The sequence below is a fragment of the Halorientalis sp. LT38 genome (assembly GCF_037031225.1).
GTDB lineage: Archaea > Halobacteriota > Halobacteria > Halobacteriales > Haloarculaceae > Halorientalis > Halorientalis halophila.
On sequence record NZ_JAYEZN010000002.1, the window covers coordinates 54,402 to 110,810 of the forward strand.

General features: G+C 68.4%; 54 protein-coding genes and 1 tRNA gene (2 of these 55 running past the window's edge). 25 read left to right on the top strand and 30 right to left on the bottom strand.

Translation table 11 applies throughout. The features are described from left to right. A protein-coding gene (locus U5918_RS18285) for a DegT/DnrJ/EryC1/StrS family aminotransferase (protein ID WP_336003456.1) crosses the window boundary here: on the bottom strand, positions 1-273 show its 5' portion. It extends 837 nt beyond the left edge of the window; only the first 273 of its 1,110 coding nucleotides appear in the window; the start codon lies at positions 271-273; the stop codon falls past the left edge of the window. A 514-nt stretch (positions 274-787) separates the two neighbouring features. Between U5918_RS18285 and U5918_RS18290 the strand changes: the two genes are divergently transcribed. Beyond that, positions 788-1,336: a DUF7344 domain-containing protein gene (locus tag U5918_RS18290; protein ID WP_336003457.1), complete on the top strand. Its 549-nt coding sequence runs from the start codon at positions 788-790 to the stop codon at positions 1,334-1,336. Positions 1,337-1,445: 109 nt separating this feature from the next. Here U5918_RS18290 and U5918_RS18295 read toward each other — a convergent pair whose 3' ends face one another. Next, the gene (locus U5918_RS18295; protein WP_336003458.1) at positions 1,446-1,637 is read right to left on the bottom strand and encodes a DUF7563 family protein; all 192 of its coding nucleotides are present in this window, start codon (positions 1,635-1,637) and stop codon (positions 1,446-1,448) included. 433 nt (positions 1,638-2,070) lie between these two features. On the opposite strand from U5918_RS18295, the gene U5918_RS18300 reads away from it, so the two are divergent. The 5 genes from U5918_RS18300 (at position 2,071) to U5918_RS18320 (ending at position 7,960) form a co-directional block, all read left to right on the top strand. Further along, complete coding sequence (locus tag U5918_RS18300) at positions 2,071-2,346, top strand: winged helix-turn-helix domain-containing protein (RefSeq protein WP_336003459.1); 276 nt, start codon at positions 2,071-2,073, stop codon at positions 2,344-2,346. Positions 2,347-2,741: 395 nt separating this feature from the next. Beyond that, positions 2,742-3,353 (top strand): rod-determining factor RdfA, encoded by a 612-nt coding sequence (gene rdfA / locus U5918_RS18305; RefSeq protein ID WP_336003461.1) that lies wholly within the window; start codon positions 2,742-2,744, stop codon positions 3,351-3,353. A 141-nt stretch (positions 3,354-3,494) separates the two neighbouring features. Then, positions 3,495-5,441, top strand: coding sequence for an archaea-specific SMC-related protein (locus U5918_RS18310; RefSeq protein WP_336003462.1), 1,947 nt, complete (start codon positions 3,495-3,497; stop codon positions 5,439-5,441). A gap of 402 nt (positions 5,442-5,843) precedes the next feature. Further along, complete coding sequence (locus U5918_RS18315) at positions 5,844-6,947, top strand: DegT/DnrJ/EryC1/StrS family aminotransferase (RefSeq protein WP_336003463.1); 1,104 nt, start codon at positions 5,844-5,846, stop codon at positions 6,945-6,947. Then, entirely contained in the window at positions 6,944-7,960 is a 1,017-nt protein-coding gene (locus U5918_RS18320; RefSeq protein ID WP_336003464.1) for a Gfo/Idh/MocA family protein, read from the top strand. The genes U5918_RS18315 and U5918_RS18320 overlap by 4 nt, the downstream gene beginning before the upstream one ends. Before the next feature lie 19 nt (positions 7,961-7,979). On the opposite strand, the gene U5918_RS18325 is transcribed toward U5918_RS18320, so the two are convergent. The 4 genes from U5918_RS18325 to U5918_RS18340 all read right to left on the bottom strand — a co-directional run bounded on the left by U5918_RS18325 (position 7,980) and on the right by U5918_RS18340 (position 9,930). Beyond that, on the bottom strand, positions 7,980-8,387 hold the full coding sequence (locus U5918_RS18325; RefSeq protein WP_336003465.1) for a PIN domain-containing protein: 408 nt from the start codon (positions 8,385-8,387) through the stop codon (positions 7,980-7,982). Beyond that, positions 8,368-8,646, bottom strand: coding sequence for an antitoxin VapB family protein (locus tag U5918_RS18330; RefSeq protein ID WP_336003467.1), 279 nt, complete (start codon positions 8,644-8,646; stop codon positions 8,368-8,370). The genes U5918_RS18325 and U5918_RS18330 overlap by 20 nt, the downstream gene beginning before the upstream one ends. A 64-nt stretch (positions 8,647-8,710) precedes the next feature. Continuing rightward, on the bottom strand, positions 8,711-9,070 hold the full coding sequence (locus U5918_RS18335) for a hypothetical protein (RefSeq protein WP_336003468.1): 360 nt from the start codon (positions 9,068-9,070) through the stop codon (positions 8,711-8,713). A 62-nt stretch (positions 9,071-9,132) separates the two neighbouring features. Further along, on the bottom strand, positions 9,133-9,930 hold the full coding sequence (locus U5918_RS18340; protein WP_336003470.1) for a methionyl-tRNA formyltransferase: 798 nt from the start codon (positions 9,928-9,930) through the stop codon (positions 9,133-9,135). Between the two features lie 420 nt (positions 9,931-10,350). Here U5918_RS18340 and U5918_RS18345 point away from each other — a divergent pair, with 420 nt between their 5' ends. Beyond that, a complete protein-coding gene (locus tag U5918_RS18345) occupies positions 10,351-10,737 on the top strand; it encodes a hypothetical protein (RefSeq protein WP_336003471.1) in 387 nt (128 codons plus the stop codon). Positions 10,738-10,870: 133 nt separating this feature from the next. Continuing rightward, positions 10,871-11,989, top strand: a complete 1,119-nt coding sequence (locus U5918_RS18350) for a hypothetical protein (RefSeq protein ID WP_336003472.1) — start codon at positions 10,871-10,873, stop codon at positions 11,987-11,989. A 19-nt stretch (positions 11,990-12,008) separates the two neighbouring features. On the opposite strand, the gene U5918_RS18355 is transcribed toward U5918_RS18350, so the two are convergent. From U5918_RS18355 to U5918_RS18385, 7 genes are all read right to left on the bottom strand, one after another. Continuing rightward, on the bottom strand, positions 12,009-12,521 hold the full coding sequence (locus U5918_RS18355; protein WP_336003474.1) for a halocyanin domain-containing protein: 513 nt from the start codon (positions 12,519-12,521) through the stop codon (positions 12,009-12,011). Positions 12,522-12,598: 77 nt separating this feature from the next. Then, positions 12,599-14,068 carry a flippase gene (locus tag U5918_RS18360; RefSeq protein WP_336003475.1) on the bottom strand — a complete coding sequence of 490 codons (1,470 nt, stop codon included), beginning with the start codon at positions 14,066-14,068 and terminating at the stop codon, positions 12,599-12,601. Then, a complete protein-coding gene (locus U5918_RS18365) occupies positions 14,068-15,861 on the bottom strand; it encodes a hypothetical protein (RefSeq protein ID WP_336003476.1) in 1,794 nt (597 codons plus the stop codon). Before U5918_RS18365 ends, U5918_RS18360 begins: the two co-directional genes overlap by 1 nt. A gap of 82 nt (positions 15,862-15,943) precedes the next feature. Further along, complete coding sequence (locus tag U5918_RS18370; RefSeq protein ID WP_336003477.1) at positions 15,944-16,948, bottom strand: glycosyltransferase; 1,005 nt, start codon at positions 16,946-16,948, stop codon at positions 15,944-15,946. Continuing rightward, complete coding sequence (locus U5918_RS18375; RefSeq protein ID WP_336003478.1) at positions 16,945-17,955, bottom strand: lipid II:glycine glycyltransferase FemX; 1,011 nt, start codon at positions 17,953-17,955, stop codon at positions 16,945-16,947. The genes U5918_RS18370 and U5918_RS18375 overlap by 4 nt, the downstream gene beginning before the upstream one ends. A gap of 49 nt (positions 17,956-18,004) precedes the next feature. Continuing rightward, entirely contained in the window at positions 18,005-18,922 is a 918-nt protein-coding gene (locus U5918_RS18380) for a polysaccharide deacetylase family protein (RefSeq protein WP_336003479.1), read from the bottom strand. Further along, entirely contained in the window at positions 18,919-19,761 is an 843-nt protein-coding gene (locus tag U5918_RS18385; protein ID WP_336003480.1) for a polysaccharide deacetylase family protein, read from the bottom strand. The genes U5918_RS18380 and U5918_RS18385 overlap by 4 nt, the downstream gene beginning before the upstream one ends. A gap of 411 nt (positions 19,762-20,172) precedes the next feature. Here U5918_RS18385 and U5918_RS18390 point away from each other — a divergent pair, with 411 nt between their 5' ends. Beyond that, positions 20,173-21,279, top strand: coding sequence for a DUF354 domain-containing protein (locus U5918_RS18390; protein ID WP_336003482.1), 1,107 nt, complete (start codon positions 20,173-20,175; stop codon positions 21,277-21,279). Positions 21,280-21,386: 107 nt separating this feature from the next. Next, complete coding sequence (locus U5918_RS18395; RefSeq protein ID WP_336003484.1) at positions 21,387-22,490, top strand: Gfo/Idh/MocA family protein; 1,104 nt, start codon at positions 21,387-21,389, stop codon at positions 22,488-22,490. 30 nt (positions 22,491-22,520) lie between these two features. Here U5918_RS18395 and U5918_RS18400 read toward each other — a convergent pair whose 3' ends face one another. Continuing rightward, positions 22,521-23,102, bottom strand: coding sequence for an acyltransferase (locus U5918_RS18400; protein ID WP_418771389.1), 582 nt, complete (start codon positions 23,100-23,102; stop codon positions 22,521-22,523). Between the two features lie 258 nt (positions 23,103-23,360). Here U5918_RS18400 and U5918_RS18405 point away from each other — a divergent pair, with 258 nt between their 5' ends. After that, positions 23,361-24,323, top strand: a complete 963-nt coding sequence (locus U5918_RS18405; protein WP_336003486.1) for a polysaccharide deacetylase family protein — start codon at positions 23,361-23,363, stop codon at positions 24,321-24,323. On the opposite strand, the gene U5918_RS18410 is transcribed toward U5918_RS18405, so the two are convergent. After that, positions 24,320-25,498, bottom strand: coding sequence for a GNAT family N-acetyltransferase (locus tag U5918_RS18410; protein WP_336003488.1), 1,179 nt, complete (start codon positions 25,496-25,498; stop codon positions 24,320-24,322). The genes U5918_RS18405 and U5918_RS18410 overlap by 4 nt on opposite strands. Positions 25,499-25,503: 5 nt before the next feature. Then, entirely contained in the window at positions 25,504-26,235 is a 732-nt protein-coding gene (aglF, locus tag U5918_RS18415) for a UTP--glucose-1-phosphate uridylyltransferase AglF (RefSeq protein ID WP_336003490.1), read from the bottom strand. Positions 26,236-26,487: 252 nt separating this feature from the next. On the opposite strand from aglF, the gene U5918_RS18420 reads away from it, so the two are divergent. Next, on the top strand, positions 26,488-27,333 hold the full coding sequence (locus U5918_RS18420) for a hypothetical protein (RefSeq protein WP_336003492.1): 846 nt from the start codon (positions 26,488-26,490) through the stop codon (positions 27,331-27,333). 49 nt (positions 27,334-27,382) lie between these two features. Here U5918_RS18420 and U5918_RS18425 read toward each other — a convergent pair whose 3' ends face one another. From U5918_RS18425 to U5918_RS18440, 4 genes are all read right to left on the bottom strand, one after another. Next, positions 27,383-27,595: a hypothetical protein gene (locus U5918_RS18425; protein ID WP_336003493.1), complete on the bottom strand. Its 213-nt coding sequence runs from the start codon at positions 27,593-27,595 to the stop codon at positions 27,383-27,385. A gap of 104 nt (positions 27,596-27,699) precedes the next feature. After that, the gene (locus tag U5918_RS18430; protein ID WP_336003495.1) at positions 27,700-28,536 is read right to left on the bottom strand and encodes a beta-keto acid cleavage family enzyme; all 837 of its coding nucleotides are present in this window, start codon (positions 28,534-28,536) and stop codon (positions 27,700-27,702) included. 227 nt (positions 28,537-28,763) lie between these two features. Then, positions 28,764-28,976 (bottom strand): hypothetical protein, encoded by a 213-nt coding sequence (locus U5918_RS18435; RefSeq protein WP_336003496.1) that lies wholly within the window; start codon positions 28,974-28,976, stop codon positions 28,764-28,766. Positions 28,977-28,978: 2 nt separating this feature from the next. Next, entirely contained in the window at positions 28,979-30,823 is a 1,845-nt protein-coding gene (locus U5918_RS18440; RefSeq protein WP_336003498.1) for a right-handed parallel beta-helix repeat-containing protein, read from the bottom strand. Between the two features lie 337 nt (positions 30,824-31,160). Here U5918_RS18440 and U5918_RS18445 point away from each other — a divergent pair, with 337 nt between their 5' ends. Together U5918_RS18445 and U5918_RS18450 are read left to right on the top strand one after the other, a co-directional pair. Continuing rightward, positions 31,161-32,774 carry an alkaline phosphatase family protein gene (locus tag U5918_RS18445; protein WP_336003500.1) on the top strand — a complete coding sequence of 538 codons (1,614 nt, stop codon included), beginning with the start codon at positions 31,161-31,163 and terminating at the stop codon, positions 32,772-32,774. A 22-nt stretch (positions 32,775-32,796) separates the two neighbouring features. After that, the gene (locus tag U5918_RS18450; protein ID WP_336003501.1) at positions 32,797-33,780 is read left to right on the top strand and encodes a lipid II:glycine glycyltransferase FemX; all 984 of its coding nucleotides are present in this window, start codon (positions 32,797-32,799) and stop codon (positions 33,778-33,780) included. A 25-nt stretch (positions 33,781-33,805) separates the two neighbouring features. Here the strand turns inward: U5918_RS18450 and U5918_RS18455 are convergent, their stop codons facing one another. Together U5918_RS18455 and U5918_RS18460 are read right to left on the bottom strand one after the other, a co-directional pair. Continuing rightward, on the bottom strand, positions 33,806-35,209 hold the full coding sequence (locus U5918_RS18455) for a right-handed parallel beta-helix repeat-containing protein (RefSeq protein WP_336003502.1): 1,404 nt from the start codon (positions 35,207-35,209) through the stop codon (positions 33,806-33,808). A gap of 134 nt (positions 35,210-35,343) precedes the next feature. Continuing rightward, positions 35,344-36,414, bottom strand: coding sequence for a glycosyltransferase family 2 protein (locus tag U5918_RS18460; RefSeq protein ID WP_336003503.1), 1,071 nt, complete (start codon positions 36,412-36,414; stop codon positions 35,344-35,346). Between the two features lie 477 nt (positions 36,415-36,891). On the opposite strand from U5918_RS18460, the gene U5918_RS18465 reads away from it, so the two are divergent. Further along, a complete protein-coding gene (locus U5918_RS18465; RefSeq protein ID WP_336003505.1) occupies positions 36,892-37,470 on the top strand; it encodes a metal-dependent hydrolase in 579 nt (192 codons plus the stop codon). A 94-nt stretch (positions 37,471-37,564) separates the two neighbouring features. Beyond that, on the top strand, positions 37,565-38,983 hold the full coding sequence (locus tag U5918_RS18470) for a CARDB domain-containing protein (RefSeq protein WP_336003507.1): 1,419 nt from the start codon (positions 37,565-37,567) through the stop codon (positions 38,981-38,983). Here the strand turns inward: U5918_RS18470 and U5918_RS18475 are convergent. Then, positions 38,980-39,975, bottom strand: coding sequence for a DUF1616 domain-containing protein (locus U5918_RS18475; protein ID WP_336003509.1), 996 nt, complete (start codon positions 39,973-39,975; stop codon positions 38,980-38,982). The genes U5918_RS18470 and U5918_RS18475 overlap by 4 nt on opposite strands. A gap of 127 nt (positions 39,976-40,102) precedes the next feature. Then, a complete protein-coding gene (locus U5918_RS18480) occupies positions 40,103-40,636 on the bottom strand; it encodes an HTH domain-containing protein (protein ID WP_336003511.1) in 534 nt (177 codons plus the stop codon). 505 nt (positions 40,637-41,141) lie between these two features. Between U5918_RS18480 and U5918_RS18485 the strand changes: the two genes are divergently transcribed. The 4 genes from U5918_RS18485 (at position 41,142) to U5918_RS18500 (ending at position 43,570) form a co-directional block, all read left to right on the top strand. Beyond that, positions 41,142-41,231 (top strand) — tRNA-OTHER (locus U5918_RS18485). A 545-nt stretch (positions 41,232-41,776) separates the two neighbouring features. Beyond that, positions 41,777-42,979 carry an orc1/cdc6 family replication initiation protein gene (locus U5918_RS18490; protein WP_336003513.1) on the top strand — a complete coding sequence of 401 codons (1,203 nt, stop codon included), beginning with the start codon at positions 41,777-41,779 and terminating at the stop codon, positions 42,977-42,979. A gap of 70 nt (positions 42,980-43,049) precedes the next feature. Further along, positions 43,050-43,292, top strand: a complete 243-nt coding sequence (locus U5918_RS18495) for a HalOD1 output domain-containing protein (protein ID WP_336003515.1) — start codon at positions 43,050-43,052, stop codon at positions 43,290-43,292. A gap of 77 nt (positions 43,293-43,369) precedes the next feature. Continuing rightward, entirely contained in the window at positions 43,370-43,570 is a 201-nt protein-coding gene (locus U5918_RS18500) for a hypothetical protein (protein WP_336003518.1), read from the top strand. Here the strand turns inward: U5918_RS18500 and U5918_RS18505 are convergent. The 3 genes from U5918_RS18505 to U5918_RS18515 form a co-directional block, all read right to left on the bottom strand. After that, positions 43,567-44,262: a TMEM165/GDT1 family protein gene (locus tag U5918_RS18505; RefSeq protein WP_336003520.1), complete on the bottom strand. Its 696-nt coding sequence runs from the start codon at positions 44,260-44,262 to the stop codon at positions 43,567-43,569. The genes U5918_RS18500 and U5918_RS18505 overlap by 4 nt on opposite strands. Then, positions 44,259-44,957 carry a metal-dependent transcriptional regulator gene (locus U5918_RS18510; protein ID WP_336003521.1) on the bottom strand — a complete coding sequence of 233 codons (699 nt, stop codon included), beginning with the start codon at positions 44,955-44,957 and terminating at the stop codon, positions 44,259-44,261. The genes U5918_RS18505 and U5918_RS18510 overlap by 4 nt, the downstream gene beginning before the upstream one ends. 238 nt (positions 44,958-45,195) lie before the next feature. Further along, positions 45,196-45,462, bottom strand: coding sequence for a hypothetical protein (locus U5918_RS18515; RefSeq protein ID WP_336003523.1), 267 nt, complete (start codon positions 45,460-45,462; stop codon positions 45,196-45,198). 195 nt (positions 45,463-45,657) lie between these two features. Here U5918_RS18515 and U5918_RS18520 point away from each other — a divergent pair, with 195 nt between their 5' ends. Continuing rightward, positions 45,658-46,644: a glycosyltransferase family 2 protein gene (locus tag U5918_RS18520; protein ID WP_336003524.1), complete on the top strand. Its 987-nt coding sequence runs from the start codon at positions 45,658-45,660 to the stop codon at positions 46,642-46,644. Position 46,645: 1 nt separating this feature from the next. Here the strand turns inward: U5918_RS18520 and U5918_RS18525 are convergent, their stop codons facing one another. The 3 genes from U5918_RS18525 to U5918_RS18535 form a co-directional block, all read right to left on the bottom strand. Further along, complete coding sequence (locus U5918_RS18525) at positions 46,646-47,755, bottom strand: hypothetical protein (RefSeq protein ID WP_418771388.1); 1,110 nt, start codon at positions 47,753-47,755, stop codon at positions 46,646-46,648. Between the two features lie 63 nt (positions 47,756-47,818). Continuing rightward, the gene (locus U5918_RS18530; RefSeq protein WP_336003526.1) at positions 47,819-49,858 is read right to left on the bottom strand and encodes a hypothetical protein; all 2,040 of its coding nucleotides are present in this window, start codon (positions 49,856-49,858) and stop codon (positions 47,819-47,821) included. Continuing rightward, positions 49,855-50,940 carry a DUF1616 domain-containing protein gene (locus tag U5918_RS18535; RefSeq protein ID WP_336003528.1) on the bottom strand — a complete coding sequence of 362 codons (1,086 nt, stop codon included), beginning with the start codon at positions 50,938-50,940 and terminating at the stop codon, positions 49,855-49,857. Before U5918_RS18535 ends, U5918_RS18530 begins: the two co-directional genes overlap by 4 nt. 302 nt (positions 50,941-51,242) lie before the next feature. On the opposite strand from U5918_RS18535, the gene U5918_RS18540 reads away from it, so the two are divergent. The 4 genes from U5918_RS18540 to U5918_RS18555 all read left to right on the top strand — a co-directional run. Next, on the top strand, positions 51,243-52,196 hold the full coding sequence (locus U5918_RS18540) for a hypothetical protein (protein WP_336003530.1): 954 nt from the start codon (positions 51,243-51,245) through the stop codon (positions 52,194-52,196). Positions 52,197-52,434: 238 nt separating this feature from the next. Next, complete coding sequence (locus U5918_RS18545) at positions 52,435-53,934, top strand: flippase (RefSeq protein WP_336003531.1); 1,500 nt, start codon at positions 52,435-52,437, stop codon at positions 53,932-53,934. After that, positions 53,931-55,811, top strand: a complete 1,881-nt coding sequence (locus U5918_RS18550; protein WP_336003532.1) for a hypothetical protein — start codon at positions 53,931-53,933, stop codon at positions 55,809-55,811. The genes U5918_RS18545 and U5918_RS18550 overlap by 4 nt, the downstream gene beginning before the upstream one ends. A gap of 293 nt (positions 55,812-56,104) precedes the next feature. Then, positions 56,105-56,409, top strand: part of the annotated coding region (locus U5918_RS18555) for a hypothetical protein (RefSeq protein WP_336003534.1) (this coding region is incomplete at its 3' end). 1,307 nt of the annotated region lie beyond the right edge of the window; 305 of its 1,612 annotated nt are in view.

Sequence of the window (56,409 nt, forward strand, 5' to 3'; positions counted from 1 at the left end):
CGCGACGAAGGAGAAAGGGGTCGTCACGACCCGGTCGCCCTCGCCGATACCCAGTGCGTGGAGAGCCGTGTGCAGCGCCGTCGTCCCGTTGCTGGTGGCGACGGCGTGCTCGGTCCCGCAGAAGTCGGCGAAGGCCGACTCGAACGACGAGACGGTCTTGCCAGCGGCGAGCCGACCGGACTCGACGATCTCCGAGACGCGACTGGACTCGCGTTCGTCCAGTTGCGGGGCGGCGATGTCGACCGACCGGATCCGCTCCTCGCCCGTTACCATCGCTTCCCTCCCGGCGACGTGTGGCGTCGCTCGAGGGCACAGTTGCTCCGACAAACAGTGTTCGTTGTTGGGGGCCTCATAGTTCGAATTCACCAGCGGACGGATCCCCTGGTACGCCTGCATCCAGTCGGCTACACGCCTTTGTTATGCGGACCATTGACGCCCGGGTCATCGCCGCCTTACGTCCCGCCCCGGCCGCCGTTCCCGCGACGCCGACGTGCCAGCGCCCCGTCAGAACCGTGACCCGGCGCGATGACTGCCAGCCGGGAGTGCGGCGACGGCCAGCCGGGAGTGTGGAGCGGAGTGGCTGTGAGTGCGACGACGGTCGGCCGGGCGGCCCCGTCGCTCGTTCGGCGCGCTCGCCCGCCGTGTCCGGCGGTACCGACCTGCTACCGTTTATAAGATGGGTGTAACAAAGGGTAGAGCCGGTTATGTCCACTTACGTCACTCCGACATGACCGTGCCAGACGTCCAGTCTCGACGAGACAGCTAATCACGAGGGACGAACTCCTTGATGGCATACGATCAGGAAGAACTGACACAGGATCTGGTTTTCGACATCCTGAGTAGTCCGCGTCGTCGATACGTCCTGTACTACCTCCGGACGGTCGGCGAACCGGTCGCGCTGAACGACCTGGCCGAACACGTCGCCGCGTGGGAAAACGAGACGGAGGTCGAGGACCTGTCCGATCAGGAACGCAAACGGGTCTACGTCTCCCTCTATCAGACCCACATCCCCAAACTCGACTCGGTCGGGATCGTGGACTACGATCAACAGAGCGGGATGGTCGAGTTGACCGACCGCGTCCACCGGATCGACGACTACCTCACCGAGACCAGCGAACCGATCCCCTGGCAGCAGTTCTACATGGCACTGGCGCTGATCGGCGGCGCGCTGCTCGTGCTCGTCGGGCTCGACGTGGGCCCGTTCGGGACGATCCCGGAGCTGGTCGTCGGGCTCGTCGTCACGACAGGGTTCGCGATCTCCGCGACCGCGCACTACCTCTACTGGCGCTCCCAGCGACAGCAGGTGCCGTCTGAACTGCAGGACAGGGGCGACTGACGCAATCGCCTCGCGAGCCACACGGAGCGGGCGGAGTGCTGGACAGTCGACGACCGATCACCGGTGAGCCGTCACCGGCGCTCCCGCTCCGGATCGAACCGCCGCGCTCTCACTCGTGGACCACGCCGCTTCCGGTCCGCAGCGAGCGCATCGTCGAACACTCGAGACACGCGTACACGTGGTCCTCGTTGTCACCGAAGACGCGAGCGAACGCGCTCGTAACGTAACTGCCGCAGTTTCGACACCGGGTCGACGTGTCGTCCGGGCGTTCCTCGACCACCGTCGTGAGTTCCGCGGTCATATACGGTCGGCACGTGGCGTGGGGGGTGCTTTGTTATACTACGGCTATTGACGCGTGTTCGCGTTGGTACGAGCTTACTGGCCGGTTCGACGGCTGACGCGGGCGTTCCGGCTCGTGGAGCGGCGGCGAGGCGATAAGGGTGGGTGTAACCGCGCCGCGACGCTCGCCGAGTTTCTGCACGCTGTCGGCCGCCGCGACGGTCCTGAAACGCCTGAGAACGTGTCGCTGACCACGCAATAAGGGGGACAAAATTATTGGGGGTGACGACGAACACGTGGCAAGTCACCGAAGGACGCCACGGACGGGAGGTCGGTGACGGCCGCGGCGAGCCGCCGTGCGCGGCGTCGTCGGTGCGACGGAGACGGCCAGCGACGGGGTTGAGTGCGCAAACGACGCGGTACGGCCTGGCGCGACCAGGAGGACGATCAACCAAATGAATTCAGACTGGGACGATGTGAGCTTCGTTATCAGTTCGCAGTACCGGATCGCGGTCCTCAGACGGCTCGCGGACGGGCCAGCGACTCCGTCGAGAATCGCCAATGACGCCGATCTCGGCATCGCACACATCTCGCGCGCCCTCCAGGGGCTGCGCGACCGGGACCTCGTCGAGCTGCTCGTCTCGGAGGACAGACGGAAAGGGCGCGTCTACGGGATCACCGAGAAAGGCGGGGACGTGTGGCAGAAAATCGAGGCCGAAAACATGGTGTGAGCGGTCGACCCCGGACCGCCCGGTCCCCTGTGTCGCCGCCGGACCGACGTCACTCCTCGTCGTCGGACTCCTCCGGAACCAGCTGTTCCGGCGTCCGCTCGTGCATCGGTGTCCGTGCGAAGTCTGTAATCCGTTCCCACTCGCTATCTGTCAGCCGTCCTTGCATGCGCCAGTCCCTTCGACAGTCCGCGTCTTAGTAATACCCTTCTTAGTTCACAGGTAACCGGACCGTAAGAGGCACGTTCGACCGACGGCGGGGCGATACGAATCGATTCGCAGTTGATACGTTACCCGCTACGATCCGGTACCCAACGGTTCGAGCGAGTGCCTGTCGGTCGGCCGAACCGTTCGGAACCGTTTTGTGGAAATCGGCGCGTAGTCTACGTGTATCTCGTATGACCGAGACGGAGTGTTCGTGTAAGGTCGGTCGGGGCGTCGAGCGGTTCGGGCTCGCTGAGGTGAACGACGACCTCGTGCGCCGGTGGTGCGGGGAGGGACGGGAGCGCCAGAGCCTGCGCGAGCTCGCGACGTACTTCAACCAGCAGCTGCTGGGGGCGGCCGTCGAGTCCGCGGACGAGGCCCCGCTCTCCGGCGAGATCGAGAACCGCTACCGACTGCTCACGGCCGACGACGTGAGCAGCGGGGTCCGGACACAGACCCGCCGACGGCTCGAGGCGGCGGGCGTCCCCGTCGAGGAGGTGGAATCGGCGTTCGTCTCCCACCAGACCGTCCACACCCACCTGACCGAGTGTCTCGGCGTCTCCCGGGAGGCAGAAGAGAGCGACCCCGAGACGCGTCGGCGGGCCGATCGCGACCGCATCCGGGCGCTCCAGAGTCGCACCGAGGTCGTCGCCAGCGACGCGCTCGAACGCCTCCGCGAGACCGAAGCACTGGCGCTCGGGGAGTTCGACGTCCTCGTCGACGTGACCGTCCTCTGCGACGACTGCGGCCGTCAGCACGACGTGGGGACCCTCCTGGATCAGGGGGGCTGTGACTGCCGGGAGTGAGCCGCCGTCGTCTCTATGCACTGACTACTTTCCGCACGTACGGCTGTAAAGATGGACTTACTCCGCGACCGGCGCCGCGACCGGGGCACCGCTGTCCGGTGGTAACAAAACGTATGTAGGAGTAGTCACTGCCTTCTACACATGGAACCGGTAGAGTCGTCCGGTGGCGTCGAGGTCGCGGTGGAGAACCTCGGCGGGATCGACCGGACGCGCCGCTCGTTCGAACCGGGGGTAACGGTGTTGACGGGTGAGAACGCGACGAATCGGACCTCGTTTCTCACGTCGCTGATGGCGGCGCTGGGGAGCGACGACGTGACCCTCAAAAGCGACGCGGAGCGCGGGGAGGTTCGCCTCGCGATCGACGGCGAGACCTACACGCGGACGCTGGAGCGGACCGACGACGGGGTCCGAACGAGCGGCGACCCGTACCTCGACGACCCGACCGTGGCGGACCTGTTCGCCTTCCTGCTCGAGTCCAACGAGGCGCGCCGGGCCGTCCGCTCCGGGGCGGACCTGCGCGAACTCGTGATGCGCCCGATCGACACCGGCGAGATCAACGCGGAGATCGACCGGCTCGAAGCGGAGAAACGCGAACTGGACGACGAACTCAAGGACCTGGACGCGCTGGAGCGCGAACGGGCCGACCTCGCCGAGGAGCGATCCCGCCTGGAGGCGGAGATCGAGGAGACGGAAGCCGAACTCGAGGAACGGCGCGCGGAACTGGACGCGCTCGACGCCTCGGTCGAGGAGACCAGGGCCCAGCGCGAACAGCTCGAAGCGGACTTCGCGGAACTGGAGGCGGCCCGCTCCGACCTGGATCGGGCGCGCCGCCAGCTCGAGACCGAACGGGAGAGTCTGGCCTCGCTGCGCGAGGAGCGCACGGATCTGGAGCGTCGGCGCGAGGAGCTGCCCGACGACCCGGCCGACCGGATCGGCGAGATCGAGGCCGAACTCGACCGGCTCCGGAAACACGAGCGCTCGCTCGCGTCGACGATCAACCAGCTCGGACAGATCGTCCAGTTCAACGAGTCGATGGTCGACGGCGAGGACGAGGCGCCGGTGTCGGCCCTCGCCGACACCGACACGGAGGGCGACGTGACCGCGAAGCTCTTGCCCGAGAGCGACGACGTGGTCTGCTGGACCTGCGGGTCCGAGGTCGAGTCGGCGGCCATCGAGGACACCCTCGACCGGCTGCGGGACCTCCGCCGGGAGACGGTCGCCGAGCGACGCGAGGTGTCGGCCGAGATCGACGACCTCCAGAGCGAGAAACGCGACCTGGAGTCGACGCAGTCCGAACGCGACCGGGTGGAGCGTCGGATCGAGGAACTCGACGACGAGATCGATCGACGCACCGAGAACGAATCGGACCTGGAGTCGTCGATCGAGGACCTCGAGGCCCGCGTCGAGGAACTGGAGGGCGCCGTCCGCGACCGGGAGGACGCCGACTACGAGGCGGTCCTGGAGCGCCATCGGGCGGTCAACGAACTGGAGTTCGAGGTCGAGTCAATCCGGGAAGACCTGGACGAGGTCGTCGACGAACTCGCGGCGATCGAGGACCGACTCGACGAGCGCGAGGAACTCGAGGACCGCCGGGCGTCGATCACCGAGGAGCTGCAGGCCCAGCGCACGCGGATCGAGCGCCTGGAGGCCGACGCGGTGGAGACCTTCAACGAACGCATGGCGGAGGTCCTCTCCCTGCTGGATTACGACGGGATCGACCGGATCTGGCTCGAGGCCCGCGAGCAGGAGGTCAGGGAGGGACGGCGCAAGACAACCGAACGGGTGTTCGACCTGCACGTCGTCCGCCGGGGGGAGGACGGCGGGGTCTACGAGGACGCCGTCGAGACCCTGAGCGAGAGCGAACGCGAGGTCGCGGGCCTGGTCTTCGCGCTGGCCGGCTACCTCGCCCACGACCTCGACGAGACGGTGCCGTTCGTGATCCTCGACTCGCTCGAGGCCATCGACGCCGACCGGATCGGGCGGCTGCTCGAGTACTTCGCCGACCACGCCCGCTACCTCGTCGTCGCGCTGCTCGAAGCGGACGCCGCGGCCGTCGACGACCGGCACGAGCGGATCCAGATGGGCTGAGCGGACAGACCGAACGGGGGACCGAAAACGCGGGGGCAGGGCACGCACCCCGGCACCGGGTGGGGGCGGCTGGGCTTGCCGGGGCGCACAGGCCCGAACGGTGCTCTGGCCTAAAGTTATCCCCCGGATGTGATCCGCATAGCGCCCTGGACGCGCGGTAACCCCTCTGTACTCCGTCGCCTCCGCGACTGGCGGGGGCCGCGGGTGGGGTCGGCGTCCGACCGGTGACCGGCTTGGGAAGGGCACTGTGAGACTCTCCTGCGACCCCCGGTCCAGACCCGGTGGGAGGGACGGCCGGGCGGTCGGAGTGCGGCTCGGGACGCCGGGGCTAGCGGGGCCTTTCGGGCCCACGGCGCGGATACTGACGCCATAACAAACCGTCGGCTCGCGCCACCCTCCGGTATGTCCGAGTCCGTCGACTTCACAGACATCTACGCCGACGAGGCCATGGTCGACCGCGCGACCGAGGTCATCCGGAGCGGCCGCTACGTCAAGGGGCCGATGGTCGAGCGGTTCGAGGAAGCGTTCGCCGACTTCTGTGGGACCGACCACGCCGTCGGGGTCGCGAGCGGCACCGACGCGATCTACCTCTCGCTGAAGGCGGCCGGCGTCGAGCCCGGGGACGACGTGTTCGTGCCGGCACACACCTTCTTCGCGACGGTGAGCCCGGTGCTGGAACTCGGCGCGACCCCGGTGTTCGTCGACCACGACCCGGAGACGTACACGATGGATCCCGACGACCTGGCCGAGAAGGTGTCGGCGGCCGACGACCCCGCCGCCGTCGTCCCGGTCCACATCTACGGCCACCCCGCCGAGATGGACGCGATCGGTGACGTGGCCGCGGACCACGACCTCGCCGTGATCGAGGACTCCTGTCAGGCCCACGGCGCGACCTACAGGGGCGACCGCGCCGGGAGCCTGGGCGACGCGGGCGCGTTCAGCTTCTATCCCTCGAAGAACGTGACCGTCGCCGGCGACGGGGGGATGATCACGACGGACGCCCCGGACCTGGCTCGCGAGGCGCGAATGCTCCGCAATCACGGCCGCAACGACGACGGCGAACACGTCCGACTCGGCCTGAACCACCGCCTCGGCGAACTCCACGCCGCGCTGGGCCTCGAGCAACTCGACCACCTCGACGAGTGGAACGAGAACCGGCGGGCGGCCGCCGAGCGCTACACCGAGCGCCTGCGCGACGTCGATCAGGTCGACCCGCCGGTGGCGCGCGACCACGTCGAACACGTCTTCCACCTCTACGTGATCCGGGTGCCCGACCGGGACGACCTCCAGGAGTCGCTCGAGACGGCGGGGATCGACACGGGCGTTCACTACCCGGTCCCGACCCACGAACACCCGGCCGTCAGCGAGCGACTCGACGGAACGCCGCAGGTCCCCCGGACCGAGGAACTGACCGACGAGATCCTCTCGCTGCCGATGCACCCCCGCATCACTGACACGGAGATCGATCAGGTCTGCGCGACCATCGAGCGCCACTACGACCGATGAGATACGGGATCGTCGGCACGGGCTACTGGGGGAAAAATCACGTCAGGGTCGCGTCGGAGCTCCGGGACGCCGGCGTGGTCGACGAGGTCGTGGTCTGCGACGTCGACGAGGAGCGCGCGGCGGACCTGGCCGAGACTCACGACGCCGAGTACACCACTAGCCACGACCGCCTCGACGCCGACGCCGCCTCCGTAGCGACCCCCTCGCCCACCCACGAGGGGATCGCCACGGACCTGCTGGAGACGGGGACGGACCTGCTGGTCGAGAAACCGCTGGCGCTCTCGGCCGATGCGGCCTGGAACGTCGTCGAGACGGCCGAGGATCACGGGCGGACGCTCGGCGTCGGGCACATCTTCCGGTACCACGCCGGACTCAGGGAGCTGAAGCGCCTCGTCGACGCCGGCGAACTCGGCGAGATCGAGTACCTCCACACCGCCCGGTTTTCCTTCCGCGTCCCGCGGGACACGACGGGCGTGCTCTACTCGCTCGCCGTCCACGACGTCGACGTGTACGACTTCCTGCTCGAGGAGCGCCCCGACCGGATCCACTGCGACATGCACTCGACCCACCGCGAGGGCATCGACGAGACGACGACGCTCACCCTCGATTACGGGGACACGACGGGGGTCATCCACTCCTCCTGGCAGGTCCCGGCGTTCGGGAAGCGCCGCGACCTCGCCGTCACCGGCACCGAGGGCGCGGCCTACCTCGACTACCTCGCGGACACGGAGGTCGAGGTCTACGACGCGAGCATCGTCGCCGACGACGACGGCGACCTGCGGAAACGGGATCGTGGCAAGACGGTCCACGAGGCGGCCGACGCGGAACCGCTGAAGACCGAACTCGAGGAGTTCGTCGCGGCCGCACGGGCGGGCCGGGACCCGCCGGCCAGCGGTCGCGTCGGTGCGCGAACCGTCGCCCTGCTCGAACGCGCTGCGGACGCTGCCGAGGCCGGCGAGGTCGTCGACGTCCCCGCCGTCTCGACCCGTCAGACGGCACCGAATACGGATTAATACAGCGTAAACAGGGGGTTCAGTACGCCTCGGCGTCGACACCGAGCCTTTCGAAATCGGTCGTATTTTTCGTCACGACCGTCGCGTCGGCCGCCTCGGCGACGGCTGCGACGAGCACGTCGCCGGCCAGCGAGTTCAGTTCCGCCCGGTTCGTCGACCCGTCCTCGTGCAGTGGCGCTTCCAGGTCGGCGGCGACGACGGCGTGCTCCGACCGGAAGGGGACCACCTCGACCCAGTCGAAGGTCGCCCGGATCTCCGCGGGATCGAGTTCGCCCTGCAGCCGTCGACCGACCGCGATCTCCTTCAGGTTGATCGTGCTCGTCAGGAAGGTCGCCGTCTCCTCACGTTCCGCGAGGTAGTCGGCCACCGCGTCGCGACCGGCCCAGTAGTGGATCAGGAAAGTCGTATCAAGCAGTTTCGTCGTCACCGTCGTCCTCCGCCATCTCGGCGATCGCTCGCGTCTGTCTGTCGGCACTTCCCGCCCCGACGCGCTCGCGGGAGCGCTCGGCCGCCCGCTCCAGGTCGGCGGCCTCCTCGGCCGGCAGCGTCCCGAACCCCTCGCGCCAGTCGGCCGTCGAATCCTCGATCAGGCGGTCCACGACGTCGGTGAAGCTCTCGCCCTCGCGCTTGCGGGCCTTCAACCGCTCGTAGACTTCCTCCCTGATCCCGATCGTCTTCGTTCCCATACTTTGTGTTTGTGTACGCAAACACAAAAAGTGTGGCGGCGGGATTCGTCGCGGCCGGCTCACCTCAGAGGCCCGGCACGCCGAAGGCGTCGAACTCGGTGACGCCGGCCGAGGCGAGCACCGAGAGGACCACGACGGCCGCGATCCAGGCCACCAGTGCGATGGCGGCCGCCGAGAACCAGCCCCCGCGGTAGCGTCGCTTGATGACCCACAGGTACGCCAGGAAGACGAGGACGGGACCGAGTCCGGGGATGCCGCCGAAGAGCCAGCCGACGACGCTCCAGACGATCGCGCCGATCAGCGCCGTCCAGACGGCGTGTTCGTAGTCGCTCGTCCCCGTCACGAGCAAGGCGCCGACGTGGATGCCGAGCGCACCGATCAGCAGACTCACCAGAAACACGACGACGCTATCGACGAGTGCCATATCCTACCTGTCGACGCGGCAGTAAAAAAGCCGACGGCCGACGGCGCTCCCGTGTGCGGGCGCTACTCGGCCAGTACGTCCTCGTAGTCGGACTTCGTGAGGTAGAGTTTGCGGTCGCCGACGCGGGTCCAGGCCGGTTCGTGGGGCGGGAAGTCGAGCGCCCGGACCCGGTCGTAGAGGGCCAGTTGCGTCTCCGGGTCGTCCGTCGCGAGCGCTTCGGCGGGGATCTCCTTCAGGTCGGTCAGGCTGTCCTTGGTGTAGAAGTACCGCTCTCCGTCGTACTCGGACTGGGGCGTCGCGAGGTCGTCGATCTCGCGGGCGACGATCGAGGGCAGGCGCTCCTCGAACAGGTCGATCGAGGCGCCCCGGACCCGCTCGTAGAGGCTCCTTGCCGTGTCGTCCTCCGTGATCTGGACGAAGTTGCGGTCCACGATCGCCCCGGCGTCGACGTCCTCGGCCATGACGTGCAACGTCGTCCCGTGACGCCAGTGGTCGTCCGCGCGGGCGTTCATGATCGAGTGGCTGAACACGTTGCTCCCCCGGTAGCGCGGCAGTTCGGCCTGGTGGAGGTTCAGCGCGGCCTCGCCCGGCGTGTTCAGCAGGTCCGGTCCCAGTATGTTCGGGTAGTAGACGCTGAGGAGGTAGTCGACGTCCATGCCGACGACGGCGTCCTCGTCCTCGATCGTCAGGACCGGCAGGTCGTGATCGAGCGCGCGCTCGTGGACCGACCCGTCCCACCAGGCGTCGTGATCCCGGGGGTAGGTGACGACCGTCTCGACGGTGACTTCGTCGTGTGCGACGAGGCGCTCCAGACACGCCTCGCCCAGCGGGTGGCTGCCGAAGAAGGCGACCGATACCATGGGCCCACCTCGCCGTCGTCGGGTTTTGTTATGCGGCTCTTTGGTCGGCGGAGGCGGGCCGAGGGGGCGACTCAGATAGAACCGGACGAGCACGGGGGTCGCCGGGGAACGGCTCGGTCACTTCCATCGAGACGACGGCGGGATCGGGAGTCGGGTGTCGGTCGTCGGAAGCTCGGGTTGGCCGACAGCCGGAACGGCGACCGGCGGACCCGGACCTTCGAGACGACCGAGGAGGTGGATGCCTACGTAGGCAACTGAACGTTCACTGCATGAACGGCGGGCTGTAGGCGAATCGGTCACTGGCACTTCCATCATGGGGCCCGACGTGAATGGCGAGTCACTCAGTCGCGGTGAACCGACGCTCGGAGGGATATCAGGTAGAAACGGAACCTATAAGAAAATGACATCGACACAGTACGTATGGTCGGAAGGGGCGTCGGTTCGGTGCTGCGTGGGGGTTTCGGCGCCCTGTTGCGACCCCATCGGTTCGTCGAATTGCAGACCAGTTCGCACGGATCTACACGCGGCGAAACTGTTCGACAGGTGGCTACACTCCTTCTGGTATACGCCGTGAACCACTCCATCGTCGCCATTCTCGGGGTTAATCTGGCATTGCCCGGCGGACGTCCGGACGGCCTGGCGGTAGGGACTATCACGGGCGAGGGACAGTCGGTGCTGGCATTGCTGGTCGTCGGCATCGGCCTCTATCTGTTCTCCCTGTATCTCGGCGCGCGCATCAACCATCAGACGACCCGATCCAGCGCGTTCGTGGTCGGGTCGGTCGCAGTCACACTCACCATTCCATGACGACGGCACATACTGACACGGCGGCGGAATCGAGCGATCAGCAGAGCGACGACGTACTCGTCGAGACGACCCGGTCCCGCGCTGACCGATGAAGCGACGCCGCTATCTCCGCCGAGCCGGAGGGGTCGGATTCGTGATCGCCGGTGCCGGCTGTCTCCGTTCGGCCCAGTCCGAGGACCGATCCGAGCAATTGCGCTACCCCGATAGCGAGCGCGTCGCGTGGCACCTCCCGCTCGGCGGTCCGCGAAACGACAGCCTCAGGGGTGTGATCCCGGCCGAATCGGGCCCGGTCACGTTCGGTTCCAACGCCGGTGACGCGGACGCGGACACGCTCCGGCCGTGGCTCCTCGCCAGGGCGACGGACGGGACGGGTCGGTGGACCGAAACCGTCCCACCCGAAGGTATCGAAAGCGGTGTTCTCACTCCCACGGACGGGACCGTCCTCGCTGACGGTCGGTTCGGATTCGCACTCAGTGGGTTCTCGGAGCGAGCGGGCGGAACCTTCGGTGGGCTCCTCGTCGCGGACTCCGAGGGATCAGTCACCGCTCACGAACAGTACAGGCGGGACGTAACGACGAACCTCTTCGCGATCTCACGACTGGGTGATGGAACGGTGGTGCTGGGCGGCACGCAGCGCGGATCCGGCAGTTGGTTCCACGGCGTGTCGGCGGATGGGGAGACGCGCTGGGAACACGGTAGCGAGGCGGACCGGCGGCTAGTGACAGGACTCGTTCCGACGGCTGACGGGGCGCTGGCCGTCGGAACCGACCGCAGCGGATCGGATACGGACCTCGGGTGGACGGCGACCGTCGACGCTGACGGGGTGGCGTGGCAGGCGACCCTGGACACACCGGCGCGGTCGGTTCGCCGAGCAGACGGGAACTACCTCGTCCGGACGGAGGCGGGCTGGCACCGCGTTGATGCCGCTGGAACCGTCCTCGAAACCGACGTGTTCGGCGGCCGTCCGTATCCGATGACGGCGACGACGGACGGACGGCTGTTCGTCGGGACGACCGACGAAGACGGTCTGCTCGTCGCAACCACCGAGGACGGCACCGAGAGGTGGCGCGAGCGGATCGGTGGTGAGCGTCGAGAGGAACTGACGGACGTCGTCGCCCTCTCGGATGGCGGTGCCCTCGCCGTCGGTGCCACGCGGTCCTACCGGAGCGCACAAGAAGTCGCTTCGGCAACGGCGACACCGGACGGAACCGAGATGCGCTCGAACGCGTGGCTCGTCCGCGTCGACCTTTGAACACCGTCGGCAACCCGTATCACTCGGATTCGACCACGACGACACCGCGCGCTCCGGCACCTTCGTGCGGTTGACAGTAGTACCGATACGTGCCGGCTGTCTCGAACGTGTGCTCGAAGGTCGCGTCGGCGGCGGCGCTGACTGCACCGGAATCGAACGCCTCGCTCGCCGCGAAAATGTTGTGTGTTCCGCCCTCGCCGGTCCACGCCCAGCGGACGGTCGTTCCGGTGGAGATCCGAAGGACGGCTGGATCGAACTCTCGTTCGTTCGACGTGTCGGTACCGACGGAGACGGTCGCCGTCGCCTGGCCGGTCCTGTCGCCGAAACTGTTCTCCGCCGCGCTCCCGAGCCACTCCAGAGTGTCGCCCTCGAGCGCCCTCTCGGCAGGTGACGGCGTCGGGGTCTGCGTCGCAGTCACTTCGAGCTCTTCGTTCGACGGCCGATCGGACGGATCGGTGAACTGCAAGCACCCGCCCAGAGAACCCGCGAGGACGCCACCCAGGGACAGTACTCGTCGTCGACTCGACTCCATACGTGTCCGACAGATCCCGAGGGTCCGGTAAAAACCCACCGGGGACGACCTCCGGTGGACGGCGATCACGACCCCACTCACGCCAGCAGACCCCGCATTTCCCCGAGATCCAGCAGCCCGCTCGCGATCGCCAGACCGGCCCAGACCGCGCCGCCCACGAGGACCGCCCCCGCCAACGTGAGGACGCCGGAGACGTGGGGGATCAGGGGCCAGACGACGCCGCCCATCGCGACGGCGATGGCGCCGATCCGGGCCGTGCGGCCGAGCAGGTAGCCCATCTCCAGATTCAGTTCGCGGTGGATGTAGTAGACGTTGACCGCGGTGTAGGCCGAGTAGGTGACGACGGTGGCGACGGCGGCGCCCATCACGCCGTAGATGGGGATCAGGAGCAGGTTCAGGACGACGTTGCTCCCGGCGGCGGTCCCGCGGGCGATGGCCCGGATGCGGGCCAGGCCGAGGTAGTCCAGGCCGTTGCCGGTGATCTTGTGGATCGCGCGGACGATGACGAAGAAGCTGAACAGCTGGAGGACGGGGACGGCGCCGAGGTAGTCGGTGCCGACGAGGATCCGGATCGCGGGCTCGGCGACCAGCGCCAGGCCGACGGCGGCGGGGAGGTACAGTAGGAGGACGTTCTCCATCGAGCGCTCGTACAGCGTGGCCGCGCGCTCGGTCGCGTCGTCTGCGTGCTGGTCCCCGAGCGCGGGGGAGATGGTGAAGCCCAGGGCGGTGGCGGGGACGATACAGAAGTCGGCGATCTGTTTCGCGAGGGTGTAGAAGCCGACGGCGACGGGGCCGATCAGCACCCCGAGCAACACCTTGTCGACGCGGCTGTCGAGGACGACGCTGAGCCGCGTCGCCGCCGTCGGGACGCTGTACTCGAGGATGCGGCGGGTGAGGTCGGCCGCCGGCTCCGTGGCGACCGCGAGGTCCGCGAGCAGGCGGTACTTGAGCACGAGGAGGCCGACCACCGAGCCGGCGACGTAGCCGAGGACGTAGCCGCCGAAGGCACCGAGAGCGCCGAACCCGAGCAGGACGAACCCGACGGCGCAGAGCAGGCGGGTCAGGGAGTTGACGACGCTGATGAGCGCGGAGTGTTCGACCCGGTTGAACCCCTGGAAGACGTTCGTGAGGTAGGAGTAGACCGCGCGGGCGGCGACGAAGACCGCGCCGAGCAGGAGGAACGGTTCCAGGGCGGGATCGCGCAGCAGCGTGGCGAGTGGGCGGTGGACGAGTGCGACGACGATCGCGACGGCCGCGGTCAGCACGGCCAGGAAGGAGAGGGAGATCCGGATCACGTGGGGGACCTGGGACTCGTCGGTCGCGAGGAACTCGGTGACGTACCGGCCGGTCGACTTCGGGAGCCCCAGCGTCGCCACCATCGACCCGATGGAGAGCGCCGAGATGGCGAAGTAGAGCAGGCCGTAGGCCGCGGGATCGAGCAGGTAGCGGGTCAGCGCGAACAGCAGGACGGCGTTGGCCAGCGCGTAGACGACCCGCGCACCGAAGTAGGCCTTGACGCCCCGGACGACGCGTGTTGTCAGGTCCATCAGTCGACGTAGTAGAGTCTGAAGTCACCGTTCGAGCGGACGCGGTGGATCCCCGGCGTCGTCCGCAGGCCACGGAACCCCGAGAGGGAGTACCGGAAGCCGTCGTAGAGGGCGACCTCCTGCACCCGGTTTCGGTCGGTAACCGGGAGATACCGGTCGCGCTCGTAGTGCGTCGAGAGGTTCGAGTTGAACACCGGCCCCGGTATCCCCTCCTCTTTGCCCTCGAACAGCTTGCCGCCGGGCGTGCGGTCGGTGAAGGTCGTCCCGTAGGTGGCGTCGACGAACCGGCGGGGGCCGCCCCGGATCCCGGCGTACTCCACGGCCGGGTCGCGGTGCTCGAAGGAGTTCTGGTAGCCGTGCATGCTCGTTTCGGTCACCTGATCGGAGGGCTGGAAGATGTAGGGCGAGCCGTGGACGTGGGCGGCCTGGGCGGCGAGCAGGCCGGTGAACAGCAGGACGGCGGCGAAGCGCATCGTCCGCCAGGAGGGCCACGGGATCGACAGGGGGACGCCGTCGACGAGGCCGACCGCGGCGAGGATCGTGACGACGACCATCGCCGCGCCGAGATACCGGAAGGGCAGGACGGAGATGCTCGCGGCGAAGAAGACGAGGAAGGTCCCCGAGAGCAGCGCCAGCCCGCCGGCCAGGTACCGGAGAAGGGTCCCCCGGCGGGCCGGGTCGTCGAGCCGACCGAGCCAGCCCGCCAGCACGACGAACCCGGCGACGATCGACAGCAGCAGACTCACGCCGAACAGTTTCGCGAACAGTTCGACGACGCTCCCGCCCAGGATGTCCAGCGAACTGGCCCGGCTGGTCACCTCGTTGCCGACCGGCTCGACGCCGAGCAGGCCGCTGATCAGCCCGCTCGTCGCGCCGTAGAACCGCTCGAACCGCGGGGCCCACAGGAGGAAGGCGGCCGTCGCCAGGAACATCGGGGCGTAGAAGGGGCGCTGTCTGCTGATCGCGTGGTCGGGGACCCACCGCCGAAAGAGCCACTGGACGGCGACGATCGCCCCGAACAGGAGCAGGACGCTCCCGGCCTGCTGGGGGTGGAGGAGGACGACGGTGACGGAGGCCAGTCCGAGCAGGAGGCCGACGCCCGTCACGGCACGCGGGAAGCCCGAGTCGGGCAGGTCCAGATACCGGATCGCCAGGTAGACGATGAAGGGGACGAAGAAGATGGCCTGGCTGGTCGGATAGGGTTCGAGGAAGACGGAGACGTTGTTGATCGGCAGGAGGAAGGCGCCGGCGACGACGCCGGTCGGCAGCGCCCACCGGGAGTCGGCGATCGCCCGGACGCTCAGCGCGGTGAACGCGACGAACAGCGCGGTGAACGCGACCACGACGTACAGCATCGCCCGCGTGAGCGGGACCCCGAGCGTCCGGCTCGTGAACACGGCGATCGAGTGGATCCCGGGGTAGAGGAAGCCGAAGGGGCTGAGGCGGTCGCTGGCCAGCAGGCGAGCGAACCCGAGGTGGCTCAGCGAGTCGCCGACCCCCCAGAAGTAGTAGTTCCGGAGGATCGGCAGGCCGGCGACGGCGAGCACGCTCGTGCCGAGGAGGACGAGCGCGCCGGTCCGGACCCCGCGGGTCACCGCGGGGTTGTAGGCGACGAACAGTGCGAGGACGACCGCCAGTCCGAGGCCGGCCCAGAAGGCCGTCGGCGTCGCGGCGTACACGTCGAGTTCGTACCGGCGGCCGGGGTCGGTCCAGGCCGCGAGCGCGGCCGCGCCGAAGGCCAGATAGCCCAGCGCCAGCGCCAGTCGCGCCGAGCGAACCGGTTCAGTAGCCATGCGTCCTCCGTGTCGCGGTGTACGGGTCGGTCGCTGTCGATCCTGTCATTGTGAACTCCTGAGTGGTCCGCGACGGACCGGGTCAGTCGTCGTCGAGCACGGCGTCGTAGACGTCGCGGATGCGCTCGCCCATGCGATCGAGGCTCAGTTCTCGCGCGTGCTCGCGCCCGTTCGATCGCCCGTCGGCGCGCAGCACCTCGACGAGCCCCTCGACCAGCTCCGCGTCCGTGCGGCCGACGGCCGAGGGCGTGACGCCGTCGAGCCGTTCCGGCACGTCGCCCACGGCCGTCGCGACGATGGGCGTGTTGCAGGCCATCGCCTCCTTGACCGTGTTGGGCGACCCCTCCCGCCTGGAGGTCAACAGCAGCGCGTCGGCGGCGTTCATGTACGTCGGCATCTCGTCGTGGGGCACGTCCGAGATGGTGTGGAGCGTGATCGAGCCGTCGAGTCGCTCCCGTGCCCCCTCGACGACGCGCTCGGCGCGGGGGAAATCCTTGACGTCGCGTTTGGGCGGGTACGGGAAGAGGACGTGTCTGTCCGAGCCCGACCAGTCGAGGGCGGCGCGGGCCGCTGTCTGGGACTGGGGCGCGAACGTCTCCAGGTCGATGCCGTGGGGGATGACGTAGCAGTCCCGGTCGAGTTCGGCGGCCATCCGCTCGGACATGACGATCACGGCGTCGGCGTGCGGGACGAGCCGTCTCGTCACCCAGCCGTACTCCCCGAGCAGGTCCGAGCCCCACAGCGAGAGGACGACCGGGAGTCGCGGCTGGACGATCGCGGGCGGCGCCGTGAGGCCGTAGTTGGCGTGGATCAGGTCGTAGTCCCCGAGGGTGTGGCGAAACGCCCGGGTCGAGAAGCGCGCGTAGTCGAAGATCGAGCGGGTGCCGGTGGTGCCGGCCTTCACCGAGTTGCTGTGGCTCTTGCCGGGCACGGGGACGGTCCGCGTGGCGACGCCGAAGTCGGCGAGCGTGCGCAGTTGCCGCTTGTAGAACGTGGCCTCCTGGTTGGTCACGAAGCTCAGGACGTCGAGCGGGCGCGCGGCGGCGTCGGTCCGGGCGTCGTCCCGGTGGCGGCTACTGAGGGTCACCGAACTAGCGCCTGGTAGGTCTTTTTCGCGAGGTCCATCGTTCGACCGCCCGATTCGACCACGTAGTAGGGCACCAGATCCGCGCCGAACTTGCTCTTGTACTGGCAGAGCCGTTCGGTGTTCGCACCCATCAGGTCGTAGGTGGACACCGACTCCCGGGGTGGATCCTCGATCACGTCTTCGATGACTCGCCAGTGGATGAGGCTGTTGAGGCCGACGCCCTCGTGGACGGTCCGGGTGCCGCCCTGCCAGAAGTAGGCGGCATCGTTGGAGTAGAGCACGGTGATCCCGGTGAGGAACTGCCCCGTCCCGTCGCGGGCGACGTAGATCCGGGCGCGGTCGTTCTCCAGCATCGACGCGACGAGGTCCGAGACGTACTCCCACGAGAGTTTGTAGCCCCGGTCTTGCTCCTCGTAGCGCGCGCGGGTCTGTTCGTAGACGGCCCGGGCGTCGTCGAGGCCGCCGCGATCGACGGTGACGTCCAGGTCCTCGGCGTCACGGATGTCTCGCCGGAGGCTCTTGCTGAAGTCCTTGCGCACCGATTCGGGCTCGCGATCCTCGAGATCGAGCTGATAGGTGAACTGCGTCCCGAGGTCGAAATCCTGCCAGCGGAACGGCCTCGGGTCTGCATACGTCGTATTACAGAGCATACGAAACAGTTCGAGCGGTGAATCGCTCTCGATCTCGTCGAGGACGGCCTCGGTGAACCGCCGGTTGACCTGTTCCTGTTTGCGGCGCTTCGGACTGTTGGGCATCAACACGGGACCGAGTCGCGGGACGCCCATGGCCGGCGGGGGCGAGAACACGAGCGTGCTGAACAGCCGCTCGTCGACCACCACTGGCATGAGCCCGACGGGTTGATCGCCCTTGTACCCCGCGAACAGTCGGAGGTCGCCGTCGACGTGTTCCCCGAGCACCTCGAGGGCGGCCGGCGCGTGGAACACCTCGAAGCCCTCAGCTGGAAGCACCGACTCCCACTCGTCGATATCGATGGGTTCGACTCGCATCGCTGACTCTGCCAGCGAAACGCCGGAGCACCCCTTTGTTATCGTCGGCCTACCGTCGTTGCGGGGGGGACTGGGGGTCGGCGGTCGCCGGATGGTCCATGCTGGCGTACAGCTCACCGACCGGGCCGACCCAGGCGTCGAGTTCGAGCGCCCGCTCGATCAGTCGCCGGTAGAGCCGCTGGTAGCCGGTGTAGTCGTCGCTGAAGTACCGCGGGTGCCAGAGCACCGACATGGCCGCGTCGTTCTCGCGAGCCTCGCACAGAAGCGACTCACAGACCCGCCAGGCCCGCTCCGGATGCTGGCCCGGATCGGGGAGGGTCTGCTCCATGAGCGTCACAGGGAAGACGACGAAGGCGTCGTCGAACGGCCGGAAGGGCTCGTACCGGTCGCGGAAGCCGAACGAGTCCCGCGAGCCGGGCGTGGCGTCGTAGCGCAACCCGACCGCCCGCTGGCGCAGCCAGGTGCCGGGCCGCTCGAGGTTCAGGTAGTGCTGGCGCACGCCCCGGATCTCGTGGCCGAGGATGCCCTCGATGCGGCGTTTCTCCTCGGCCAGCAACGTCGCGTCCCGGTAGGACTCGAAGGAGCCGTGGAGGCCGACCTCCCAGCCGTTCCCGTCGAGGCGCTCGATGATCGCCCGGATCTCCGGGTTCGAAAGCGAGTAGCGACCGGCGTAGAGCTGCCAGGCGGTCGGGTTGAGCAGGTCCGACGCCGGACGGTCGGAAAACAGCGACTGCTCGTGGAGGAAGTACCAGCTCGACCGGACGCCGTGGGCCGCCTCGATGTCCATCACCCGGTCGAACGTCCAGTAGGGGTCCCGGCTGGGCAGCAGGTCGAGCATGTGGGTCGGATCCCGCTCGGTCACCGCGTAGTACAGCGACTGGTAGGTCTTGAACGGCCGGTCGACGTCGTGGGTGAGACAGAGCGCGAACGACGCCCCGTCCGCGACGGTGCCGTCCAGCCAGCTCATGACGCGATCAGGGCGAGTCCTCGCTTGACGACGTTCACGGCGGCGTCTTTCGTCCCCTCGACGATCCACTCCGGGCGACTCCCCGCCCAGCGGTTGGGGTGGGAGAGCAGACAGAGTCGGTCGACCCGCCCGGAGAGCAACAGTCCGGCCAGTTCCGGCGTCGAGTCGACCTGGATCGCCTTCTGGCCCTCGCCCATCGTGTGGTCTTTGACCTTCAGGTCGCCGTCGCGCCAGGTGCGGCCCGTGTCCGAGTAGTAGGCCACGTCGGTGAAGTCCATCGAGAGGTACGCCTCCCCCAGCAGGTCGAACTGGTCGAAGTCGGCGTGGTCCCACATGTCGCGGTTGTCGTGCGGCGAGAGGGGGTTCCCGTGCATGCAGACCGTGTCGACGTCGACGAGCGACCGGAGCCGGCCGAGTTCGTGCTCGAAGGAGGAAAGTGCGGCCCGCGGGTCGCCGTCGGCCCGGTCGAGGTCCTCGTAGTGATACCCCACCTCGTGGCCCAGCGCGGCGATGCGCTCGATCAGCTCCGGGCGGAAGGTCTTCTCGATGGTCCGGACGTAGTAGGTGCTCCGGACGCCGTGTTCGGCTTCGAGCCGGGCCATCGCCAGCGCGTTCCGCGGTTTGCGGTCCACGTCGTGTCTGAGGACGACGAACCGGTCGGGCAGTCCCGACCCGCCGTCCGTCGCCGCCGCGTCGGCCGTGGCCGTCGTCCCCGGGCCCTCGCCGGCCGCGCGCCGGCCGAGGTACTCCCGGACCGGCAGGAACTCGTAGCCGGCCGCGGCCCCCGCCTCGAGGAGTCGACTGTACATCGGATAGGTGAAATCGGCGTGTCGGGACATGGGAACGAACCTCCGTTGGTGTCCGCGGAGACCAGGTGCGCCGGCGGGCCCCGGCGGTCGTCCCGCCCGGCGTCGACCGTGGTCCGTTGGTCGTCCCGCCCTGCCGCCGCACTCGGCTTAGTTATGCCCGACCTGTGCCCTTGCAGGAACGTGTTGTGGGGCCTGAAAACCCGGGTCTCGGACACCTATCTGGGATGATGGGTTTCGGGCCCCTCGCGAGCAACCCCTCGAACGCTCGCGACGCGCCGGAATCCGGTCGTCAGGTGGCGTAACCAGGGGATAACTTAGGCGAGCGGAACGGTCGCTGCGCACGATGCGTACGATTTCGCCAGCGATCGTGGGCCGAGCCGTCGACAGGGGGTGGACCGGACAGCGACCGACCGGCCGCCGCGAGGCCGGTCGGGTCGGCCAATGAGCGGGGACCCCCAGCGGGTACTGTTCGACATCAACCACCCCGCACAGGTCCACCTGTTCCGGCCTGTCATCGGGGACCTGGAGTCTCGGGGCCACGAGACGCTGGTCACCTCGCGGGACAAGGAGATCACGACGGCCCTGCTCGACGCCTACGAGGTGCCCCACGAGTGCCTCTCGACCGAAGGGGGCGGCCTGCTCGCGACGGCCGCCGAGATGGGCGTCAAGGGGGCGCGCCTGTTCCGCCTGGCGCGCTCGTTCGACCCGGACGTGGTCGTGGCCCGGCCGAACCCGCCGGCCATCTACGTCGCGAACCTGCTCGGCGCGCGGACCGTGATGCTGCGCGACACGGTCATCCCATCCCGGGTGCTGCGGGCCTGCTACCGCGGGCTGATGCTCCCGTTCGTCGACGACCTCTGTGCGCCGGCGGGGTTCGAGACGTCCCTGACCGGGGGCCGGAACCACACGCTCGGCTTCCAGGAACTGGCCTACCTCCACCCCGACCGGTTCGAGCCCGATCGGGACCGACTGGCGACCCGCGGCGTCGCCACCGACGAACCGTACTTCGTCCTCCGGTTCGCGGCGTGGGAGGCCTACCACGACGTCGGCGGGGCCGGGTGGTCCACCGAGGGCAAGCGGGCCCTGATCGAGGAACTCGACCAGCACGGGACCGTCTACGTCTCGAGCGAGGGCGACCTCCCCGAGGAGTTCAGCGAGTACGAGCTGACCGTGCCGCCCCACCTGATCCACGACCTGCTGTACTTCGCGGACCTCTACGCCGGCGACTCACAGACCATGGCGACGGAGGCGGCGCTGCTCGGGACGCCCGTGATCCGCGTCAACTCGAAGGTCGGTGCCCACGAGATGCGCAACTTCGAGGAACTGGCCGAGCGGGGGCTGCTCTTCTCTTTCCGCGACGAGGAGCGGGCGCTGCAGCAGGCCCGGGACCTCGTCGCCGGGCCCGCCGCGACGGACTGGCAGCGTCGCCGCCGAGAGCTGATCGCCGACAAGCCCGACGTGGCGGCGTACCTGCGGGACCTGATCCTCGATCCGGACGGCGTCGAGCGGCGTCGCGGCGAGGCCCCGATCACGGTCGCGTCGAGCTGACCGCGCCGGGCGCGTTCGCCGTCGGCTCGGCGGCGCGGCGGGGTTAACGGTGCTTATCCGGGATTGGGGCGGCATAACAATGTGCGCCGGGCACCCGAGCGATTCCCATGTCGTTACGCACTGCCGTCGTCGGCGGCGGGACGATCTCCGACAACCACCTCGACGGGCTCGACTCGATGCCGTTGACGACGCTCGCGGCCTTCTGCGACGTCGACGAGGACCGCGTCAGAGAGGTCGCCGCCGAGTACGGGATCCCGGGCTACACCGATATGGAGACGATGCTGGCCGAGGCGGACCTCGACTGGGTCCACCTCTGCACGCCGGTCGGGACCCACCTCGAACTCGCCACAGCGGCCATCGAGGCCGGCGTCCCGGTCCTGATCCAGAAGCCGATCACCGAGACGGTCGCGGAGTACGAGCAACTCGCCGAGACCGCCCGCGAACACGGCGTCCACGTGGCGGCCGTCCACAACCACGACTTCGACCCCGCGATGCGAGAGCTGACGACCGCGCTGAACCACGGCGCAGTCGGCGAGGTTCGCACCGTCGAGGTCACCTACACCGGCCAGACCTACCCCGACTCGGTCCGCCGGGGCGACTGGGCCTTCGAGCTGCCCGGCGGGGAGTTCGAGGAGGGGCTGCCACACCCGCTGTACATGCTGCTCCGGACCGGCGGCTACCCGACCGACCGCGAGGACGTCCAGGTGATCACCCACCTCCGCGGCGAGTACGACCGCCCGTTCACCTACGACGGCGCGAAACTCCAGTACAAGAGCCGGGAGGACGTGCTCTGTAGCGCGACGCTCACGCCCGGCAACGTCCCGGACAAGCACGTCACCGTCCACGGCGAGGACGGCGTCCTGATCGCCGACCTGATCTCCCAGACGCTCGTGACCCTGGATCGAGACTATCAGGCCTCGCCGATCGCCCGGGCCCGGAACAACCTCGACCGCGCGGTCGACCGGATCGCCGGCAACGTCAAGAACGTCAAGTCGGTCGTCGAGCAGCGCCGGAACGACGACTGGGCGACCCGGACGGAGATGGACGCCCACGCCTACCAGTTCGAGGCCGAGGCCCTCGCGCTCACCGGGGACCGCGAACCGCCGGTCCCCCTCGAAGAGGCCGGCTGGACCATCCGGCTGATGGAAGCGATCCGCGACGCGGCCGACGCGGAGGTCGAGGTCGCACAGGACGTCTCGGCCACGGACTGACGCGCCGACTGTTTTCGATTCGCTCGCCTCTCAGGCGTCGTTCTCGCCCTGCAACTGCTCGGGGAGCGAGTGGTGCTCGGCCGGGACGCCGGCCGCCAGCGTCTCGGGCGGCACGTCGTCGGTGACGACCGCGCCGGCCGCGACGAAGGCGCGTTCGCCGACGGTCACGTCGGGCAACACGGTGGCGTTCGCCCCGACGGAGGCGTGGGCCTCGATGGTCGGTCCCGTCAGTCCCACGTCCGTCCGGAGCGGGTAGGGGTCGTTCGTGAGCACGGCGTGGGGCCCCAGGAAGACGCCGTCGCCGACGGTGGTCTCCGGCGGGACGTACACCCCCGTCTGCATGCTCACGCCGTCGCCGACAGTGCAGGTGCCGTCGAGGACGGCGTTGGTCCCGAGGACCACGTCGTCCCCGACGATGGTGTCCTCCCGGACGAGGGCGTTGTGCCCCGTCGCGAAGTTCCGGCCGATATCGACGTCGGGGTAGACGATCGTCCCCGCCCGGATGGTTCCCCCCGCGCCGATCCGCGGCGGGTCCTGCCCCTCGTCGGGGGCGAGTAGTTCGGCCGACGGTGCGATCTCGCAGTCCTGACCGATCAGTGGCTCGTTCACGATTGTCCCCCGGGAGCGAGCCCCCGCGCGGTCGATCCCCCGCGGCCTCGCCCCCAGCGAGACGGGGCTTACTCCCGGTAAGGGCTTTGTTATGGCGCTCCTGCGACCCCCGGATCGACCCGTCGACTGCACTGGCCCGGCGGCACGGGTCCACCACGGCGTCGGTGACCCTGTCGGTGACGGTCACGGCCAGCGGTATTTCGTGCGTATCGTTGTTTTCGGGATTGTAACGAAGTGGGCGGCGCCGCTATTCGAGCGGTAATGGGGACCGTCGTTCTCTCCATCGACGCCGAACTCGGCTGGGGGTTCCACGACTTCGCGGAGCCGCCCCGGGACCGCCTCGCGAGCGCGCGCCAGGGGTGGCAGGCGCTGGTCGACCTCTGTGCCGAATACCGCGTGCCCGCGACCTGGGCCGTCGTCGGCCACCTCTTCCTCGACGACTGTGACGGCCGGCACCGCGACCACCCCGCCCCGCCCGGCTGGTTCGATCACGAGCGCGGCCCCGACCGGATGTCCCGATCGCTGCGCTTCGCCGACGGGCTGATCGACCGGATCGACGAATCCGACGTCGAGCACGAGATCGGGATCCACACGTTCTCGCACGTCGAGATGGGGGCGCCCGAGACCACGGCGACCCAGGCCGACGCGGAGCTGTCGGCGGCCGTCGACGCCGCCCGCGTGCACGGCGTCGAGCCACGCTCGTTCGTCTTCCCGCGCAACAACGTCGGGCACCTGCAGGCGCTCTCCGACAACGGCATCACCTGCTTCAGGGGCACCAAACCGACCGACGACCCCCGGGCCGACGGCGCGGGGGCCGTGGACAAAGTCGCCCGCGCGACCGTCAGCGACGCCGGCCCGCCGCTGGTCCGCGCGCGGCGCAACTCGCTCGGCCTGGTCAACGTCCCGGCGTCGCTGTACCTGTTCGGGTTCGAGGGCGTCGCCCGCTCGGTGGCCGAACCGTTCGTCGGCGACCCCGTCGCGGTCCAGGCCAGACGCGGCATCGACGACGCGGCGGCGGCCGACGGGATCTTTCACATGTGGCTGCACCCGAACAACCTCGTCGCACCGCGGGACGTCCGGCGGCTCCGATCGATCTTCGAACACCTCGCCCGGGTCCGGGCTCGCACGGACCTGCAGGTCCGGACGATGGGCGAGATCGCGGCGGACGTCCTCGCGGATACGGCGCCGAAGCGAGTGGCCACCGACGGTTCCGATCCGGCCTAGCCGGTGTTGTGCTCGCAGAAGGGCAGGTCCCAGCTCTCGGGGTCGGCCAGGTCCCGACCCTCGACCGTCCACGGGTCGGGGACGTCGCCGGCGGTCAGCGGCATCGTGATCAGCACCGTCGGGTTCGAGAGCGGTGACAGCACCAGCCCGTCGTCGGGCCGGAAGCCGAAGGAGCGAAGCAGGGAGTCGGGCAGGCCCGAGCCCGCGACCGCGAACGCGTCGGAGTCGGGGTGGGTCCGGAGCAGCCGCTCGAACAGCGCCGCGACCGCGGGCAGTCGCTCCTCGCCCGCCAGCGGCACCACGTCGGCGACTTTGGTCTGAACGCGATCGCCGATCCGACGCGTCCCCGCGACCAGTCCGGCGACGGGCTCGCCGTCGCGTCGAGCGACGTAGCTGTCGTACTCCCAGCAGGGATTGTCGAAGCGCCAGTCGTAGAACGCCTCGTCGCGACGGACGTGGATCACGTCCGGCTGGGGTGCGGCCGCGATCTCCGCCAGCGTCTCGCTCGGCACCGACGCCCGCCGCTCGACCGAGATGTCGGTCCGGTCGTGGCCGTTGTGCCGGCGGTCGCGGAGCCGGTGGTAGCCGTCGCTGAGCCCGTCGAGCACCGAGCCGGCGCGGTCGGGGGTCCTGTCGCCGAACTTCGCTTCGAGGAACGCGGAGGGGCGCTCGATGCGGAGCCAGGTCCGGATCGGGCCGACCGTCTTCGCGCCGATGTCCAGGTAGCCGGGCCGGGAGCGCGCGTTCGGGATCGAGAACAGCACGTCGGGATCGCGCTGGCGGTAATAGGCGAAAGCGAGGTCGTTCATCCGGGAGAACAGGCCCCGACTCCGGTGGTCCGGGTGGACGACGGTGTCGGCCGTCTGCAGGCCCAGCATCGTCCGCGGGCCGACCCGGAGGCGGAAGGGCACGAACGGCCGCGCGCCGACCACCTCGCCCTCGTGTTCGGCCACGAAGACGGGCGTGTGGACCATGTAGGGCTGGTCCTCGAACTTCCAGGCGAACCACTCGCGGCTGCCGCCCTCCTCGAGTTCCGTGTTCCTGAACAGTTCGAGGTAGCTCTCGACGTCGCCGGGTTCCATCCGGCGGATCGCGTAGGTCTCTCCCTCGGCCTCGTGGTCGATCACGGGGTCGGACTCGGTCGCCAGGTCGGTGGGGTCGAGTTGCTGGCTCATGGCGCTCACCCGGTGATCTCGGGCTGGGCCTCCTGGAGCCGCTTCTCGGCCTCGTCGCGGTCCTCGGGGTAGCCGATGTCGAGGCGCCACCCCTCCAGCGGGATGGCGTCGATGGTCCGGCCGCTCTGGAGCAGGAGGTTCACCGCGTCGGTGATCTCGAACTCGCCCCGATCCGAGGGCTGGACGAGGTGGCAGGCGTGGAAGATGGCCGGCGTGAAGGTGTAGAATCCGGTCATCACCAGGTTCGACGGGGGTTCGTCGGGCTTCTCGACGACCTCGACGATCTCGCCGTAGTCGTTGGTGTCACAGACCCCGTAGCGACTCGCCTCTTCGCGGGGCACCTCCTCGACGAGGAAGGCGGCGTCGGCGCGGTCCTCCTGCTGGCGACGGACGGCGTCGCGGAGGTTGGCCTCGAAGACGTTGTCGCCCATCATCAGCATGAAGTCGTCGTCGATCTCCTCCTCGACGGTCAGCAGGGCGTGTGCGAGGCCCTGCTGCTGGCGCTGGTGGGCGTAGGTGATCGGCACGCCCCGGTACTCGTCGCCGTAGTAGCTGATGATATTCTCCTTGCGGTAGCCGACGACGACGAGCAGTTCGTCGGCGTCCAGTTCGACCAGGCGATCGAAGCAGTGGGTGAGGATCGGCCGCCCGTCGATCTCGACCATGCCCTTGGGCTTGTCTTCGGTGAGCGGGCGCAGGCGCGTCCCTTCGCCGGCCGCGAGTACGACGGCTTTCATGCGACCTGCCTCCCCGTGACCGGGAAAAAGTATGAGGCGGTTATCGTGATCCGGACGGCGACCCCACCGGACAGTCCGGTCGGTGCCGACGGGTCGGCCACGATTCGTCGCCGGAGCATTTCCGAATTTTTTCGTATGAGTAGCCTGACGTAGGAGTATACATGCAGGATAGACGACCACGACGGCGCACGACTGGACCGGGCGGGCGTGTATCGAGCGCGGCCAAGAACCGCTGAAACCGTGTCTAAATCGATGAAAGATCAGTCGTTTCTCGCGTCGGAGTGGGACTACTGCGTGGTCCTGGACGCCTGCCGGTACGACGTGTTCGAGGACGTGTACGAAGACTACCTCGACGGGTCACTGGAGCGGCGCCGGAGCAACGGGTCGTCGACCCCGGAGTGGGCCTACCGGACGTTCACCGGCGACCACGACATCGCCTACTTCTCCGGGAACCCGTTCATCAACGACCTCGGCATCTCGCTGTCCGATCTCAAGTGGGGCGCCAGTTGCGACTACGAGTGGACCGCGAACGAGCACATCAGCGACGTCGTCGACGTGTGGGAACACGGCTGGGACGACGACCTCGGCACGGTGCCGCCGGACAGCCTCGCGGAGTCCTACCGGGACCACGCCGACCTCGTCGCCGACGCCGACCGGACGGTCGTCCACTACATGCAACCCCACGCGCCGTACCTCGCGCGCGGGACGGGCCAGAAGCTCAAGCAGATCCAGAAGGGGATTCGCCGTCAGGACGAGGGGGACGGCGGCGGCGTCCTCTCGCCGGTGACCGACCGGGTCCGCCCGAAGGTCGAGTCGGCGCTCGACGGGAGCAAGCTCGCCCAGAAGGTGGGCCTGTGGCTCGAACTCGACCCCGTCGACGTCGTCCGGAACGGAACCCGCGAGACCGCGATGGAACTCTACGAGGAGAACCTCCGGATCGCGATGGAGTCGGTCGCGGACCTGGTGACGGAACTGGACGGCGACGTCGTCGTCACCGCCGACCACGGCGAGGCCTTCGGCGAGCAGGGCGTGTGGGAACACCACGTCGAGACCCACATCGACCCGCTGATCGAGGTCCCCTGGCTCGAAGTCAGGTGAGTCGGTCCCGAAATGGCCCCGGGGAGCCGGCCGGTCCCGTTCTCGTCGGTCAGTCGTCGTCGGCCACTGGTTCCTCGGCCAGCCGTTCGACGTGGTCCTTGTACAGTTCGCAGTCGCTCTCGTGGTCGAACTGGAAGCGGTCGTTGCAGATGTCGGCCTTCATCGGCGAGACGAACTCCTCGGTCACGCCGCAGTACGGCCGTTCGTGATCGAACTCCTGGTCCCCGTCGCTGCGACGGTACTCCAGATACGGACACGTCATGTCCGGTGGTCCACCGGAGCGAGACAATGTTATTCGGAACCTTGGCGCGGTAGCAGTCCGCTACCGTCGCAGGACCGGGCGGCTCGCGGGCCGACCGGTCGGGCTCACTCGATGCCGAGGATGTCGCGGGCCTCGTCGGGCGTCGCGAGGTCCCGGCCCATGCGCTCGATGATCTCGACGGAGCGTTCGACGAGCTGGGCGTTGCTCTGGGCCGGTTCGCCTCGGTCGTAGTAGAGGTTGTCCTCCATCCCGACGCGGACGTGCCCGCCGAGGATGGCGCCCATCGTCGTGAGCGGGAGCTGGTGGGGCCCGGTCGCGAGGACGTTGAAGTGACTCTCCTCGGGCAGGTTGTTGACCATGTTGAGGAGGTTCTCCGGGGTCGGGATCGTGAACGTGCCCGGCCCGAGGATGACGTTGATGTAGTACGGCGGATCGAGGATGTCCTTCTCGATCAGGCGGTAGGTCTCGTTGAGGTGGCCGTTGTTGAACACCTCGAGTTCGGGTTTGACGCCTTTCTCCTTCATCTCGCGGGCCAGCGACTCGATGTTGTGGCGCGTGTGCTCGGTGATGATGTGCTGGCCGCGGTTGAAGGGCCCCATGTCGAGGCTGGCCATCTCCGGCGGCGGGTCCGTCCGGATGCCGGCCACGCGGTTCTCGTAGGGGCTCTGCCCGCCGGTGGTGTTCTGGATGACGATGTCGTCGCACTCCTCGCGGATGGCGTCGTTGACCGCCTGGAGGCGTTCCGGGTCGTTCTCGCCGCGTTCGTCCCGGCCGTGAACGTGGACGATGGCGGCCCCGAGCTTCTCGCACTCGCGGACCTGCCGCGCGATTTCGTCGGGTTGTTCTGGGAGGTTCGGGTTCGCGTCTTTCCCGTGGACCCCGCCGGTCGTCGCCACGGTCAGGATCAGTTTTCGCTGATCGAGGTAGTGCTGGTAACTCATAGGTTCTCGACGTCCGGATGTCCCGTCGCCGTCCCGCGGCGAGGGGCACCGCCGGGCGCGTTCGCAGGGCCCGGCTGTCCGGCTGTGGACTCGGTGGACCTCGGATCCACTTTGTTTTTCCACCCTTACCCGCCGGTGCAGGCGTCGTGGCGGAGAAAAGCGACGAACCGTGTCGCAGAAGAGAGACGTCAGGGGGGACCGGACCGGGACGTCACGACCGGGGCCGCTCAGTTGCAGTCCGACAGCGAGACGACCGAGTCGGCGTCGGCGACGATGAACGCGTCGTCGCGCAGGAAGTCCTCGTCGTGGGGGAGGATGACGTAGTGGCCACCGTCCCCGGAGGACTCGGTGATGTCGAGTTCCAGCGGGTCGTACCCGAGGTCGTGGGGGTCGGGGTCGGCCGGCAACTGCCGCCAGTCGACGGTTTCCGATTCGCTCATCCTCAGACCTCCAGGATCTTCACGCCGGCGTTGCCGTCGACGCTGATCGAGTCCAGGCTCCCGGTGAACCGGAAGGCGTCCTTGCCGTTGCCGACGACGCCGACGACGCGCCCGTCGTCGACGTGGTCGGTCATCTTGTCCCAGGGGAGCCCCTCGCTCGTGTCCGAGCGACCGGCGTCGTACTCGGCGGTGCCGGTCACGGAGAACTGGTACTTGGCCACGCTCTGGGCGTCGCCCGTGCCGTCGATGACGAGGACCTTGTGCTGCTGGTCGTCGCCGCCGTCCGAACCGGAGTCCGAGTCGCTGCCGGCGTCCGAGTCGCCGCTCGACCCGTCCTCGCCGACGATCTCGGCGAAGGTGGTCGCCTCGCCGTCGAGTTCGACCGCGACCTCGTAGCCGCTCGTGACCTCGTAGCTGGTGATCTCGCCGTCGAAGGTGTACGAGTCGACCGCGGCGGGGTTCATCTCGACGCTCGTCGCGGTGAAGGTGCCGTCCTCGTTCTCCGTGATTTCGTCGGTGTTGGGTTCGGCCTCGTCGGCGAACTGGATCGGGCCGGTCGTCGTGAACCGGGCGTTACAGTTCGTGTCGGGGTTGTCCTCGCTCGCCTGCAGGACGATCGAGTGTTCGAGGGGCTCCTGCTCGGCGTCCGAGCCGTCCTCGGAGTCGGAGCCACCGTCGTCTGAGCCCGATCCCGCGCCGGCGCCGGGGCCGCTGGGTTCGACGTTCTCGCCGATCGGCTTCCAGATCGAGTAGTCGGTGTTGGGCGACTCCGCGTTCGATCCGGTGACCGTCTCGAAGTGGTCCGGTGCGTAGTGGTCGGCGTCGCCGGTGAGGTGGATGTTCTCGCCGCTCCAGTTGCCCTCGATGTCCCACTCGACGGAGAACGTGGTGCCGCCGTCGTTGGCGACACGGAGGTTCCGGAGGACGCCGCCGCCGTCCTGGCCGTCCTCGTCGAACTTGACCGCCATCGCGCCGGTGTCGGACCAGTTGAAGTCGCAGTTCTCGATGGTGATGTCCGATCCGGGGTCACCGATCTTGATACCGCGCTGGTTCCAGCCGGTGTTGCCGCCGGGGGCCTTCTCCGTCGCCTCGAAGTAACAGTCGCGCACCACGCTGCCGTCGGGCCCGAGGCGGACCGCGGACATCCCGGTGTTGACGAAGTCACAGTTCTCGACGATGACGGCCCCGTTGCCGCCCTTGTAGGGGTCGGAGACGTAGCAGGCCACGTTCCCGAACATCGAGAAGTAACAGTTGCGGACCCACAGCGTGCCCGCGTGGTCGTCGCCGGCGTAGATCCCCGTGGAGTCGGAGCCGTCGACGGTCCCGTCGGGCATGTTGACGTTGACGAGTTCCATCCGCGCGCCCTCGTTCGCGCCGACGCGCCAGCGGGACTGCTCCTGGCCCTTCTTCCCTTTCAGCGTGATGTTCTCCAGCCGGACCGTCCCGCTCTCTGCGGTGACGTCCGGGCGGACGAGCTCCTCGGGGGCCGGCCGATTGAAGACGACGCCGTCGGTCGAGCCGACCAGGGCGGCGTTCTCGTAGCTGCCGCCGAGGCCCTCGCCCTCGAACTCGTACTCGCCGGCCGGGATCCGGACCTCCGTTCCCGACGAGAGGTGCTCGTCGAGGTAGGGGTCGATCAGGTCGCCGTTGCTCAGGCCCTGCTTGCCCAGGTCCACGGTCGTGTCCGTGAAGTCGACCGCGCTCCCGCCGGTCTCCTGTGCCCCGGCGGAGCCGAGGAAACTCGTGGCGCCGACCGCGGCCGCCGTCCCACCGACCGCCTTCAGCAGCGACCGTCTCTCGATAAGCCGTTCCTTCCGACTCTCACTCTCTTCCTGGCGACGTGCCATGTCCGGGTAGGCAGACAGTAAACATATAATGGTTCTGACCGGTCTGGGGCCAGAACCCCTCGTCTACACCGCAGTTCGCTATCGATGGGCGCTCGACGGTTGCGACTTGCTTGCAGGCTGGTCGTCAATACGGGTAGGTGGTTGCTACCGCGCGGGCCGGAACGGACGGGGGCGGTTCGTCACAGCGGCCGTTCGTTCACCGGCTACAAACGGCGGGTAAGATCACCTTACGCGACCAGTACCGGCGATGGGGGGCCGGGACACGTCTGCAAAATTCTTCATAACAATACCGTCGGTGGCACAAGGGCGACCGATGCCAACAGGTCGTCCGTCACGGATGCAGACTCTCTTGCTCGGGCTCGACGGTGCCTGCCTGCCGGTGCTCGAACCTCTGATCGAGGACGGCACCGTCCCGACGCTGGGATCGCTCTCTCGCGGGGGGTACGCCGACGGCCTCACCTCGCAGTTGCCCCCCTGGACGCCCAGCGCCTGGCCCTCGCTGTACACGGGCGTCAACCCCGGCAAACACGGTGTCTACGGCTTTCTCTCGTTCGAGGGCTACGACTGGACCGTCGTCGACCGCTCCGACGTCGACGAGTTCGCGATCTGGGAACTGCTGGACCACCAGGGCCACGACTCGGTGGTGGTGAACGTGCCGGTCACCCACCCGCCGCGCCCGATCGACGGGGCGGTCGTCCCGGGCTACGTCGCGCCGGAGAACCCGACGACGGTCCCCGAGGACGCGCTCGCGATGGCCGACGCCCCGGACTACGAGATCTACCCGCCGAAAGCACACGAGGTCTCGCGGGACGAGCAGGTGGCCGCCTTCGAGCGACTGGCCCGCTCGCGCGGTCGCGTCTTCGAGAACCTGGTCGCGGAGGTCGACCCCGCCTTCGGCTTCCTGGAGTTCCAGGTGACCGACACCGTTTTCCACGAACGGCCCGGCGACTGGGAGGCCGTCGAGTCCGTCTACGCCGCCGTCGACGAGACCATCTCCCGGGTCCTCGACGTCTGCGAGCCGCGGAACGTGCTCGTGGTCAGCGACCACGGGATCGGCGAGTACGCCGGGTACGAGTTCCGGGCCAACGACTTCCTCCGCGAACGGGGCGACGTGACGGCGACCGCGGAGGCCGAGGGGATGCCCTCCTGGGACAGCATCGCGCGCAACCAGCTCCGGAACGGCCACAATCCCGACGAGCACGAACCGGGCCTCCTCGAGCGGGCGGTGGCGACGGCGGCCCGGGTCGGCGTGACCAGCCAGCGGATCGAACGCGTGCTGGAGCCGCTCGGCCTCGCCGACGCGGTCACAGCAATCGCGCCGACCGACGCCATCAGGGCGGGCACCGAACAGGTCGACTTCCGGGCCTCGAAGGCGTACGTGCGCGACCGGATCGAACTCGGCGTCCGGATCAACCTCGCCGGCCGGGAGCCCGACGGCGTCGTCCAGCCCGAGGAGTACGACGCCGTCCGCGCCGAGTTGATCGACGCGCTCTCCGCGGTCGAGACCCCGGAGGGTCGGCCCGTGTTCCAGTCCGTCTACCCCCGCGAGGAGGTCTACGAGGGGCCACACCTCGAGGACGCGCCCGATATCGTGCTCGAGCCCGCGGGGTTCGAGCATTTCCTCTCGGGTGCGCTCCGCGGCGAGCAGTTCGACGCACCCCGCGAACCCTGGAACCACAAGCGGACCGGCCTCCTGATCGCGACCGGCGAGGACGTGTCGCCGGAGGCCATGGAGACCGCAGACCGTCCGCACATCTTCGACGTCGCGCCGACGGTGCTCGCTACCTTCGGCGTCCCGCCCGGCGACCGCATGGACGGGCGAGCGCTCCCGCTGGTCGAACGGCTCGACAGCCAACCGTACCCCGAGTTCAATGCACGAGACATCAGACAGCGCGACAGCGGCACCGTCGAACAGCACCTGGCCAACCTCGGATACCTCGAGGACGTCTGAGTCCGTCGGGGGCCGGACGCGGTTGACGCGCACGGTCCCGCCGGCCCGCTGGAACGAGTTCTGTGACGTCGCTCCCGCGGCGACTCCCTTCCACCGCTACGAGGCCCTGACCGTCCTCGCCGAGCGGTCGGGCGCGACCCTGCACCCGTTCGTCGGCTACCAGGACGGCAGTCCCGTCGGCCTGTTCCCCGTCTTCGAGCGGTCCCGCGGCCCGGTATCGACGCTGTTCTCCCCGGTCCCCGACCTGAAGGTCCCGTATCTCGGCCCGGTCCTCTTCGACCTCGGGGACGGCTCGCCGTCCGACCGCGAGCGGCGCCGGTGGGCCTTCCTCGACGCCTCGCTGTCCTGTTTCGAATCGCGGTTCGAACCCCGCTACGTCCACGTCCGGACGACTCCGAACTTCGCCGACCCCCGCCCGTTCGTCTGGCGCGGGTTCGACCTCGTGCCGCGCCACTCCTACGTGGTCGATCTGACCCCGGGCCCCGAGGCCCTGCTCGACTCGTTCAGCAGCGACGCCCGCCGGAACGTGCGCGACCCGCCCGACACCGTCGAGATCCGCGAGGGCGGCCACGACGCCATCGAGCGGATCGTCCGCCGGGTCACCGCCCGCCACGAGGAACAGGGCGAGACCTACCTCGTCACTCCCGAGTACGTGAGCGAGCTCTACGACGCCCTGCCCGACGGCGTCGTCCGGCCCTACGAGGTCGTCCTCGAGGACCGCGCCGTCGGCGGGATGGTGACGCTGGAGGCCGGCGACACGATCTACCGGTGGCAGGGCGGGGCCAAGCCCGACGTCGACGCGCCGGTCAACGACCTGCTGGACTGGGCGATCATGCGCGAGGCGATCGACCGCGGGATCGAGCGGTACGACCTCGTCGGCGCGAACGAGCAGCGACTCACGGACTACAAGGCCAAGTTCGCGCCCGATCTCGTGACCTTCCACAGCCTGGTCGCCAGCACGCGCCCGATGAACCTGGCGTCGACGCTGTACAAACGGTTGCGTTGAGGAGTCGAGGCGACCAGTCCACCCGCTACTGACACCGCGACAACGACGCCCCGGTGCGGAACCGGCGGCGCTGGGCGGTCGCGTTCTCGAGGACGAGCGGGTCGCCGGTCACGTCGACCGTGCTGCGCGCGACGACGTTGCCTTCCGAATCCGAGAGGTGGATCCCGTTGCGCCCACGTCCGCGCTGGTGGACGCAGAGGTTCTCGAACCGGCAGCGGTTCCGGCCGGCGACGCTGATCGTCGCCTCGCCGCCGGCGCCGCCGACGGTCCGGACGTTCCGGATCGACAGGCTCGGCTCGTCGCCGCTCGCCGCGGCGATCTCGTCGGTCGGTCGTTTGGCGTTGATCGCCGGCACGTCGTCGGCGTCGATCCGGAGGTGCGTGTCGCGGACCGTCGCGGACTCGAGCCACTCGGCCATCGTGATCGCGCCGTCGCTGCCGGTGACGCGCCTCATCTCCACGGTCGCGTTCTCGACGGTCACGTTTCCGCCCTCGCGGAGCCTGATGCCGCGCATGTTCTCCAGGCCGCTGCGGGTCGTGTTGCAGGTGACGCGCACGTTCCGGACGAGGCTCTCGCCGCTGACCCGGACCCCCGAGATGCCGTTGTTGGCGTAGTGGCCGCCCAGGACCTGGACCGGGCCCTGCGCGGGCGAGGCGTAGAGGCCGTTGTCCGGCCAGCCGGCGACCTGACAGCCGACGAACGACAGCTCCCCGACGCTCTCCTCGCCGACGTAGATGCCGGTGTTGGGGAACGCCGTCGAGCCGCCGTCGGGGAGCCGGACGTTCTCGACGCGGCCGGTCCCGTTCTCGTCGGTCACGTCGAAGCGCATGCCGTCGTGGTCGACGTCCTGGCGGCCGGTGACGCCCACGTCGCGGACGAGCAGGCCGTCGTCGACGGCGCAGTGGAGCGGGCGCGCGCCGGTCCGCTCGGCCGTGACGTCGAAGTCGATCCCCTCGAACCGGAGGTCGCGCACCGCGCCGTCGGTGCCGAAGGAAAGCAGCGTCGCGGCGAACCCCTGGGGCGGGCGAAAGAGTGCCCGGTCGCCGACGAACCCCAGGTTCGAGACCGAGTCCGTCTCGAGGTTCCCGTCGAAGCGGTACTCCCCGCGCGGGAAGTACAGGAGAGTGTCGTCGCCCAGTTCGCTCTCGAGCACCGACTCGACGGGCTCGGACCCCGTGTTGTCCGCACCCGCCGCGACGACGTTGACCGCCCGGTCGTACTCGCTCGCGAGCCGGCCGGGGACGTCCCGACCGGCCGCCCCCGTCGCCGGTTCCCGCGTCGCCTCGGCCGGGGGCTCTCGGTCCCCGGGCGTTCGCTCCTCGGAGTCGAAGAGCGAACAGCCCGCGAGCGCGCCCGCCGTGCCAGCGGCGAGCGCCTGGAGAACCCGGCGGCGGGAAGGAGCGTCTGGGAACCGCTGTGTCCGCGTCACGTGCCTGCAAACGAGTCGCTACTGTTTCGTTATGCCCTCCGAAGGCGGGCTAAGCCGTGCCTTCCGACGGCGTCGCTCCGCGCCCGCGGGGCCCACTCGACTCCGATCTCGATCGCGCCGCCGAGGCCGCCGCCTCAGTCCGCCGTGGCCTCCGGCTCGTCGGTCCTGGACCCCGACCGATCCGCGGGTGCGTCGCCGTCGGCCTCGTCGCCGGAGTCCGCCACGACGGCGCGGTCGGCGAACCGCCTGCGCTCGAGGACCGTGCCGGCCAGGAACGTCAGTGCGCCGACGACCGAGAGCGAGAGCGCGTTGCGGACGCCTCGTCTCGTGCCGTCGCCGCCGACGGCCTCGGCGAGTGCGAGGCCGACGCCCGCCAGGCCGGTGACCAGTCCCGTCCCGTAGGCGAGCCAGGTCGGGTGGAAGGGGCCGCGGAGGTACTGCTCGCGCAGCCGGACCAGGAAGTTCGTGAGCAACATCGCGGAGACGCGGGGGACGTACGTCGACAGCGAGATGTGGCTCTCCTCGTCGGCGTAGGTCGCCTCCCGGGGCACGTCGGCCACGCGCAGTCCCTCGCGATTACAGGCGACGAGGAGGTCGTTGCAGTAGCCGTAGAACTCGTACATCCCGTCGATATCGACGCGTTCGAGCGCGGAGAGCGAGATGGCGGTGTAGCCGTTCTGCGGGTCGCCGATCCCCCAGTAGCCGCTGGCGACTTTCGTCAACAGGGTGAGGACCCGGTTGCCCAGCAGGCGCAGGCGGGGCATCTCCTGGACCGTCTCGGGCACGTGGAGACGGTTCCCCTTCGCGTAGTCGGCCCGGCCCTCGACGATGGGGTCGAGGACCGCGGCCAGGCCCTCGGGACGCATCTGCCCGTCGCCGCCCATGACGGCGGTCACGTCGATGGCGTCCGCGCGTGCGCGCTGGTAGCCGGTCTTGATCGCGCCGCCGACGCCGCGGTTCTGGTCGTGCTGGATCGGCACGACGCGCTGGTCGAACCGGGCCGCGCCGTCGGTCGCGGCGGGGGCGGTCGCCTCGTTGACCGCGGCCGCGGCGGCGGTGATCTCCGTCCAGGTGTCGTCGGTCGACCCGTCGTCGACGACGTACACCCGGTCGACGTAGTCCGGGACCGTCCTGATAACGTCGCCGACCAGCCCCGACTCGTTGTACGCGGGGACGACGACGGCGACCGTGTGGTTCCTGTACATGTTACCGCCGTACCCGCTGGAACGCCGCTGTTCCCGTCCTGTACACGTGCATCCCGCGTTTCGAGAACGGATTCGGGCATTGTTATTGGGAACTTGTTTCAGTCGTCGTCTTCGCCCCACCTGTCCCGGGTTCGGCGGCGACTACGGGCGCCGACCCGACTAAAACCCCGCCGCCGATTCGGCCCGCGGCGACCGGTCGGTCCACCTGGTCGCCGGCACACGCCGTCTACCGACCGGCCCGGACGTCGCCGCTGGGCGAGCGAACACCCCCAGCGTTGGTAATCACCGCGTTACTTTGGCCGGACCGCACCCCGGATCTGGTGATGCCGATCAGCCCTGCCGCCAGCGCTCGCGACGCGTCGCGCCGCCGATCAGGTCGTCCACGCGGCTCGAATCGACTTCCGGGGCCGAGTCCAGTCCCCCAGCGCGGCGCTCGGGCGGCGACCGACGTGGTCACCACCCGGACGGGCGTCTGAGATGTGGCCCTGGGAACACGCCGCCGTGGCGTACGTCGGCTACTCGCTCGCGCTGCGAGCGGTCGGCCGCGACCCGCCCTCCGACGCCGCGGCGGTCGCGCTGCTGGTGGGGTCACAGGTACCCGATCTGATCGACAAGCCGCTGGCCTGGTGGCTGGACGTCCTGCCCGCCGGTCGCTCGCTGGGCCACTCGCTGCCCTTCGCCATCCCGGTCGTGGTCGCCGTCCTCGTCGCCGCCCGGGGGCGCGGCCGGAGCGCCGTCGGGGTCGCCTTCGCCGCCGGCTACCTCCTGCACCTGCCCGGCGACGTCGTCTATCCGGTCATGCTCGGCGATGGGCCCGAACTGGGATTCCTCCTCTACCCCTTCGTCGAGGCGGCCCCGTCTGCGGGGCCGGGCGGCTTCGAGAAACTGGCCGCCCTGGTCGTCGGGTTCGGCGAGTTCCTGCGGACGCCGCGGGGGACGCTCTACCTGCTCGGCGAGCTCGTCCTCCTCGCGCTCGCGGTCGCCGCCTGGGCCTGGGACGGTCTCCCGGGCCCCGGACTGTTCCGCCGGCAGGTGCGCCGCGCCATCGCGGGCTAGGGGCCGTGTGCGGGCCCGACCCTCGACAGCGTCGTCGGTTGCCGGGCCATAACAATACCGGGGTCGGGCGAAGGGCGATCGAACGAGCGCCTTCATGACACGACGGAACTTCAGCGTCGCGCTCGGCGGTCTCGCGCTCTGCGTGGTGGCCCTGCTGGCCGGCACCGGGGTCGCGACGGCCGCCGGCGCGGGCGCGGCGACGGACGGCCCGGGCTGTCCCGTGGGCTGTGACCGCCTGGCACAGACCGAGACGCCGCAAAACGAGACGGAGACGCGGCCGGACTGGCGGCTGCGCGGCGAGATGACCGCGACGGTGACGCGCGAGTCCCCGTCGACGTTCCGCGTCGCCGTTCGAAACGCCGGCATCGCGCGCGACGCCGGCGTGGCAGCCCCCGGCCAGGTCGGGCGCGTCGGCGACGGCGAACTGCGCGGTCTCTCGATCAGGTCACACGGCGGCGCCGACCGGTTCGAACTGTCGGTCTCGGTCGCCGACTCGGTCCGGAACCTCTCGGGGGCCGCGAGCCAGCGATTGCCGTCGGCGGGGGTACTCGACACGCCGCTGGTCTACCTGAACGGCTCCTCGGACGCGCCCAGGCGGGCGTACACCGTCACGTACACCCTCGACGTGGGCGTCGACGACCTTGAGGAACGCGGGGCGCGGGACCGCGACGCGGTCGTGCTGGCCTACCACGACGGCGAGTGGCGCCCGATAGACAACGCGACCCGGGTCCGTGACGGGAGCGAACTCGTGGTGAACGCGACCACGTCGGGGACGGTGCCGCTCGCGTTCGGTATCCGGCACCCGAACATGACGGTGACGAACGTCACGTCGACCGGACGCTTGCTCGCGAACCGGACGGGGACCGTCGACGCGACGGTGGTGAACCGCGGGAGCCGGGACGGCCGGCAGACGTTCGAGATCGAGACGGAAAACGAGACTGTCATCGGGAACCACTCGATCTTCGCCCGCGCGGGCCAGCGGCGGACGGTCCAGGTGCCGGTGACCCTCCCCCGGAGCGGCGAGTGGCCGATCGAGATCGGTGACGCCGAGACGACCGTCCGCGTCGACGCACCGCGCCCGAACCACGTCGTCTCGAACCTCTCGATCGACGCCGAGCGGATCGAGCCCGGCGGGACCGTGACGGTCACCGCGACCGTCACGAACGCGGGGACGGCGGACGGCGCCGAGGTCGTTCGCCTCCGGGCGTTCGACACCGTGGTAGACGCCCAGCGGCTGTCGCTCGCCCGTAACGAGACCCAGACGGTTCAGTTCACCCAGCGGTTCGAGGCGGCGGGCACCTACACCGTCGCCGTCGGCAACCAGAGCCGGACGGTGGTCGTCGGCGACGGCGGCGCCACGCCGACCGGCCCGGACGAAGAAACGGCCGCGGACGCGTCTGCGGCAGACGACGCGGCTCCCGCCGACCCGTTCGAGTGGGCGGTCGTCGTGATCGGCGCGAGCGTGGCGGTCCTGTTCGGCGTGGCCGTGTTGGGCCGGTACGTCTGGGACTAGACGCCCGTCGAGACGTTCACCCAGAGCTGGACCGTCCGATCGGCCGAGGACCCGTTCGCGTCGGCGGGCGCGTCGCCGCGGTAGAGGTAGTAGACGAGCCGCTGGTCCGTCCCCGCCTGCTGGGGGCGGATCCGGTGTGGCTGATACCAGGTCTGTCCGGGCTCGATGGTTCTGGAAAAGCGGTGCTGTTCGGTCTCGGAGACCACGCGGATGCGCTCGTCGAACGTCTGGACCTGCTGGAGTTCGGAGACGACCGTGTACTCGACCGGTTCGCGGTACTGGTTCTCGACGCTCACGGTGAGCTGGGCCGGCTGCCCGCGGGTGAGGTTCGTCGGGTAGTCGCCGCTGACGTAGCCGGCACTCCCGTTGTCCGTGACGAGGGCGAGTTCGCTGTACTCCGGGCCGGGCTGGGGCGTGGCGAACGCGTAGGCCCCCATCCCGAGCCCGGCCAGGACGCTGATTGCGAGACAGAGGTTGATCGCGGTGGTGAGCGCGGAGCCGCCGGTCAGGAACGCCCGCCCTCGCGAGAGCCACTGCCCGGTCGGGACGCTGTAGCGTCGCTCGGCCGGGAGTCTGAGCCGACGGACGGTCGCCACGAGCGCGGTCAGGACCGCGAAGCCGGCGACGACGCCGACGACGCGCCCGGTCGACAGCGGGCCGACGACGGCGACCACGAGCGCCAACAGCGGGAGCAACGTCAGGCTCGCGCCGAACGACACCGCGACGCGCTCCGGGAAGGTGAGCGTGAACGCCGTTCGGCCGGAGCCGGTACCGCGGGCCGAGCCGGGGAACAGCGCCGCCACGAGGACGTATCCCGGCGCGAAAAACAGGAAGGCGCCGCCGAGGAGGAACCCGAGCAGCGAGCCCCCGTCGGTGCCGCCCCAGTTCGGCCCGACGAACAGGACCAGCACCAGGACGAGCACGAGGTCGAAGGGGACCGCGCGAACGACCCGGCCCGCCGCGCCCCAGCGGGAGGGAGACTGTGTGCTCATCGTCTGTCGGCCCCGCTCAGCGGCAGCTGTGTGTCGTGTTGACGCCGAGACATCGGTACGCCGCGGTACAGCGGAGGCGGGCTTTGTTATGTTTCGATTATGGGCGCGTCGGCCCCGAGACCGGCGGTCAGGCGGAGGTTCCGATCCCGTGATCGGCCGCTGGGGCGGCCTCGAGCGCCGCCAGGAAATCGTCGACGGAGACGGGGTCGCCGTCGAGCTGGCAGGGGAGGACCGCCTCCAGCTCCGTGTCGCTGTAGACGCCGATACAGAGCCGCGGGAGGACGATCTTCCGGAACGTTTCGCCGGTCGTGGACGCGGAGACGGTGCACTCCTCGAACGGGGACTCGACCGGCACGCCGAGGTCCCTGGCCCAGGCGCTGAACGCCTCGACGCGGTCGAGGATCCGCTCGCCCGCGCGCGTCTCGCCGCAGTGCCCGTCCGGACAGACGGCTTTGCCCCACACGTCGACCGAGACCGTCTCGAGGACGCCCCGGCGTTCGAGGCTCGACAGGCGGCTCAGCACCCGATCCTGCTGCTCTCGCACGCCGATGGGAGGCGCGAACGATCGCACGAACACCTCGATACGTGGCGGCCGACTGCTCCGGAGCGATCGCATCTTCGCGTCCCACCACTCACTGGCTTGGTCTGAGCTACGTCTCATTGTTACCCGTCCCTGGTTCCGTCCAGGGTTACAGAATAGGCTGCCGCGACTGTGCTTAAGTATCTCGACCGTTCGGGTCGGTTGACGCGGGCTTACCGCTGCCCGAACGGACGGACGGATCCGTGGTCGCACGTCGCGGTGGACGGGATCCACACGTCCGGATCGGAAGGGAGAACTTACGCTGGCTGTGCCCGTCGCTGTGCCGCCTGAGAGGCGAAGGCAGCGGGGAACCGGTGCTGCCTGCGCGGGTCCGGCGAGGCTCCCCCTCGGAACGGTGGCGCCCGTTCCAGGGCCGTGTGGCACGTCACGCAACTGTGCGCGAGACCCCCTGTCCAGGAGGGTCCACCCGAGGAGACGGTCGAATAGACCATTGTTATTTGCCGGGTACGACACAGTGCCCGGCCGACCCGTTCAGGGCCGCCACGTCGCCGGATGCCGGGGATTTCGAACCGCATAACGATACCACTGGCCGTCGACGATCCGATGTCGCGTCACACCAGGCAGTGGAAGGGTAGCTCAGAGGCAGAGCACCGTCGCGACCCTCGGTCCGACGGAGGCCGTCAGGCCCCGCGTGGTTCGATTCCCGCCCCTTCCGTTCTCCCGACACTCGGTTCGCAGTCCGCGACGCGTCTCGAGGCGCGCCCCGGTCGCGATCCGCGCGCCCGATCGTTCGGACACCCCGTTTCCGGTGAAAATTCGCGGTCCCGCGTCCCGGCGTCGGTGCCCAGGGACACACCGGATTTCCGGTGAAAGTGGCTCCTACTCCCGATAAGGAGTGCCCTAATGAAAGAATAGTAACACGGGATCTGCTCGCGGAGACTGCTGTGTAACCGCGATAGAGCTGCTTGAATGCCCGATTTCACCGGAAACGGGGTGTGTTAGTATATTATTACTGCCCCGTCGGGGGCGAGGCCATCGTCAGACGGTTGTCAGATAAGGGCGCCGACACCGCGTTTCCGGTGAACCGTTTGCGGGTCTTCGAGGCGGGGTATATCGGGAAAATAGTATACTTTCCGATGAATGAGGTGTGCGGTTCGCGGCGGGGTTCGACGGGTCTCGGGAGTGGTTTCATCGGAAACCCGGTGTCCTGCTCTCGGGGAAAGAGTAAAGTCGGGTCCACCGGAAATCCGGTGTGAGAGGATGTCCGAATCCGACGACCTGTTCATCCGGGAGGATCCGATTTTCTCGAACAAGGAGCTGTTGGAGATCAATCATCTCCCGGACGAGGGCCGGATCGTCGGACGCGACGAGGAGATCAGCCAGCTCGCAAACGCCGTCAACCCCGCCATCTTCGGCCAGAGTCCGAGCAACATCCTCATCTACGGGAAGACCGGCACCGGCAAATCGCTCTGTGCGAAGTACGTCTCCCAGCGGCTCATCGGGACCGCCGACGAGGAGGGCGTCACGGCCGGGTTCGCCTACGTCGACTGCGCGCAGGACTCCACCGAAACGCAGGCCGTCCAGACCATCGCCAGCGCCCTGAACGACGAGGCGGCGACGGGGGTCAAGATCCCCGACCGGGGGATCAGCACGGCCACCTACTACAAGCGGCTCTGGTCGATCCTTGACGCGCAACTCGACGTCGCGCTGGTCATCCTGGACGAGATCGACAAACTGGACTCAGACGACATCCTGATGCAACTCTCCAGGGCCGGCGAGGCCGGCAAGATCGAGGACTGCAAGATCGGCGTCATCGGCATCAGCAACAAGATCAAGTACAAGGATCGGATGGACGAGCGGGTGAAATCGAGCCTCTGTGAGCGGGAGTTCGTCTTCCCGCCGTACGACGCGACGCAGTTGCGCTCGATCATGGAGGCCCGCAGCGACGCCTTCCGCGACGGCGTGCTCGACGAGTCGGTGATCCCGCGGGCCGCCGCGCTCGCCGCCAAGGAACACGGCGACGCCCGGAAGGCAATCGACATCCTCCGGTACGCCGGCGAGATCGCCCAGTCCAACGACCTGGGCACTGTGCGGGAGGACTTCGTCATCCAGGCCCGCGAGCGCGCCGAGACCGACCGGTTCCGCGAACTCATCCGAGGCTCGACGCCACACTCCCGGCACGTCCTGCAGGCGCTGACCGTCCTCTCGCTGGACGAGGGCGACGAGGAGGCGTTCCGGACGACCCGCGTCTTCGAGGTCTACCAGCAGATCTGCCGCCAGGAGGGGGCCGACCCCCTCTCCCTGCGCCGGGTGCGGGACCTGCTGAAGGAACACGCCTTCCTCGACATCCTGGAGCAGTCCCGCCACAGCGGCGGGAGCGCCGAGGGCAGTTACACGGAACACCAGTTGCTGGAGGACCCCCACGTCGTCAAACGCGTCCTGGCCGAGACCGTCGACTCGTGAGGCGGTGACGACGAGCGATCTGGCAGACTTCAGCCAAAGCAGGTAAGTCCCAGGGCTCAATACGGACCGTATGGCCGAAGGGTCGATCAGCTACGCCCTGGTACGGAAGGTCGCGGCCGAAAAGTCGGTCGATCCGGAGGTGCTGACGCCGCTGCACGACGTCATCGACCCGGACGCGCTCGAATCCCTCTTCGACGACTCCGACGGGTCGATGCTGCGGGACGGCTACATCGTCTTCAGCTACGAGGGCTTTACCGTCCGCGTGGACCACGACCGCGAGATCACGCTCTCCGAGGGACGGGCGGAGGCCTGACCTCGTTCCGTTCGCCCGGATCCTATCAGAAACGAACGATAGGACTGTAGTACGGGCCGCGAGCAGATTCACGGAAGATGTTCGACGAGCGATCGTCTGCCGCCCCGGAGACGCGACCCGAGTCGTACGCGTATCCCGTCGCGCTGGTCGGCCTCTTCCTGGGCGCGTCCCTGTCCTTCGCCACCGGACACGTCTGGATCGGGACGGTCGGCGTGGTACTGCTCTCCGTTCTCTCGCTCGTGTACGGCGCCCTCCAGTTCCCGGACCGCCTCGACTAGACGAGTCCGAGGACGGCGCCGCTCACCGCCCCGACCAGGGTCTCCCAGATCGAGAATCCGACCGTGATCGACAGGACCGTGTCGAGCCCGAAGAAGGCAAAGAGCGCGGCGCCGAACAGGTGGGCCTTCCGCAGGTCGAAGCGGTGGGAGAAGCGGTAGAAAAAGAGGGCGTTGGCCAGACTCACCGGGATGATCGCGAGCATCTCGCCGACCCAGATGGCCGGGTGCGCGCCGTACTGGATCGCCAGGCCGATGGTCACCAGCTGGGTCTTGTCGCCGAACTCGCCGACGGCCATCATGCTGAAGATGGGCAGGAAGCTGCCGAGCGTGGTCGGGACCGTCCCGATCACCGGGAGCTCGTACCCGTCGACGGCGCGGACGCCCGAGCCGTCGGTGTCGAGCGGCTGCGCCTCGGGGGCCGGGGCCGAGCGCCACAGTGCGGCCGCGAAGAACAGGAAGAGGGCGGCGGTGATGGCGTCGAGGTAGACGGCCGGCAGCGCCTCCTGGATCGCCTGCCCGAACCAGATCTCGAGGGCGGTCCACCCGGCGAAGGCCGTCCCGGCGGCCGAGACGACGATCAGCGGGTTGTACCGCGTCGAGAGCCCGGCGATGAGGAACTGCACCTTCTCGCCGGGCAGGACCACGAGCTGGGCGGTCATCGCGACGAGCATCACCTCGAGGAAGCCGCTCATGACTCCGAGGGAGTGGACGTGTCGGCTGCGTCGTCGTCATCGACCGCCTTCGCCCGGATCGTCCCGGCGACCCCGTCCGGCAGTTGCTGCTCGCCGTCGTCGTGGGCGACGGTCAGCAGGCCGATGGGCGCCTTCTCGACGATCCGGAGGTGACGGCCGGGGACGATGCCGGCCTCGGCGAGGTACTCGAGTTCCGACTCGTCGCGGTCGCGCACGCGCGAGACGACGACAGTGTCCCCGACGGAAAAGTCCGTGAGCGGACGCGTCTCGTCGGCGGCCGGCGGTTCCAGCGTCGCTGCCGGGATCGGGTCGCCGTGGGGGTCGACCGCCGGATCGCCCAGTCGCTCCGCGATCCGGGCCTCGAACTCCTCGCTGATGTGGTGTTCGAGGACGTCGGCCTCGTCGTGGACCTCGGTCCACTCGTAGTCGAGGTGGTCGACCAGGAACGCCTCCAGCAGCCGGTGGTGTCTCACGATCTCGACCGCGACGGTCTCGCCCTCGTTCGTCAGCTCCACGCCCTTGTACTTCTCGCGCGCGACGAACCCGCGATCCTCGAGCTTCTCCATCATGCTCGTCACCGTCGGCGCGGTCACCTCGAGGGCCTCGGCGATCACCGACGTCGCGACCGGTGCCCCACGCTCGCGCTGGAGCTCGTAGATCACCTTCAGGTAATCCTCCATCACGTCGCTCAGCATTCGTTACTGTGAATTAGACGCGTCTAAAGGATAAATCTGACCCTTCGAACGACGTTCGTTCGGTCCGTCGAGCGCGCACGCACGTCGCTCGTCGGTCGCAAGACGCCGATATCCGGGCCGTTCGCGAGAGATACGCAACCGGGACTCGACGGGATCGAGAAGTGCTCACAAGACTGTTTACGATATATTACAGCGTATACTTGGTGGGTCGGACGACGAAACGCGCGGTGCGGGGCGGCTAGAGGTTCCAGTCGACGTTGGCGGCGATCTCGAGGTGGTCGGTCGAGTGCAACACCGTGGCGACGCCGACGCCGACGAGCACGGCCCCTGCGAGGACCCCCGACGCCAGGACCGTCCACACCGCCGGCCCCGCGGCGGTGATGGACGGTGAGTACGTGGCGATGGCCCAGAAGAAGTCACCGAGGAAGACCCCGCCGCCGATCAGGAGGATCGTCCCGAGGAGTCGACTCGGGGTCGGCGTGGCGGGCTTGTCTTTGATACGCATCGATCTAGGTACTGTCTTCGACCGAAATAGGCGTTACTACGGACACGACCGTCGAAAGGACCGTCCGAAGTCGGTCTCGAGCCGGTCACTTGCCGGTACTATCGGCCGTCCGAGCCGCAACCAACTGCGAAGAGAGCGACTTCGACGCGGCAGGTTCTCAATTACAATGCCGTCGCCACCGAGTGTGAGACCCGGATGTACAGAGGGCGAACTGTCGCAGTCGTGGTCCCGGCGTACAACGAGGCGGGGTTGGTGGGCGAGGTACTCGACTCGGTCCCGGCCTACGTCGATCGGATCTACGTCGTCGACGACTGCTCGACCGACGATACCTGGGCGGAGATCCGCGACCACAGCGAACCGGAGCAGCCGGCGGTTGCGGCCAAGGCCGACGGTGGTCGCTCGACGGACCGGATCGTCCCGATCAGACACGAGGAGAACCGCGGGGTCGGCGGCGCGATAAAGACCGGCTACCAGCGGGCGCTCCGGGACGGGATGGACGTGACCGCGGTCGTCGCCGGCGACGGCCAGATGGATCCCTCGATCCTCGACCGGTTCGTCGAGCCGATCGTCGACGGCCGCGCCGACTACGCGAAGGGCGACCGGCTCCAGTCCCGGGAGCTGCGCTCGGCGATGTCGTCCTTTCGCTCGGCCGGGAACTTCCTGCTCACCTTCCTCACCAAACTCGCCAGCGGGTACTGGCGCACCAACGACCCACAGAACGGCTACACCGCAATCTCGCTCGACGCGCTCGAACGCATCGACCTCGACGGGCTGTACGACCGCTACGGGTTCAGCAACGACCTGCTCATCACCCTCAACGCCCACGGGTTCCGCGTTGCCGACGTGCCGATGCAGGCCGTCTACGGCGACGAGGAGAGCCACATTCGCTACTCCTCCTTTGTCCCGCGGCTCTCGGCCCTGCTGTTGACGGGCTTTCTGTGGCGACTGAAGGTCAAGTACTGCCTCGTCGACTTCCATCCGCTCGTCTTCCTCTACGGGCTGGGGACACTCGGCGGCGCCGCCGGGCTCTCCTTCGCCGCGCTGACGCTGGCGGGCGGCGGCTCGCTGCTCGCGGGGAGCGTCTCGGTCCTCATGCTCCTCGTTAGCTGTGCCCTCCTGGTGTTCGCCATGATCTTCGACATGCAGCACAACGAACACTTAGAGGAGAAGGTCTCGTACTGACTCAGCCCGGCGAAGAGTGGGTGGGCGACGGCGACTCCGTCTCCCTGGTCGACCGGGAGATGCCGGTGACCCGGTCGATGTCGCGCGGGTTCTCGGCCACGTTCACGAGGAGTTCGGTCAGATCGACGGTCTCGGACAGCAGCGCCTCGCGACGGGTCGCCCACCGCTCGGCCGCGCCGTCGTCGGTGAGCAGTTCGAGCGCCGTCGACAGCACGCCTTCGAACTCGGCGACGTTGCGGACGAGGCCGCGCTCTGCGAGTTCGACGAAGTTCCCCATGTCGTCCTCGCCGACGAAGGAGTTCGAACGGACGGCCGGCGTCCCCAGGAGCGCCGCTTCGGTGACCATGGTCTGGGTGTCCGCGACGAGCAGCGACGCCTCGGCGAGGGCGTCGTGGAGCCGCGCGGGGTGGAGGTCGAACGGCCGTGCCGCCGTCGCCCCGACGTCCAGGTCGCCGCCCTCGTCGGAGACGAAGACGGTCGCGTGCTCGTCGAGCGCCGTGATCAGCTCCCGAACCTGATCCGGAGTGAAACCGCCGTGGCCCACGTCGTGGTGGGAGCCGAAGGCGTTCAGCCGGAGGACGACGAAGGGGTCCTCGCCGACCCCGAGGTCATCCCGCACCGACGGGTCCGCGTCGAACGTCTCCGGGTGGAGATAGGCCGACTCCTTGAACCCGTGGAACACCCGATGTTTCGGGCCCAGGTCGCGCCGGAAGGTGTCCGGCGTCAGCAGCGCGTCGGCGAGCGCCCGGGCGATGCGGTGGTCGAGCGTCGTCGGCTCGGAGTCGTGGACGAGGATCGTCCGCGCCCCCGTGAGTGCCCCCGCCGGGGCGGCGTAGGCGCCGATCCCGAACACCACGTCGGGGTCGAACCGGCGCGCCTCAGCGAGCGCGCGGGCGTACTGCCGGGGGAGGTTCGTCAGCAGCGAGCGCTTGGTCGTGTCGCAGCCGCCGTAGACGGTGTAGGGGAGATCGGCGGCGTCGGCGAGCGCGAGCGTGCAGCCGTAGTCCCGCGCGAGGACCCGGACCTCGTGGTCGCGGGCCTGGAGTTCCGCGACGACGTTCTTGTACAGGTGCACGTGTGCCGGCGTGTTCACGAAAATCAAATATCGCATCGAGCGGCTGTCGAACGGCGGACACCGTAGTTACACGCGACCTTACGGGTGACCGACCGTTTCCTACCGGGCGAGATACAGATCGTACTCCCCCGTCGTGGACACGCGATCGACGCCGCGCTGGTGATCCAGCGACCGGAACTGGGCCTTCGAGTAGCGGAGTTCGCGGAAGACCTCCGTCTCGCGCTGGCGGTTGCGCTCGTTCACGACGAGGTAGAGCGGGCCCGGACTGGCCGCCGGGAGTCGCGTCAGGTTCTCCCCGGTGACGCTACGTTCGTACTTCCCCTTGGCCGCTTCGTACCCTTCGACGGCGTGGGCGTAGCGGTACGGTCCCTGCCGGATCCCGGCGACCGGCACGTCCGGATCGCGGTGCTCGAAGGTCGTCGCGTAGCCGTCGAACTGCTGTTGGGAGACGTGGTGATTCGACAGGTAGAGATACGGTGAGGAGAACACGGTCACGACCGTCAGCGGGAGCAAGACCACGAACAGCAACACGACGCCGATCCGGACCGTGCGGCGCGAGACGACCGTGCCGAGCCCGTCTCCGAACCGGACCAGTCCGAGCGACCCGAGGAGCGTCGCGATCAACAGCAGGTAGCCCAGAATTCGGAAGTACAGCGAGGCGATGTTCCCGACGAAAAACAGGAAGAAGAGTGGAACCGCGAACGCGCCGCCGACGGCCATGTAGGTCACGAAGGTGTCCGTGGCGCCGCCCGAGACCGCGGTCTCCGACTCCGTGGCGTATGCGAGCAGTAACACCGCGAGCAGCAGGGAGACGCCGATCCCCACCAGGGCGGACACGACGAGGAAGAGCACGCCGGTGACACCGGAGAGGAGCGAAGACAGCGGCCGGGCGTAGATCGCGGCGCTGAGCGGCAGGAGCGTCAGGATGCCCATGAATCCGTACCCGAGATACCGTCTGGACGCCGAGAACCGGTGCCGGAACCGGCCGTGGATGTTGAGGAGGACGAAGAGCCCGGCGAGCGCGACGTATAGCAACGCGGCCGGGAACATCCGCACCAGTAGCTCCGCGGGCGAGGCGCCGATCGCGGACAGCGAACTCGCCTGCGAGGCCGTCTCTCGCCCGGCGGTGGCCGACCCCTGCACGAACTCGAGAATCGACGGGACGTACGTTCTCGAGGCCGTCTGGAACTGCTCGGTCCGGACGACCCACGCGAAGAAGACGCCGATCACGAAGACGGTGTGAACGAGGAGCGACCGGACGGCGATCGGTCGCCTGCCCCCGAGGCTCGCGTAGCGGAACGGATCCTGCTCGCCGGACCCGCTCCCGGAGAGGAACTGGACGACCGTGATGCCGACGAACAGCAGGATGACGTTCAGCGCCTGTAGCGGGTGGCCGAAGACGAGCGCGACGGACGTGAGTGCGAGCAACAGGCTGAACGGCGAGGCGAGCGAGTCGCGCGGATCGAAGACGAACCGGAGCGCGACGTAGATCACGAGCGGCGTGAAGAACATCGCCTGCGTGTACGGGTGCACCCGATTGAACGTCTCGAGGTTCGTGATCGGGAGGAGCAGAAAGGACGAGAAGGCCGCGATCGGGACGGCCTGCGGTCTGGAACTGACCGTGCGAACGATCAGCGGCGTGAAGACGAAAAACGGGATCGTGAACGCCACCATCGCCAGCAACAGCGAGTGTTCGAGCGCGGTCCCGACGACGTCGTGGAACACGAGCGCCGTCGAGTGGAGGCCGGTGTACAAAAGCTCCGTCACGAAGTACTTCCCCGCTTCGATGTCCCGGATCCACCCGAGGTGGGTCGCCGGGTCGCCCGGCCCGGCGAACGCGTACCCGCGCAGGAGCGGGAGTCCGACGACGGCCGTCAGCGTCGCACCCCCCAGGTAGAGCGCGGGAGCCGTATACCGTCCAGCGGCGGGCAGGAGCGAGAGGGCGAGCGCAACCGCGAGCGCGACGCCGGCACCGACCCAGAAGACGGTCGGCGTTCCGGCGTAAATCGAGAGCTCGTACCCCTCGGGGGGCGAGGAGAAGGCCCCGAGAATGGCGACGGTGAGCGAGAGGAACCCGACGCTCAGCAGGAGTTTGGCGACGTACCGCTGCCACAGCGACTGCCGGGAGCCGCTCGTCATCGGCTCGCCCCCGCAGGTCGTGGTCGCTCGCTGACGTTGGTCCACACGTGAAGGTGCCGGTACGCCGAGTCCGTCGTCGGGCCCTCCGGCGGCTCCCCCCGGTAGACGAGATACGTGAGACGGAGGTCCTCGCCGGCGAGTTGGGGCGTGAACTCGTGGGGCGCCCGCCACTCCGAACCGGACTCGACGCGCTCACCGAACCGAGTCACGGTCTGCCGTTCGTGGACGTCGGTCGTGTTGCCGTCCGTCGACACCCGCTGTAACTGGACGACCACCGAGTAGTTCTGCGTCCGTTGCTCGTGATTCTTCACCGCCAGCACGAGCTCACTCGTCTCCCCGACGGTCAGGTTCCGGGGGTAGTCCCCGAGTCGCTCCGCGGACTCGTTGCCCGTGAGCAGCGAGACCTCGGTGTACCTGCTGTCGGTGTTGGGAACCGTGAGTCCGAGTCCGAGCGCGGTCGTCGCGAGCAGGACCGCGACGACCAGCCCGACGTTCAGTGCGACCTCGACGGTGGTCTGCGCGTGGAACCGCCCGGACGGTGACCACGGGACCAGCCCCTGCAGTCGGGGGCTGAACCGCTCCGAGGCGGGGACGCGCCGTCGCCGGCGGGCCCCGAGGGCGACCCCGCCGAGGCTGACCAGCGTGAGGACCGTGAGGATCGACACGAGCGACGTCCCGATCCCGACGACCGACATCGCGACGACGAGAATCGGGACGAGGGTGAGCGAGAGTCCAAAGGACAGCGCCAGTCGGGTCGGCAGATCGATCCGCGAAGACTGGACGCTCCGTACCTGTCGCCACACCAGCGACGATCGGTCGGCGTCCGACACCGAAACGATGCCGTCGACTGCGCCCGCTGTCCCCCGGCGCGGGAACAACGCTGCGAGGAGCGAATAGCCCGGCAGAAACAGGACGAGCGGGATCCCGAGCAGCGTCCGGATCGCGATCGCTTCCGGTGGGAGGGCCAAAAGCAGGAGATTCGCGAGCAGGACGTAGCCCGCCACGAGCGCCAGATCGGACGCGTCGCTGCCGGCGAGGCGCGACAACAGGCCATCCTGACCCCGATCGATCGCCCCCGTCATGTACTCGCTTCGGTGGACGAAACGGGCGAGTGACGTTCCCGGGTCTGTTCGAGAGCGTGCGTAAAGATAACTGGGTGCGAACAGTGGGTCCGGAGGGCGTCAGCGTCTGTCGTCACCTGATCGACGTCGGTCGTCCTCATGTGAGCGGGACGACGCCGTCCTATCGTATTGTAATTCATTCCCTTCCGACACCAACGGCCGATAGGGGCGGAGTAGCGGTGGGTTACGTTCCAGTCGCGTTCCGATCCCAATCGTGACTAGCCCGATAATAACGAACTACTGGCCGCGACGAGTCGATACCAATGGACCGGCGATCCTTCCTCCGAACGGCGGCCTGTGCAGTCGCGGTGACGGCGGGCTGTAGCGCTCTCGAGGACGAGCAGCGGGGGCGACGGACCGCAACCCCCCGGGCCGGGAGAGCGGAGCAATCGGAGCCGCGTGTGCGGGAGGTCACCGTCGAAGAGGGCGAGACCTGGAAACACAGACTCGACGACGGTGAGACACTGGAGAACGTCGTCATCGACATCTCTGCCGACGGCGCGGGGTACAGTCTCCACGCGCTGGCCAACGACTGGACGATCCGCAACGTCGGCGTCAGGGGGAAGTGGGACTACGAACCCAGCAACAGCCCGTTCACGCTGTCGGTGCCCGACGGCGAGGGGTCGGGGGTCGTCCGGAACTTCTACCTGGGCGACGGGGGGCCTGCGAACACCGGCATCTACGTCCACGCGGATCACGCGGGCGACCTCGTTCTCAGGAACCTCAACATCCAGAACGTGACGGACAACGGGCTGTACGCGTCGGATCCGGGCTCACCAGAACGGGTTCAGAACGGCCAGGGCGGTGCAGTCCGCGTCTACGACTCGTATTTCAGGAACAACGAGAACCCCCAGTGTCGACTGGGGACTGACGAATCGCTCGCGAAGAACTGCGTGGCGGTCAACGAGACGGGCGGCACCGCGTGTTTCCGGGACTACTGGGGCGCCGGCGTGACGTTCGTGAACTGCGACGCGTACGCGCCGTACGGCGGGGGATTCAAATCCGGCAGTTCGACCTGGAACGAGCGACGCGACGTCCGCTGCCGGAACAGGACGTATCTGGAGAACTGTCGGGCGAAAGCCGCCATTCCGCTGTACGGACCGTGTCGGATCGAAGGGCGACTCCGATCGGAGCCGCGGACCGAGCCGCCGTCGGGGGTTCCCACGTCCGCGTCCGAAGCCGCGTACGAATCGCTCGGTGGGTCGGCGGGGCGCTGACCGGTCGGTCGCGTTTCCACAGCGACCCTCTCTCTGCCGTGCAACAGGTTAAAGAACGGATAACGAAGGTCGACAGCGAGCAACGCTCGACCACCTGTATGAACGCTCACCTTGCGCAGGACCGAGTCGGGCGTGCGCTACCGAGGCGGTGTGCACGTCTCTGGACGTCGGACGGCTGCGAGCGACTCTCTCCCGCTGGTCTCGTCGACGACCCGAAGCCGATTGCCGCTCTCTCACCGTGACTGTCGAAACTGATCGCGCCACACCGGACGACGGGACGGGCCTGGTCTCGCGAATCGTCACTCGGTTCAAGACGAAATTCGTCGGGCAGGCCGTCGCGACCGTGTCGAGCAGCGCCCTGATGGTCCTGCTGGCCCGGATGCTCGATCCCAGCAAGTACGGGATGCTCTCGCTGGCCGTCGCGGTGTTCGGAGCGGTCGGCGTGTTCAGCAAACTCGGGATCGCCAAGTCCGGGGCCCGGTACATCGCGGAGTACAAGGAACGGGAGCCGGGCCAGATCCCGCACATCCTCCGCGTGGCCTTCGGGCTCAACCTCGTGGCCGTCGTCGTCGTCAGCAGCGTGTTGCTCGTCGGCCACGGCTACCTGGCGTCGCTCTTCGACGAACCGGGACTGGAGTCGCTGTTGCTGTTCGGCGCGCTGTTTCTCGCGTTCGAGGCGCTGACCGTGTTCTCGCAACTGGTGCTCCAGGGGTTCGAGGAGATCAGGCTCGCGGCGACGATCGACGTCGTCAACTACGGCTGCCGGCTCCTCTTCGCGGTCGGTCTCGTGTGGTTCGGGTTCGGCGCCCTCGGCGCGCTCGGTGGGTACATCGTCGGGTTCGCCACGGCGTCGCTGGTCGGGGGCTGGTTCGTCTACGCCAGGTTCTACCGCGGGGCCGAGACCTCGGCCGTCGAGACTGGACTGAGCCGGCGGATCGCCGAGTACGCCGTCCCGGTGACGGCGACGAACACCGCCCACAGCCTCAGCAAGCGCGTCGATACGGTGCTGGTCGGCTACTTCCTGACGCCCGTCGCCGTCACCTTCTACATCGTCAGCAAGCAGGTCATGACGTTCGTCGAGACGCCGCTGACCGCGCTCGGGTTCACGCTGTCCCCGACGTTCGGCGCGCAGAAAGCCGACGACAACGTCGGTCAGGCGGCCCGGATCTACGAGGAAGCGCTCACGTACTCGCTTCTGTTCTACGTCCCCGCCGCGGCGGGGATCTACCTCGTCGCCGAACCCGTCATCAGACTGCTGTTCGGGGCGGAGTACCTCGGCGCGACGCCGGTGCTCAAGGTATTCACCGTGTACATCGTGCTCCGCTCGATCACGAAGATCACGAGCAACGCGCTCGACTATCTCGGCCGGGCCCGGGAGCGTGCGATCGCCAAGGGGGGCACCGCCGTGCTGAACGTGGGCCTGAACGTCCTCCTCATTCCGCTCCTGGGCGTCGTCGGCGCGGCCGTCGCGACGATCGCCACCTACACGCTCTACACCTCGATGAACGTGTACATCATCCACCAGGAGTTCGACCTCCGCGTCGGCCACCTCTTCCGGCAGTTCCTCCTGGTCGCCGCCGTCACCGCCGGGATGGCGGGGAGCATCCTCGTCCTCACCGGTGAGATCGGGAGCTGGATCGCACTCGCCCTCACGGTCCTGCTGGGCGTGGTGGTCTGGGGCGTGCTATCGATACTCGCGGGACTGATCGAAGTCAGCAACGTACGGGCCGTACTATGACCGGAGCGAATCAGGAAGCCGTCACGGAGTCCGCCGATCGACCGGAGACGGCCGAGTTCGTCTGCCCGGAGTGTTCGGGGGTGCTCGACCCGGAGGGGTACCGATGTCGGAACTGCGGTGTCGTCGGCATCGACCTGGACGGCGTCGTGTCGTTCAGGGAGACGGAGACCGGCTCGGCGGGAACCGGGATCGCCGCCGACGAACTGCCAGAGGGGGCTCGACTGCCGACGCCGGATGCCGACTCCATCGGAACCGCGCTCGAGGGCGAACCGGACCGCACGGACCGTCGCTCGGTGGTGACCGACGTCAGACGAGACCTCTGGCGCGTCCTCGCGGCCGAACACCTCACCGGGCGCTGCCTGAACCTCTACACCGAGTTCGGGCGGCGGTCGCTGTGTCTGGCCGAACTCGTCGACGTGGTGTACGCCGTCGATCCGCGCCTCTCCCGGCTGCGGGTGGCGGCCGACCGCGAGGATTACGAGAGCACCGAACGGGTCGTGCCGGTCCACGCGACCCGCGACCGGCTCCCGTTCGCGGCGGGGACGTTCGACACGATCGTCGCCGACTTCTCCGGGCGAACCGACGTCAGGGAAGGCGTCGAGCAACTCCGCGAGTACCTCGCCCCGGGCGGGTCGCTCCTGTGCATCGCCGACGGGTGGCCCCGCAAACTGGCGGCCACGTCGGCAGCCGAACTCGGCCGAGACGCTGCAGCACGCCGTCGCCCGCTCTCGCCGGGAACCGCGAACGGGTACCGACGACTCGGACGGTCGGTCGGCTTCGATCACGTCGCCGCGTACGCGCTCCTCCCGTCGTCGGAGCGCCCGCTCTATGCCTTCCCGGTCGAGAACGACCGGGCCGTTCGCACGATCGGCGAGTTCGCGCTGGCCGAACGCGGCCGGTACGCCGACGCCTTCGCGCCGATCGTCTCGCGGCTGGCCGGCAGCCGGCTGACGAAACAGTGTTTCCCGAGCTATCTCGTGGTGTACGCGGACGAGCACAGGGACTCGAGCTTCGCGTTCACCGATCCGCTCGTCGTCGCCGGTCGCACTCGGTCCATCGTTCTCGACGTCGGGGCCGACGGGATCGAGTCGGTGGTGAAGGTTCCGAACAGGCGGGCCCACGCGCCGTTCACCGCACGCGAGAACGAACACCTCGAGCGCCTGCGGTCGTCGGGAGCGCCGATCACGGAGACGCTCCCGGAGGGGCGACAGATCGCGTCGCGGTTCGGACCGGCCAGGGCGGAACGGCCGGCATCGGGCCGCGAACTCGGCGCGGAACTCACCGGCGATCCCGAGTCGTTCGGCCGCGTCCTCTCAATCGGTCTCGACTGGCTCGCGGCGTTCCAGCAGTCGTTCCGCGGTGAGTCCGAGACCCGTTCGCCCGCCGAGATCCGCGAGGACCTGCGGTTCGAGCCGACCGGCCTGGAACCGCCGACGGTCGAGGCGCCGCTCGAGACATTCACCACGCCCGTCCACGGCGACTTCCTGGCGGCCAACATCCACGCGCACGACGATGCCGTGACGACGGTCATCGACTGGGAGTACGTCGCCCCCGCGGCGTCACCGGTCGTCGACGCGGGGTACGTCCTGATCGACACGGCGTATCGCACGATCGGTGACCTCGAGGAGGGGCTCCGGACCGTGCTCTGTGACCGAAACGAGTTCGCGGACCGCGCCCGGGAGGCGGTCCGGACGTACTGCGACGCCGTCGACCTGCCCGTCGAGACGTTCGAGCGGTACCTGCACGCCGTGTACGTCCATCAGCTCGAACTCGACCGGCGCTTCGGCGCTGCGAAGACCCACCCCGACCGGATGGCGGACCTGACCCGGAGAGCCAGAATCGTCCGTGACGTCGCGACCGAGTCGGCGCTGTTCTGACCGCCACTGCGCTCGCGGAGACGATATGCTCCGGCGCTCCCGGAGCCCGACACAGACTGGACGTTAGTGAACTCATACTGACCAATTAGTACAATGCTACCGTCCAGGTGCACTTTCCATTCAATGGTATTACATATGCGGTGTAATGAAAAAGTGGGGTTTGACCCTTGGCACGATCGAATTAACGCGTTCAACCGCACCCGGGGCGCAGTTGGTAAGCAATAATTAGTAATCAGTCGCATTCTTTTCCAACTGGCAATAACTCATAATATAGTAGGTACTTCCTACTGCACATGGTCGGTAATAGAGAAGACCAGCGCAGTAGTAATGCAGAGCATACTGGGTCGTCTGACGACCAGGAGACTACCATCAATCGCCGAACGGCGATCAAGACGCTGGGAGTCGCGACCGGTGCGGCCGTCCTCCCGATGACGGCGGCGCGTGGTTCGGCCGCCCAGAGCGACTACAGCCTCGTCGAGGTCGCCGCGGGGGACACGAAGACGGTACAGGTCTCCGGCGGCGAGACCTTCGAGAACGTCCTCTTCGACATCACGGCCGAGGGTGCCGGCGCGCAGATTTTCGCGGACGGGACGGACTG

Bases quoted from the DNA above. Each gene is read 5' to 3' on its own strand.
- U5918_RS18290 (WP_336003457.1), top strand. From the start codon at position 788: ATGGCATACGATCAGGAAGAACTGACACAGGATCTGGTTTTCGACATC.
- U5918_RS18295 (WP_336003458.1), bottom strand. From the start codon at position 1,637: ATGACCGCGGAACTCACGACGGTGGTCGAGGAACGCCCGGACGACACG.
- U5918_RS18300 (WP_336003459.1), top strand. From the start codon at position 2,071: ATGAATTCAGACTGGGACGATGTGAGCTTCGTTATCAGTTCGCAGTAC.
- rdfA (WP_336003461.1), top strand. From the start codon at position 2,742: ATGACCGAGACGGAGTGTTCGTGTAAGGTCGGTCGGGGCGTCGAGCGG.
- U5918_RS18310 (WP_336003462.1), top strand. From the start codon at position 3,495: ATGGAACCGGTAGAGTCGTCCGGTGGCGTCGAGGTCGCGGTGGAGAAC.
- U5918_RS18315 (WP_336003463.1), top strand. From the start codon at position 5,844: ATGTCCGAGTCCGTCGACTTCACAGACATCTACGCCGACGAGGCCATG.
- U5918_RS18320 (WP_336003464.1), top strand. From the start codon at position 6,944: ATGAGATACGGGATCGTCGGCACGGGCTACTGGGGGAAAAATCACGTC.
- U5918_RS18330 (WP_336003467.1), bottom strand. From the start codon at position 8,646: ATGGGAACGAAGACGATCGGGATCAGGGAGGAAGTCTACGAGCGGTTG.
- U5918_RS18335 (WP_336003468.1), bottom strand. From the start codon at position 9,070: ATGGCACTCGTCGATAGCGTCGTCGTGTTTCTGGTGAGTCTGCTGATC.
- U5918_RS18340 (WP_336003470.1), bottom strand. From the start codon at position 9,930: ATGGTATCGGTCGCCTTCTTCGGCAGCCACCCGCTGGGCGAGGCGTGT.
- U5918_RS18345 (WP_336003471.1), top strand. From the start codon at position 10,351: ATGGTCGGAAGGGGCGTCGGTTCGGTGCTGCGTGGGGGTTTCGGCGCC.
- U5918_RS18355 (WP_336003474.1), bottom strand. From the start codon at position 12,521: ATGGAGTCGAGTCGACGACGAGTACTGTCCCTGGGTGGCGTCCTCGCG.
- U5918_RS18360 (WP_336003475.1), bottom strand. From the start codon at position 14,068: ATGGACCTGACAACACGCGTCGTCCGGGGCGTCAAGGCCTACTTCGGT.
- U5918_RS18365 (WP_336003476.1), bottom strand. From the start codon at position 15,861: ATGGCTACTGAACCGGTTCGCTCGGCGCGACTGGCGCTGGCGCTGGGC.
- U5918_RS18375 (WP_336003478.1), bottom strand. From the start codon at position 17,955: ATGCGAGTCGAACCCATCGATATCGACGAGTGGGAGTCGGTGCTTCCA.
- U5918_RS18380 (WP_336003479.1), bottom strand. From the start codon at position 18,922: ATGAGCTGGCTGGACGGCACCGTCGCGGACGGGGCGTCGTTCGCGCTC.
- U5918_RS18385 (WP_336003480.1), bottom strand. From the start codon at position 19,761: ATGTCCCGACACGCCGATTTCACCTATCCGATGTACAGTCGACTCCTC.
- U5918_RS18390 (WP_336003482.1), top strand. From the start codon at position 20,173: ATGAGCGGGGACCCCCAGCGGGTACTGTTCGACATCAACCACCCCGCA.
- U5918_RS18395 (WP_336003484.1), top strand. From the start codon at position 21,387: ATGTCGTTACGCACTGCCGTCGTCGGCGGCGGGACGATCTCCGACAAC.
- U5918_RS18405 (WP_336003486.1), top strand. From the start codon at position 23,361: ATGGGGACCGTCGTTCTCTCCATCGACGCCGAACTCGGCTGGGGGTTC.
- U5918_RS18410 (WP_336003488.1), bottom strand. From the start codon at position 25,498: ATGAGCCAGCAACTCGACCCCACCGACCTGGCGACCGAGTCCGACCCC.
- aglF (WP_336003490.1), bottom strand. From the start codon at position 26,235: ATGAAAGCCGTCGTACTCGCGGCCGGCGAAGGGACGCGCCTGCGCCCG.
- U5918_RS18420 (WP_336003492.1), top strand. From the start codon at position 26,488: ATGAAAGATCAGTCGTTTCTCGCGTCGGAGTGGGACTACTGCGTGGTC.
- U5918_RS18425 (WP_336003493.1), bottom strand. From the start codon at position 27,595: ATGACGTGTCCGTATCTGGAGTACCGTCGCAGCGACGGGGACCAGGAG.
- U5918_RS18430 (WP_336003495.1), bottom strand. From the start codon at position 28,536: ATGAGTTACCAGCACTACCTCGATCAGCGAAAACTGATCCTGACCGTG.
- U5918_RS18435 (WP_336003496.1), bottom strand. From the start codon at position 28,976: ATGAGCGAATCGGAAACCGTCGACTGGCGGCAGTTGCCGGCCGACCCC.
- U5918_RS18440 (WP_336003498.1), bottom strand. From the start codon at position 30,823: ATGGCACGTCGCCAGGAAGAGAGTGAGAGTCGGAAGGAACGGCTTATC.
- U5918_RS18445 (WP_336003500.1), top strand. From the start codon at position 31,161: ATGCAGACTCTCTTGCTCGGGCTCGACGGTGCCTGCCTGCCGGTGCTC.
- U5918_RS18460 (WP_336003503.1), bottom strand. From the start codon at position 36,414: ATGTACAGGAACCACACGGTCGCCGTCGTCGTCCCCGCGTACAACGAG.
- U5918_RS18465 (WP_336003505.1), top strand. From the start codon at position 36,892: ATGTGGCCCTGGGAACACGCCGCCGTGGCGTACGTCGGCTACTCGCTC.
- U5918_RS18470 (WP_336003507.1), top strand. From the start codon at position 37,565: ATGACACGACGGAACTTCAGCGTCGCGCTCGGCGGTCTCGCGCTCTGC.
- U5918_RS18475 (WP_336003509.1), bottom strand. From the start codon at position 39,975: ATGAGCACACAGTCTCCCTCCCGCTGGGGCGCGGCGGGCCGGGTCGTT.
- U5918_RS18480 (WP_336003511.1), bottom strand. From the start codon at position 40,636: ATGAGACGTAGCTCAGACCAAGCCAGTGAGTGGTGGGACGCGAAGATG.
- U5918_RS18490 (WP_336003513.1), top strand. From the start codon at position 41,777: ATGTCCGAATCCGACGACCTGTTCATCCGGGAGGATCCGATTTTCTCG.
- U5918_RS18495 (WP_336003515.1), top strand. From the start codon at position 43,050: ATGGCCGAAGGGTCGATCAGCTACGCCCTGGTACGGAAGGTCGCGGCC.
- U5918_RS18500 (WP_336003518.1), top strand. From the start codon at position 43,370: ATGTTCGACGAGCGATCGTCTGCCGCCCCGGAGACGCGACCCGAGTCG.
- U5918_RS18505 (WP_336003520.1), bottom strand. From the start codon at position 44,262: ATGAGCGGCTTCCTCGAGGTGATGCTCGTCGCGATGACCGCCCAGCTC.
- U5918_RS18510 (WP_336003521.1), bottom strand. From the start codon at position 44,957: ATGCTGAGCGACGTGATGGAGGATTACCTGAAGGTGATCTACGAGCTC.
- U5918_RS18515 (WP_336003523.1), bottom strand. From the start codon at position 45,462: ATGCGTATCAAAGACAAGCCCGCCACGCCGACCCCGAGTCGACTCCTC.
- U5918_RS18520 (WP_336003524.1), top strand. From the start codon at position 45,658: ATGTACAGAGGGCGAACTGTCGCAGTCGTGGTCCCGGCGTACAACGAG.
- U5918_RS18525 (WP_418771388.1), bottom strand. From the start codon at position 47,755: ATGCGATATTTGATTTTCGTGAACACGCCGGCACACGTGCACCTGTAC.
- U5918_RS18530 (WP_336003526.1), bottom strand. From the start codon at position 49,858: ATGACGAGCGGCTCCCGGCAGTCGCTGTGGCAGCGGTACGTCGCCAAA.
- U5918_RS18535 (WP_336003528.1), bottom strand. From the start codon at position 50,940: ATGACGGGGGCGATCGATCGGGGTCAGGATGGCCTGTTGTCGCGCCTC.
- U5918_RS18540 (WP_336003530.1), top strand. From the start codon at position 51,243: ATGGACCGGCGATCCTTCCTCCGAACGGCGGCCTGTGCAGTCGCGGTG.
- U5918_RS18550 (WP_336003532.1), top strand. From the start codon at position 53,931: ATGACCGGAGCGAATCAGGAAGCCGTCACGGAGTCCGCCGATCGACCG.